Genomic DNA, 56,821 nt, shown 5'->3' on the forward strand with positions numbered 1-56,821 from the left:
ACGCAGCCGCGCCGATGATAGTGTGGCAGCTGCCATGTGAAAGTAGGTCACTGCCAGGCACCCAATTTAAAAAGCCCTTCACTGATGTGAAGGGCTTTTTTTCGTTTGTAGGCACTGCTTCAGCTATGCAATATTGCTCGTACACCAGAACCTGCTACGCAGGTTTTCGCGGCTAAAGCGCGCGACTACATCCGTGCGGTATACGAATACGATGCCGTTAAAGGCTCGAGGCTATCTCTTCTTTTTCCAGCTGTAATTTTAGTTCGGCGATGCCGTCTTCCAACTGTATTTTCACCTTGAATCCGAACTTGCGGGCGAGGGTGATCATGCCGCGATTGTTGGGCATGGTTATGCCACTCAGGCTTTGCAGTCCTCTGGTATGGGCATAGCGTATGATTTTTTCCATTAACAAGCGCCCCAGTCCCACTCCCTTGAGGTCGGAGCGCACCAGAATGGCAAACTCGGCGTCTTCATTGTCGGGATCCGATATCGCCCGGACCACGGCCAGAATCTTGCCATCCTCTGCCACTGCTACAAACGCCATTTCCCGGTCGTAATCGATCTGTGTCATGTGGGCCAGTTCTTCATGTCCGATCACCACATCTGCAAAAAAACGTTTATAGCGGTCTTCATCGGACACATGGCTGACGAACTCTTTATGAGCGGGTTCGTCTTCCGGCAATACCGGGCGGAGCAAGATGCTTCTGCCATCTTTGAGGCAGGTCTGTTCTTCCCATTCTTTAGGGTAAGGACGGATCGCCAGCCGAGCCTGACCCTCCCCTTCAAAGGGCTCGAGCTTCATGCCCACATCCAGGGCTATGAGTTCCTTGCCGGTGGCCAGCAGCGGGTGAATATCGAGCCGGGTGATTTCGGGGTGATTGATAATCAGATGAGAGACCTTGGTCAGTACCCGGCAAATGGCTTCCATATCCAGCGATTGTTGCGAGCGGTTGGCCCTGACCTTGCCGCTTTTAAGGGCATGGATGACCAGGTAACGGGCCAGGGTCATGTTTAGTGGCAGCAGGGCCACGGCGGCCTGCTCTTCGCCTTCCCAATCGATACCACCGTCGCCGAGCAGAATCACAGGGCCAAACACCGGATCCGAACGTACGCCGATATGTAACTCCTGGGATCCGGCCCGACGCGCCATGCGCTGTACGATGAGGCCGTGAATGCGTGCGCCGGGATAAGCCTGCCTTACTCGATCCAGAATGGCATCGGCGGCCTGTGCGACCTCTGCGGCCGAGCGCAGGTTGAGTACCACGCCAGATACGTCGGACTTGTGCGCTATGTCCGGTGATCGCAGCTTTATCGCCACTGGATAACCGATTTGTTCGGCAATATGGGCAGCTTCGGTGCTGTCCGAGGCAATCCAGGTCGGCAGGGTCTGAATACCGTAGGCCGCCATCAGGCGGCTGACTTCATGGGTATCCAGTTGAGTGATGCCCTGGTCAAAAGCTTCCTTGATCAGTAATTTCACCGTCTCGCTGTCGCTGGGCATATCGGAGATGGACTCCGGAGTTTCCATCAATTGCTTCTGGTTGCGACGATACTCTACCAGATGCATAAAGGCGCCGGCGGCACTTTCCGGTGTGCGATAAGTGGGAATACCGGCTTCGGTAAAGCAGCGGCGCGCCTCGAACACACTGGTTTCACCGGACCAGTTGGTGAGGATGTTGAAACGCCGGGCGCGCGGATGCTCTTTGATGATCTTGATGATTTCTCTGGCCACCAGAGTGCTGGAGACGGCGGCGGAGGGCGCATGCATGATCAGGATGGCGTCGCAGTCATCACTGTCGAGCAACACCTTCAGGCTGTCGGTATAGCGTTTGATCGGTGCATCGCCGACGATATCGATGGGGTTGGTTCGAGACCATGCCGGCGGCAGTATCTGATCCAGCGCCGCCCTGGTCCCGTCGCTCAGGGTGGCCAGTTTGCCACCCCGGGCCAGCAGGGTGTCGATGGCCATGATAGCGGGGCCGCCGCCATTGGTGAGAATGACCAGCCGTTCGCCGCGCAGGCTCTGGGCATGATTGAGGGTTTCTACTGCTGCAAACAAATCGTGGGTGTCCCGTACTCGCAGCATGCCGGCACGACGGATAGCGGCGTCATATGCGGCATCCATACCCACGCTGCCGCCGGAATGCAGATGGCCGAGCTGGGCGCCGATGCGGGTCTTGCCGCTCTTGACCACCAGTACCGCCTTGTTGCGTGAAGCGGTTCGCGCCGCCGACATGAAGGCGCGGGCATCTTGTACCGCATCCATATACAGCAGAATGGCGCTGGTGTGCCGGTCCCGCGCCAAATAGTCGAGTAACTGGGCGAAGTTGATATCGCAGGCGTCTCCCAGAGAAATAAAATGCGAAAAACCGATATCGTTATGTCGGGCCCAATCCAGGATGGTCGAACAGACGGCGGCCGATTGTGATACAAAGGCAATTCGCCCCGGTTTTGCCGGAAAAGGCGCAAAACTGACATTCAGCCCCAGGTGCGGCAGTATGATCCCCATGCTGTTGGGGCCGAGCAACCGCATGCGATGTTCGCGCGCGCTGGCTTTCATCTGCTCCAGCTGCTCTGAAGAGGTACCGGCGGCCAGTATAATAGCGGCTTTGCAGCCCTTGCGGCCCAGTTGTTCGATAATGTCGGTATTTTTAGCAGCCGGGGTGCAAATAATGGCCAAATCGGGTATGCGTGGCAAACTCGATATGTCGGGGTAGGCCATCACGCCCGCCACGGCTTCATACTTGGGATTGACCGGCATGATGGGGCCGCTGAAGTTACCGGCCAGCAGGTTTTTCATTACCAGCTTTCCTGCGCCATTATCTCGCTGTGTGGCGCCGATCACGGCGATACTGGCGGGACGAAACAGGGCATCGAGTCCTTGCAGCGGCATGGGGGTTCCTTATTATAGGGAGAATGCTGTTATCTATGCCTGAATAAGGCTATATAGAGGCATGATAGACCCTAAGGGTTGTAGCATATTATCCCTTACTTGGCCTGTTCCTGATGTGATAGACGTGAACTTGATTGAGGTATTGGATGGATCCCTGGTTGCTTTTTATTCCCGCCTGTCTGGCCCTGAACTTAACACCCGGGCCGGATATTTTCTTTGTGTTGTCGCAAGCATTCAGCGAGCGGCGCTACGCGGGCCTGTGGGCGGCGCTTGGTTTAGGGTTGTCCTACCTGGGACATACCCTGCTGGCGGTGATCGGGCTGTCGGCTTTGATTATGCAGTCGGCGACCGCTTTTATGGTGATTAAATATCTTGGCGCTGCGTATCTGCTGTATCTGGGCTGGAACAGCTTGCGCAGTGCTTCGGCGATGACACTCCCTCAGGCACAAAACAGTGGCAGTATCGGGCGTATTTTTTATCGGGGCCTGATGGTCGGTTTGCTTAACCCTAAAGTTGCGTTGTTTTTTCTGGCTTTTCTTCCGCAGTTTATTCGTCAGGAGTCGGGTGCTGTTCCCTTGCAGCTACTGACCTTGGGGCTGGTCTTCACCCTGACTGCCACCCTGTGCAACGGGGCCTATGGCTTACTGGGGCAGCGTTTAAAACGAGCACTACAAGGTCGGACGCGAGCGTCCGTTATGATGAATCGACTGTCGGGGGCGATTATGATGGCACTGGGCGTCAGGCTGATTATGTAAGTGATATACCCGATGACTAAATAAGCTTTCGAGACCCATGGTCGCATCGGGTAAAATGGCATAACCGCATCGCTTCAAGGATTAACAATGCAATTTCCCACCATAGAGGACTTTGTTGGCAAGACCCCTTTAGTACGCCTGCAACGCCTGGCCAATCACACCAATAGCCAGGTTTTGGTGAAGCTGGAAGGCAATAACCCGGCGGGTTCGGTAAAAGACAGACCCGCCCTCAACATGATTAGCCAGGCCGAAGCCCGTGGCGATATCAAACCGGGCGATACGCTGATTGAAGCCACCAGTGGTAATACCGGTATTGCCCTGGCCATGGCGGCGGCGATCAAGGGCTATAAGATGGTGCTGATCATGCCGGATAACGCCACCGCAGAGCGCAAAGCTTCTATGTTGGCCTATGGTGCCGAACTGATCCTGGTCAGCAAGCAGGAAGGCATGGAAGGCGCACGGGATCTGGCCGATAGCATGGCCGCCAATGGTCAAGGCGTGATTCTGGACCAGTTCAATAATCCTGATAATCCCCAGGCGCACTTCTTGAGCACAGGGCCCGAAATTTGGCAGCAAACGGGCGGCCAGTTAACGCACTTCGTGTCCAGCATGGGCACTACCGGCACCATCATGGGCGTGTCGCAATACCTGAAGCAGCAAAATGAAGGTGTACAGATTATCGGCTTGCAGCCCTGTGAGGGCAGTAATATTCCGGGTATTCGCCGTTGGCCCCAGGCTTATCTGCCGGGCATCTTCGAACAGAGCCGTGTCGATCAGGTGCTGGATATCAGCGAAGATGAAGCGGTGGCGACCATGCTGCGCCTGGCCAAAGAAGAAGGCATTTTCTGTGGTGTCAGCTCCGGCGGTGCCGTGGCCGGTGCACTCAAGCTGGCCGAACAGGTTGATAACGCTATTATTGTGGCCATCATCTGCGACCGGGGCGATCGCTATTTGTCATCCGGGGTGTTTAACGGGTAACAGCAGGGATTAGGGAATAGGAGTTGGGGACTGGAAAAGCGTGTCTGCCAATCCCCAGTCACTAATCCCCTTTTTTATCCTTTCAGGCTGTTAGCGCCAGGCTACCATCGGTAATTTGTTGCTCGCCCACATAGATGCGGCCGCCCTGGCTGCCCAGATATAAGGTTTGGCCGCGTGTCACTCCGCTCAGGTGCTGGTGGGGTAGCTGTGCCTCCATTAGCTGGCCGGGCCAATTTTTGGGTTCCAGTTCCAGCTGGATCAGGCTGCCACGGGCATTGATGTCGGTGACCAGGACCGGCAGCGGATGTTGTGCGTTGGCTTCGGTTCTCAAGCTGATTTCGTGGGGGCGTAAATACCAGCTGGCCTGGCCCTGTTTATGGCTGGCCACCGGGAGTTGCAGTGGATAATGCCCCACCTTGAACCGACTGCCGGTGAGTTCACCGTTAATTTTGTTCACTTCGCCTAAAAACTCCAGTACAAATCGACTGGCCGGTGCTTGCCAAATGGCATCCGGGGTACCGATTTGTTCGACTCGGCCCTGGCTCATCACTACCACCTGATCCGACACATCCAGTGCTTCTTCCTGATCGTGGGTGACGAACACGCTGGTGAAATGCAGCTCGTCGTGCAGGCGGCGCAACCAGCGGCGCAGTTCCTTGCGTACCTGAGCATCCAGTGCCCCAAAGGGTTCATCCAGCAATAATACGCCCGGTTCTACTGCCAGAGAGCGCGCTAATGCGACCCGTTGACGTTGGCCGCCAGACAGCTGGGCCGGAAAACGATCCGCTACATGAGATAACTGGATCATTTCCAGCAGCTCGTTTACTCGACGCTTGATCTCGCTTTTTGCCGGACGCTGGCCCTTGGGCATGATGCTCAAGCCAAAGGCGATATTGTCGAACACCGTCATGTGACGAAACAGTGCGTAGTTTTGAAATACAAAACCGACGTTGCGGTCGCGAGCATGCAGGTCGGTAACGTCAGATCCGTTAAAGTGAATGCGCCCGCCGTTAGCGTGCTCCAGGCCGGCAATAATACGCAGCAGCGTGGTTTTACCCGATCCTGAAGGGCCTAACAGGCCCACCAATTGACCGCTGGGCAGGTCGAGGTTGATATTGTGCAGCACCCGGGTTTTGCCGAAGGACTTGTGAATACCCTCAATGTGAATACTCATACTGGATTACTCCTGTGCTTCGGCGCTGTGCAGGCGCCATTCAAGATAAGATTTAATTAACAAGGTGAGCACCGCCATCAGCGTCAACAGCGCGGCGGCGGTAAAGGCGCCGACCGCGTTATAGTCCTGATGCAGTAACTCAACGTGCAACGACAGGGTATTGGTTTCACCACGAATACCGCCAGACACCACGGATACCGCACCAAACTCACCTACGGCGCGGGCGTTGGTCAGGATCACGCCGTACAACAGCGCCCAGCGAATATTGGGCAGGGTGATCTTGCGAAACAGCTGCCAGCCGCTGGCCCCCAGCAATACTGCCGCCTCTTCCGAGTCCGTACCCTGGCTGCTCATCAGCGGCACCAGCTCTCGCACCATAAAGGGGCAGGTGACAAACACGGTGACCATAACGATACCCGGCCAGGCAAACATCAGCTGCATATCGTAGCCGTCGAGCCAGCCGCCCACCGGGCCGTTTACGCCATACATCAGCAAATACAGTAAACCGGCGACCACGGGTGATACCGCAAAGGGGACGTCCATCAGGGTGAGCAGTAACTGGCGACCGCGAAAATTAAAACGCGTCACCAGCCAGGCCAGCAGGGTGCCGAACACCAGGTTGATGGGCACCATCAGTGCCGCCACCAGCAGGGTCAGGCCGATGGCGTGCAGCATGTCCGGCTCGTTGAGGTTTTCTATCACGCCACCCACACCGGCGGCAAAGGCACCGGCAATAATGGCCAGCAAAGGCACCACCAGTAGCAGCAGGGTCAGCACCACCCCGGTGCCAATCAGCAACCAGCGACCCCAGGGGCGCGATGCTTTCAAGGTTAAGGTCTGGTCCATTAGCTGTTGCCTCGTACCCGGCGCATAAAGCGACTTTGAATGCCGTTGATCAAGAACAGCAGCACGAAAGAGGCCAGCAATATGATGCTGGCAATGGCACTGGCAGCCGCATAATCAAATTCCTGCAGCTTGATGAAGATCATCAAAGAGGTAATTTCGGTTTGCCACGGCATATTGCCGGCAATAAAGATAACGGCACCAAATTCACCCAGGCTTCGGGTGAACGACAGCGCGGTGCCGGTAATCAAGGCAGGTTTCAGCTCGGGTAATACCACCCGACTGAAGGCCTGCCAGGGGCTGGCGCCCAACATGGCGGCCGCTTCTTCGTATTCCGGCCCCAGGTCTTCCAGCACCGGCTGAACCGTGCGTACCACAAAGGGCACGCTGGTAAATACCATGGCAATCACGATCCCCATCCAGGTATAAGACACCTTGATACCCAGCTCGGCCAGCCATTCTCCATACCAGCCGTTGGTGGCAAATAAAGAGGCCAATGTTAGACCAGCGACGGCGGTAGGCAGGGCAAAGGGCAGGTCCATCAGCCCGTCGAGCAGAGCACGGCCAGGAAAGCGATAGCGGGTTAAAATCCAGGCCATCAAGAGGCCAAACACCATGTTGAACAGGCTGGCGGCCGCCGCGGCGCTGGCAGTCACTTTATAGGTGGCCACCACTCTGGGGTCACTGATCACCTGCCAGTATTGCGACCAGCCCATTTGGCTAGTATTCATCATCAAGCCGGTTAATGGCAGCAAGATAATGAGACTGACAAACAGCAAGCTGGTGCCCAGACTCAGGGTAAAGCCGGGTAGTACTCGCTTGGATGACCCCAACAGCGCCGCCATGACTTAGCGTCCTTTAGCCTGTAACTGATCCAGAGTACCGCCGTTGGCAAAGTGATCGGCCATGGCCTGTTCCCAGCTGCCAAATACGTCTTCTACCTTGAACAGCTCTGTTTCAGGGAATTTGTCTGCCACTTCGGCTGCCACGGCCTTATCGTTTACGCGATAGTAGTGCTTGGCCAGAATGCGCTGTGCCTCGGGGCTGTACAAGAACTCCAGATAGGCCTTGGCTTGCTGTTCGGTGTCGTTACGCTTCACGTTACGATCAATCCAGGTCACCGGGAATTCGGCCAATACGTCTACCGAAGGTACCACGACCTGGTATTCATCATCGGCGTACAGGTCGCGAATATTGTTTACTTCCGATTCAAAGGTGATCAGCACGTCGCCGATACCCCGTTCCACGAAGGTGGTGGTGGCACCTCGGCCGCCGGTATCAAACACCGCCACCTGCTTCACCAACTTGCCCATGTGCTCCAGGATCTTGTCCTGGTCGCCGTCAAACTGCTTATCGGCGGCACCCCAGGCGGCTAAATAAGTGTAACGGCCGTTACCGGAAGTTTTAGGGTTGGGGAACACCAGCTGTACATCTTCGCGGGTCAGATCGTTCCAGTCTTTAATATTTTTGGGGTTATCTTTGCGTACCAAAAACGCCATGGTGGACACATAGGGCGAGCTGTCGTTCGGCAGGCGGGCTTTCCAGTCTTCGGGGATCAGCTTGCCTTTTTGATACAGCACATCCACATCCGTCACCTGATTGTAGGTAACCACATCGGCCCGCAATCCCTGCAAAATAGCCTGCGCCTGGCGTGAAGATCCTGCGTGGGTCTGTTTGATATCCAGCTTTTCACCGGTTTCTTTTTCCCAGTGTTCTATGAATATCGGATTGATTTCGGCGAACAGTTCACGGGCAATATCGTAGCTGCTGTTCAGCAGTTCTTTGGCCTGAAGGGGCAGAGCGGTGCTTAAGCCCGCAGTAAACAGCAGGGTCGCGATAAGGGATTTGCGCATGATGAACTCCAGGAACAGGGTAGTTGATGAAGTCAGTCTAATAGATCCACAAGTAATTGATAAGATGGTTTATATTCACTTTTAATATATATAAGCAGGGGCGGATATAATGCGGAAGAGCAGCGGTAAGCGATCAATCAAGACAAATACAATTTGGCAACGGAATCCACGACTTTCTGTTCACGATAAGCGCGGAAAAATTAAGTTGAGATAAGGTCGACGAGTATTAAAAACGTTAAGCGCTGCCTAATATATTGCACCCTGTAGCCGCGGTTTCAACCGCGAAATAGCGCAGCGCGCCATCTCTATGCCATGTTCATCCCGTGGCGCGGTTTTTAATAATGCCGTGGTTGGCTCGTCCTCTTCACTCTTTACACCTCACCCCTCACGCGCATAAAAAAGGCCTGCATCTGCAGGCCTTTTGGCAATTCTTGCTGTGGCTATAACACGTGGCGGCTTATTGCGGGGCGACCGGTGCAATAGGTTGTGCCGGTTTGGCGATCAGCGAGCGAGTATCTTCAATGGCTTCGGTGATGATCACCTGTACCGCCTGACCCAGCTCGTACAAGGGCGCCTTGTCCAGATACACGCGGCCGTCGTCCCAGCTGCATTCCAGACGATCACGGTTGGCCAGAATCAGTGACGAGGGCATAAAGACCACGGCGCCGTTTTCCTGCAAGCGCAGCTTGACGCCACCACGACCAATATCGATCACTTCGGCATCAAACACCTTGCCTTCGGCGACAGCCGGTTGCAGATAGCGGACGTACAACCAATCGGCAATATCGCGCTCGGCACGGCGATGCATGCGACGCTGTTCCGACAAATGCACGGCCAGTTCGTCGCTGGGCACAAAGGCGTCGTGGGCCTGTTCGGCCAGAATGGCCTTGATCAAGCGATGGTTAACGATATCGCCGTATTTACGAATCGGCGACGTCCAGGTGGCGTAGGCGGTCAGGCCCAGACCGAAGTGCGCACCCGGGGTGGCGCTCATGGCGGCAAAAGACTGATAACGACGGGTGCGGCTGTCCAGATACGTGGTTTCGCGTTCGTCCAACCAACGGCGCAGCGCACAAAAACCTTCCAGGCTGGTGACGGATTCTGGTTCAAACGGCGCTTCGTGAGCTTGTAACAGCTCGACCAGGCCTTCCATTTTCTCGCTGTCAAAACCGGCATGCACGTTAAAAATACCTGTGCCTACGTGTTTGTTCAGCCAGTTACCGCAGGCCAGGTTGGCGGCGATCATGGCTTCTTCAACCATCTGGTTGGCGATACGACGATAGTCGACCAGAATGGCGGTCACGCTGCTGTTTTCATCCAGCGCAAAGCGATAGTCGGGTCTGTCTTTAAACACGATGGCGTGCTTGCTGCGCCAGGCGCTGCGGGTGTGCGTCAGCGTGGTAAGGTCACGTAATTGCTCGGCAATGACTTCATTGGCGGGCTGCCAGTCACCGATTTGCTCAACCCAGTCAGACACCTGGTCATAGCTCAGGCGAGCCTGTGAACGAATGGTGGCGGCAAAGAATTCGGCCTCGTCATCCACTTTGCCATCATTGTCGATAAACAGACGAGCACACAGGGCTGAGCGGTTCACGCCCTCTTGCAGCGAGCACAGCTCATCGGCCAGGGTGCGCGGCAACATGGGGATGTTGCGGCCTGGCAAGTACACGGTAAAGGCGCGCTCGGCGGCCACCTTGTCCATGTCACTGTTATGGGCCACATAAGCGGTAGGATCGGCAATGGCAACCAGCAGTTCCCAGCCGTTATCCAGCTTCTTCACGCTCAGCGCATCATCCATATCCAGCGTGGATTCACCGTCTATGGTGAAGAAAGGCACATCGGTCAAATCGCGACGGGGCAGCGACTCTTCCACGGTTTGCCATTCTTTATGATCCGCTGGCGCCTGATTGGCCAGTTTGTTGCGAGCCAACACCACCCACCAGGGAGCAATGGGGTCGTCAACGCCGGCAATCACTTCTACTACGCTGGCGAAAAAGCCGTTGTTGTCCTTCAGGGCGTGGCGGGTTAATTCGCCCAGCACCCAGTCGCCTTCTTTCAGGCTCTTTTCATCCAACCCCTTGATAGCGCGCGCCTTGATGGCATCTTTCATCAATGGATGATCGGGCACTATATTCAGACGGTCGCGAAACCACTTAACGCGAGCCACAAAGCGAGTTACGCCTGCTTCAATCAATGTCTCGGGCTCGACCAGTTCGCGGTCATTCTCGGTGCGTACCACGGCGGTAATGTGGTCACCATGCATGACTTTTTTCATGTGCGGCGGCGGGATGAAGAAACTTTCTTTCTCGCTGACTTCCAGAAAGCCAAAACCTTTGGAGGTGCCTTTAACGACGCCTTCTTTAATGGGAAGGGTCTCGCGAATTTGCTGCTTTAGCTGAGCTAATAGGGGGTTGTTTTGAAACATAGTTAGAAACCTGTCGAAATATGCAGCTGACTATACGGATTTACCCCCAGGATGCCAAGAAGTCCTTAAGTGCTAGATAGGTGTGAGTCCTGTGAGATGGGGCTGTCCCTGGTCATTTATGCCAGAGTCCAGCAAGTAGTTGCAACGACCCAGTGCCGCCTGTGTATCCGGATTCCATTGCTGCGATAAACGAGCGAGCTGGCGCTGGCCCAGGCCACTTTGCAGACTGTCGGCCACCATTACCTCCAACCCTTTCAATCGAGCCTGTTCAATTAATTGTCGGCAGGTAGCGAGCCCGCCCAGCTCGGCGGGCCTGAGCACCACCGCCTTTAGCTGTTCAAACCGGGGTAGCCTTGCCATCACCCCAGATTCAGCATGATAACGGGCCAGATCAAAGGCCACCGGCAGCTGATATTGCTCGGCCAGCTGTTGGCCGGTGGGTATATCAAGGGAGGGGTCCAGCAACCAGTCGATACGGCTACCATCAATGCGTTGCCACAGGGCCGATAATTGCTCTGAATCAAGCCGGCCACCGGCATCCAGTACCAGTCTGACATTGGGGGCCAGCAAACACAGCTCGCGCACCAGGCCGGCGTCATATTGCACGTTGCCGGTCAGAGTGAGCCAGGCGCGAGTTGGATGCACTCGGCGGCAGCGCCAGGCGCGGACTATCGGATCGCGCGGGCCCTCCAGCAAAGGCAGGCTGGGCGCCGAATCATCTGCCGCCCAGGCGGCGGTGCTGATATTGGCCAAGGCACAATCGAGCCCAAACTGTACCGCCGCAATAGCAGCGTCATGAGCAAGCCCTTGGCGAAGCCGCTGGCAGGCCTCCTGCAAGTCTTGTTGTACCTCCTGCAGTGAACTGCCAGGTAAAGGGGCTATCTCGCCCCAGGCGCCGTCAATGTTGATATAAAAACCCTGACGTCGCTCCAGGGCAGTGCCGTTAATCAATCGCGGCAGGGTCAAGGGCAGCTCGTAGGCATAAATCTCAATCTGCATGGTAATAGGTCTCGTCAGGGCACATATATAATTCCACATGAAAATAACATCTGGATCGGGCGCTGACCAGCAGCAGAAGCGGGCAATTACCTCCTTCTCCGATTTGTTATTATTTTGAGGGAGTAGTGGCTTTGCTTTTGCGATCTGCTTCTGGTTATACTGGCCGCTATCTTGTCGGAGTGCTCTATATGGGCTGAGACCACGAAACAGTGGGATCCGTTGAACCTGATCAGGCTAATACCTGCGTAAGGGAAGCAAGTGAGAATTTGGCGCTACCTCTTCTGCCAACTTCTTCCTCAACACTCCTGACAAGCATTTTCACCCAACATGGATTTAAAGTGAGATTGCTATGTCAACGAAAGCACCAAACCCAAGCTCTAAAAAAGTAAACCGTCGCGAAGTGCGCACTCAGGCCCAGGAATTTATCGATAACCTGAAAGGCGAACATTTTCCAAACTCCCATCGTATTTATCTGCAAGGGTCGCGCCCGGACATCAAGGTCGCCATGCGCGAAATTCATCTGGCCGACAGCTTCAAGGGCGGCAGTGAAGAAAATCCCATACTGGAGCCCAATGCGCCGATCCCCGTTTATGATACTTCTGGCCCTTATGGGGATCCCGACGCCGAGCTGGATGTGCGCAAAGGCTTGCCGCAACTGCGCCGGCAGTGGATTCTGGACCGCGACGATACGGTGGAGTTAGATCAGGTCACCTCTTCGTTTACCCAGCAACGCATGGCCGATGATGGTCTGGATCATCTGCGTTTCGAGCAGATGCCCAAGCCGCGCAAAGCCAAGCCGGGCGCGTGCGTCACGCAAATGCATTATGCCCGCAAAGGCATTATCACCCCGGAAATGGAATATATCGCCATTCGCGAAAACATGGGCCGTGAGCGGGTGCGCGACCAAATGCTGCTGCAACAGCACCCAGGCCAGCACTTTGGCGCCAACCTGCCAGAAGATATTACCCCTGAGTTTGTGCGTAAAGAGGTGGCTGAAGGCCGCGCCATCATTCCGGCCAACATCAACCATGCCGAATCCGAGCCGATGATCATCGGTCGCAACTTCCTGGTGAAAATCAACGCCAACATCGGCAATTCGGCGGTTACGTCGTCGATTGAGGAAGAAGTCGAGAAGCTGGTATGGGCGACCCGCTGGGGTGCCGATAACGTGATGGACTTGTCTACCGGCCGTTATATTCATGAAACCCGTGAATGGATTTTGCGTAACAGCCCGGTTCCTATCGGTACCGTCCCTATCTATCAGGCGCTGGAAAAAGTCAACGGCGTGGCCGAAGACCTGAACTGGGAAGTGTTCCGCGATACCTTGATTGAACAGGCCGAGCAGGGCGTGGATTACTTCACCATACATGCCGGTGTGCTGCTGCGTTACGTGCCCATGACCGCCAAACGGGTGACCGGCATTGTATCGCGCGGCGGCTCTATCATGGCCAAGTGGTGCCTGTCCCATCATAAAGAAAGCTTCCTCTATGAGCGTTTTCGCGAGATTTGCGAAATTTGCGCCGCCTACGATGTGTCATTGTCGCTGGGTGACGGCATGCGCCCGGGCTCGGTGGCCGATGCCAACGACGAAGCCCAGTTTGCCGAGCTGTATACCCTGGGCGAGCTGGCCAAAGTGGCCTGGGAATATGATGTACAGGTGATGATTGAAGGCCCGGGCCATGTGCCGATGCACATGATCAAACGCAATATGGAAGAGCAGCTGGAGCATTGCCACGAGGCGCCGTTTTATACCTTGGGTCCGCTGACCACCGATATTGCTCCGGGTTACGACCACTTTACGTCGGGCATAGGTGCCGCCTTGATCGGTTGGTATGGCTGCGCCATGCTGTGCTACGTTACCCCGAAAGAGCATTTGGGTCTGCCTAACAAGGAAGACGTGAAGCAGGGCCTGATCACCTACAAGATTGCCGCCCATGCCGCCGATTTGGCCAAGGGCCATCCCGGTGCACAAATTCGTGATAATGCCATGTCCAAGGCACGCTTCGAATTCCGCTGGGAAGATCAGTTCAATCTGGCACTCGACCCACAAACCGCCCGTGCCTATCACGACGAAACCCTGCCACAGGAATCCGGCAAGGTGGCGCACTTCTGCTCCATGTGCGGGCCCAAGTTCTGCTCCATGAAAATCACTCAGGAAGTACGTGAGTATGCGGCGGCACAAGAAGCCATTGCCATTCAGATGGTCGACATCAATGGCGACCGTGAAACCGTGGTCACCGGCATGGCGAAAATGTCGGAAGAATTCAACAAGCGCGGCGGTGAGCTCTATCACCAGGCCGATAAACTGGAGAAAGAATCCATATGACAAGACCCATAGTCTGGACCGTTGCCGGTTCCGATTCGGGCGGCGGCGCGGGTATTCAGGCCGATCTGCACACCATTCACACGCTGGGCGGCCACGGCTGCTCGGTTATTTCCGCCATTACTGCGCAAAACTCGGTGGCGGTGTCCATGGTGGAGCCGGTGCTGATGCAGGCGTTCACCAGCCAACTGGTGTCGCTGGCCACCGATATGCAGGCCAAAGCCATTAAAATTGGCTTGCTGCCCGGTGGCTTGCGCGCCGAGGTGCTGGCGCGCTATTTACGGGAATATCGCCGCCAATGGCAGCCGTTTGTGGTGCTGGATCCGGTGGCGATAGCCAGCACCGGCCAATCGATGGCCGAGGCGAGCCTGCTGCCGGCCATCAAGCAGCATTTGCTGGCAGAAGTCGACCTGATCACGCCCAATGCCATCGAGTTGCAAGTATTGTCGGGCATTACGCCCGACTCACCTGCTGCGGTGCGGGCCGGCGCGGCTGCGTTGCTGGAAATGGGCGCGCGGGCGGTATTGGTCAAGGGCGGACATCTGGAGTGGGCCGGTGAACAGGCCATCGATTTTTATACCGACGGCGAGCGCGAAATCTGGCTGGCCAGTCCCAGAGTCGACACCCGGCATGGTCATGGCACAGGTTGTACCCTGTCCTCGGCCATTGCCACGGCCATTGCGCTGGATTATCCCATCGAAGATGCACTGGTGCTGGCCAAGGCCTATGTGAATCAGGGGCTGAAAGGCGCCGAGTCCATTGGTGCCGGAGCCGGCCCCGTGGCCCATTTAGGCTGGCCGACCGATCTCAATGATTTCCCGACCGTGGTGATGCCGGGCTCGGCCCTGGCCGAACAGCTGGGCATCAGCGGACCCCATCCACAGGGTGAGTTTGCCGCCATGGATACCCTGAAGCTGGGATTGTATCCGGTGGTCACCAGCGTCGCCTGGCTGGAGCAGTTGTTGAACTGGGGCGTGCGCACCCTGCAGTTGCGTATCAAGGATAAAACCGACGCCGAGGTAGAAGCCGATATCAAGGCTGCCGTCGCGCTGGGCGAGCGTTTTAACGCCCGCCTGTTTATCAACGACTACTGGCGCTCCGCCATCAAGCACGGCGCTTATGGCGTGCATTTGGGGCAGGAAGATATTGAAGTGGCGGATCTGGAAGCCATTCGTGCCGCCGGCCTCAAGCTGGGATTGTCGACCCACGGTTACTACGAGATGCTGCGTGCCCGGGAGCTTAAGCCTTCATACCTGGCGCTGGGGCATATCTTTCCTACCAAAACCAAAGACATGCCGTCCCGTCCGCAGGGCCTGGAGCGTTTGCACCGTTATGTGGCGCTGATGGAAGCCGAGTTCCCCCTGGTGGCTATTGGTGGCATCAGTCGCGATCGTGTGCCTTTGGTGGCCGAAACCGGCGTGGGCAGCATAGCGCTGGTCACCGCCATTACCGAAGCAAGCAACCCTGAAGCAGCCACCCGTGAGCTGCTGGCGTTAGTGGAGAAATAACATGCTCAGCGACAGCGAATTCATACGCTATAGCCGGCATTTACTGCTGGAAGAGGTTGGCGAAGAAGGTCAGCTGAAGTTGAAGCAAGCCTCTGTGCTGGTCGTGGGGCTGGGCGGGCTGGGCTCGCCGGCGGTGCAGTATCTGGCCGCGGCAGGCATAGGCACCCTGTGGCTGGCGGACTTCGATCAGGTCGACGTCAGCAACCTGCAACGCCAAACCCTGTACGACATGGACAGCCTGCAGCACAGCAAGGCAGAAACCGCTCGGGCCAAGCTACAGCAGCTGAACCCGGAAGTGGAAGTGATAGCCGTCAATCAAAAACTGGACGCGGATAATCTGGGTGACTTTGTATCCGAAGTCGATCTGGTGCTGGATTGCACCGATAACATCCTGATCCGCCAACAGTTGAATGCCGCCTGTTATGCCTGGGGCAAGCCCCTGCTGGTGGGCGCCGCCATTCGCTTTGAAGGCCAGTTGCTGGCGCTGGATCCGGCCCGTGACCATGGTTGCTATCGCTGTCTGTATGGGCCCGATATTGGTGAGCGGCTGAACTGCAGCAATTCCGGTGTGATTGGCCCGGTAGTGGGCACTATCGGCATGTTGCAGGCGCTGGAAGCCATCAAATTCTTCACCGGTACCGGCACAGTGCCCTGGGGTGAACTGAAACTGTTTGATGCCAAAAATCATAGTTGGCACGGCCTGCGGGTACCTAAAGATCCTGCTTGTCCGGTGTGTGGTGTAAAGAGGGAGGAAACATGATCACGGTAATCTTAAATAACGACGCGCTGGAATTAGCCAAGGGCACCACGTTGGGCCAGTTACTGCTGGATCTTGAACAAGACAAGCCCGGCGTGGCGGTGGCGCTTAACCAACAGGTGGTGGCGCGCAGTCAATGGTCGGAACAGCCACTCGCCGCTAACGACAAAATCACCTTATTTCACGCCATAGCCGGAGGCTAACATGAGTCTTATTATTGCCAACAAAACCTTTAGCTCTCGCCTGTTCACCGGAACCGGCAAGTTTGCCAACGGCCAACAAATGAAAGACGCCTTTATTGCCGGCGGTACCGACTTGGTGACCATGGCGATGAAGCGACTGGATCTGAAGAACCACAGCGACGACATACTGCCGCCGCTGCTGGAACTGGGTGTGAATCTGCTGCCCAATACCGCCGGTGCCAAAACCGTAGAAGAAGCCTTGTTTGCGGCGCGTCTGGCGCGCGAGGCGCTGGGTACCAACTGGTTGAAGTTGGAAATTCACCCTGACCCCAAGTACCTGCTGCCCGACCCGATAGAAACTCTTAAGGCGGCAGAAATACTGGTCAAAGAAGGCTTTATCGTGCTGCCGTATTGCAGTGCCGATCCCGTGCTGTGCAAGCGACTGGAAGAAGTGGGTTGTGCCGCCGTGATGCCGCTGGGTGCTCCTATTGGCACTAACAAAGGGTTGGTGACTCACGATTTTCTGCAGATCATCATAGAGCAGGCCAATGTGCCTGTGGTGGTGGATGCAGGCATAGGTGCCCCCAGCCACGCCGCCTACGCCATGGAGCTGGGTGCCGATGCGGTGCTGGTGAATACCGCCATTGCTACCGCTCGTGACCCCATTGCCATGGCCGAAGCCTTCAAGCTGGCGGTGATTTCCGGGCGCATGGCTTATGAAGCCGGGCTGGCAGGCAAAAGCCAGTATGCGCAAGCGACCAGCCCTCTGACCGATTTTCTGGATACCTTATGAGTTTCTTTGACGTGTGGTCATCCATGGATTGGGATGACGTCAAGATGAGCATCTACGCCAAGCAGGCAAAAGATGTCGAGCTGGCGCTGGCCAAGCCCAAACGCGATTTGCAGGACTTTATGGCGTTGATTTCGCCAGCCGCCGAACCCTATCTGGAACAGATGGCGCAGCAGTCTTATCAATTGACTCGTCAGCGCTTTGGCAGCACGGTCGGATTTTATATTCCGCTGTATCTGTCCAACCTGTGCGCCAATGACTGTACCTATTGCGGTTTTTCCATGAGCAACCGCATCAAGCGCAAAACCCTGAGCGCCGAAGAAATCGAGCAGGAATGCCTGGCGATCAAGGCCATGGGTTTTGATACCGTGCTGCTGGTCACCGGTGAGCACGAAGGCAAGGTGGGGCTGGATTACTTCAAGCAGATGCTGCCCATCGTCAAGCGCCACTTCAGCTATGTGATGATGGAAGTACAGCCCTTGTCCGAAGCCGAATATGCCGAGCTGCGCCAGTATGGTCTGGATAGCGTTATGGTGTATCAGGAAACCTATCAGCACCTGACCTACGATGAGCACCATATTCGAGGCAAGAAAAAAGATTTTCGCTGGCGGCTGGAGACACCCGATCGACTGGGCAAGGCGGGTATCGATAAAATCGGTCTGGGTGCCTTGTTCGGCCTGGAAGACTGGCGTGCCGACAGCTTCTATGTGGCGGCACATCTGCGCTATCTGCAAAAGCAGTTCTGGCAAACCCGTTATTCGGTGTCATTTCCGCGGTTGCGCCCCTGCGAGGGCGGCCTGGTGCCCAAGTCGATCATGAGCGACCGTCAGCTGGTACAGCTGATTTGTGCCTATCGACTGTTTGATAATGAGCTGGAACTCAGCCTGTCGACCCGTGAGTCACAGGCCTTTCGCGATAAGGTGATCCCGCTCGGCATCACCAGCATCAGCGCTGGATCCAAGACTCAGCCGGGCGGCTATGTCGACAACGTCAAGGAAGAGCTGGAGCAGTTTGAAATAGACGACGACCGCAGCCCGGCCGAGGTGGCCAAGGCTTTGGTGGCTACCGGCCTGCAGCCGGTGTGGACAGATTGGGATAACAGCTATTCCGCCAGCCGGTAATCTTCAGCGGGAGCCCTGTTGCGAGCTCCCGCTGCTTGCCTTCTTTCCTCTTACCATGCCGCCCAAAACAGACCTGCACTCAGCAGCAATAAATACAGATGAATAAAGATAACGTTGAGCCCCAGATAAGGGGTTAGCGCCTGGCTATCGCTGTGCTGGCGAATGCCCCCCGGGAGTAGTTTGAACAGTACGCCTGCGGACAGCAAAGCCACCAATGTATGCTGAGGTAGCCAGGCCAGACTTACCCCCAGTACCAGTAAACCGAGCGCTACAAGGTGCAATACACTAAAAATAATCGCGCAAGGGCCTAAGCCAAGCAGGATGGGATAATGGCGTCTGCCTACTTGCCGATCGGCGTCCACATCGGGAAATTGATTCAGTAATAACAGATTGCTGACCAGCAAGGAGACGATGACAGCCAACAACCAGGCACCGGCCGGCAAAGACTGCTGCAACACCCAAATCGAACCCAGGGTCATTAGCATACCAAAGCCGATACCCGGCGCCACCAGGCACACCAAGGGGGAGCGATTGATGTATTGGGTATAGGTGCAGATAATAAGCACCCCGGGCAGGCCAATCCAGAGCAAAGGCCAGCCATAACGGCTGATCAGTATCAGTCCCGCTACCATTACTATGCCTAAACAGCCCCAGGCTAAAAACAAGGCCAGCCTGGCCTGCTGAGGGTGAGTGACCAGGGTGCCGCTGCCGCCGCTAAAAGGGGTTTTGGTGGTTAAAAAATCCAGCCCGGAGCGAAAGTCAAAATACTCGTTAAAGGCATTAACGCTAATGTGCGCAGGGAGGGCGATCATCAGCACCAAAACGAGATCAAGCCACTGCCATGCGGCACCTTGAGATAGGCTGAATGCCAGTGCGAGCAGCACACAAGCCAAGGTCAAGGTCAGAAAATTAATGCGGGACACGCCCAGTAATGTTTTTAACACAAGTGACTCCCTTTTTTAGTCACTATAGCCATTAGCGCCCAATAGGGTTTTGATTAGACACAAAGCCACCATCAATAGTTTAATGGGCCGTTTATTTTTCATCTGCTTACGTCAAGAGCAAACCAGAGCTGCGACGTGACATATTTCGTCTTGCTGGACAATTGCGTTATGGCGTCAGCCGAGCAGAGTAGCTAAGCTGTTATACTGAGTCTTTATGCAGGGATGAAGCTAAGGTGAATAACACACACAGCAAGGTGATCGGCTACATATTGTGGATTTTTGGCTTCATGGGTGCCCATCGCTTTTATTATGGTCGGCCCATCAGTGGCGTTTTGTACTTCTTTACTCTGGGCCTGTTTTTTATTGGCTGGATTGTGGATTTATTTCTTATTCCGTCCATGGACCGAGACGCAGATGAGCGCTATACCACGGGGGCTACCGACTACAACATTGCCTGGATCCTGATGACCTTTCTCGGCATCTTCGGCATCCATCGCCTGTATATGGGCAAGTGGGTGACCGCCATCATCTGGTTCTTCACCGGCGGTTTGTTTCTGGTCGGCTTTCTCTACGACTTTTGCACTCTTAACACGCAAATCGATGAAGTTAACCGCAAAACTCGTCGCTTTGGTTAAATTTCACTGCAATCGGCTGCCATCAATGCCAACTGCCTGGCGTTGATGGCAGCCTGTTTATTCCCCTGCACATGCGCTTGCACCGTCACTCCTTCTTTTAATAAACACAGTGTTGTTGCCAATCGCTCGGCCGCCTGTGGCGCTAATCCTGTCCGTTGTAAATAATCTGCAAGCATGGTCATGATCGCTGTTTTGTGGCTGGCGCATTGTTGGTGTATATCATGCCCAAGATCTCCATACTCCCCACAAGTATTTATAAAAAAGCAGCCTTGAAAAGGGGTTAGCTGTTGTTCTCTGTCGTTTATCCAGTCGTCCAGTGCTGCAAACAGGGTATCTATTACTGCCGTGACAGTTGATTTTCCTTGTGCCAGTCGAGCGTCCAGCCACTGTAAATAAACAGCGTCTCTATAGGCCAGGGTGGCAACCACCAAAGCCTCTTTACCTGCAAAGTGATGGTACAAGGTTTTCTTGGCGATACCTGAGACCTGCAATATCTGATTGATGCCGACGGCGTGAATACCTTGTCGATAAAACAGCTCAAAGGCAGTGATGACCAGTTGTTGGCGTTTATCCATGATGCTCTCCTGTTAATAAATGGATATTGACAGAGGTAGACCGATCTGTCTATATTGTATCTTATGTAGACAATTCGGTCTACTTTGTTGCAAGGGAGTGTTTAAAATGAATAACGAGAGTGGAGTGTTTAATTTGTGTTCCCGTTACTCGCCGCTGGTGGCGGGAGTCGGGGCTATGCTGTGTATTACTATTCTTGCTCGATTGGACGGTTTGGGTGCTTCCAATCTATGGCTGATGGCATCTTTTGGGGCGACCATGGTTATTCTGTTTGGTCTGCCGGAAAGTCCTCTTGCTCGTCCTGCCAATATATTTTTTGGTCATGTACTGACGACATTGGTGGGATTGGTCATTTTGACATTGTGCGGGGTACAGCCTTGGTCTTTAGGGTTGGCGGTGGGAATCGCAGTGAGCCTGATGCTGTTGACTAATACCACTCATCCACCGGCGGGTGCTAATCCGTTGATCGTCATGCTGGGAGGACAGGACTGGAACTTTCTATGGTCGCCGGTGGCCTTGGGGGCCAGCTTGATTATTATTGGTGGTGTCGTGTTTCATCGCTGCACCGGTCGGCGTTATCCCGTTCGTTGGTGGTAGAAACATACCTTTTTATCTACGCAGGTGCTGCCTGCTTGTATATCGGTCAAAGCATGGACTCTAGCGGCAGAAAGCCATACAGCCAGGCTTGAAAGCGGACCCAGGTGCCGGCTTCTGGCTCGCTGTGACGGCTGATAATGGTGGCGGGTGTGGTCGATACATCCAGCCAGATCAGCTGCTCCGACTTATCCCACCAGCGCTCGGCGGTCTCTATATCCAATCGCCAGGCATGGGCGGGCAATTCTTCCAAAAACGTCTGGCTGGCATAGTCGGCCAGCTTCTCGCTGTAAATCAATACCCCAATTTCGGTATTCAGATTAATTGAACGTGGATCCAGGTTCATGGATCCGACAAACAGCGTATCTCTGTCAAAAATCATGGTTTTGGCGTGTAGGCTGGCTTTGGACGAGCTGTACAAGCTTCTATTACGCCTGCCTTTCATGTTTAGCTGGGCCGTGGGTTGCAGCTCCCATAATTCCACCCCGGCTTTTATTAACGGCTGGCGATATTTGGCGTAACCCGAATGAACCAGAGGGACGTCATTGGCGGCCAGAGAATTGGTTAAAATGGTGATTTTTGCTCCTGACTCCACCCAGTTGGCGAAATTTTTTACTCCTTCGTTCAGTGGAATAAAGTAGGGCGAGACTATTAGTGCTTCGCTATGAACCTTGTCCAGCAAGGCCATGAGTGCCGGTGCCATGTGGCCGGAATCATCCTTGGTTGAAGTCAGAATTTTGTCGGGATCATCAAAGATAAGGCTGAACTCGGCCCAATGCAGTTCCAGCTCCCCGTGTTTCAGCTCTTCTACCAGCTGCAATGATTCCAAGCGAGCCAGATAGGCGCTGCTGTTTTCGCTTTTGCTGATAGCTTCCAGTTGGCTACGTATTACCGACAAGGCGGAAGGGTGTGCTGTGCGCTCCAGCTGTTGTATCGGGATTGATAATTTATGATTCCAATAAAGATCGAAGGCGGCAGATACTTCGGGGGCAAAGGCCCCCACACCCAAAATATCCAGATCCGAAAAGTTGATGTATTCGTCAGCGGCAAAATAGGTATTGCCAATATTACGACCACCAATAATGGCGGCCTGATTATCGGCAATAAACGATTTGTTGTGCATGCGCCGGTTTACCCGCGAAAAGCTGGTTAAAAAATCCAGATAAGGCATGGCGCGATTGGCAAAGGGGTTAAACAGACGGATGGAAATATTGGGATGCTGGATCAGGGCACTGAAAAGTTTTTCCTGGCCGTCGTGGCCAAAGTCATCCAGCAGCATGCGCACTCTTACGCCGCGGTCGGCTGCGCGTAACAGGTAATAGGTAAAAAGTTTGGCGGTGGCATCATCGTGAAACAGGTAATATTGCACATCCAGCGTTTTGTCAGCCGCCTCTATTAACAGCAGGCGCGTCACGAAGGCGTCCAGGCCATTACCCAGCAAGTGAAAGCCAGAAGGTAGCGGGTGACGCTGAGCTTCTTTGGCAATACCTTTGCCTAAACGGGTACTCTGGGTATCGTTTAGGGCAAAGCTTGGCTGGTTCATCACCCGAGCCTGACTGGTGCAGCCGGCCAGTGTGACACTTAGTAAAAACAAAAGAGCGGCAGGGAACGTCATAGGGGATTGGCCGTAACAAACGGTAATATCGATAATAATAGTCTATCCAGCTTTGGCGGGTGGCGGACATTGTAATCGCCCAAAGTGAGCTATAAGCACGATTTATCCATTTATATTGAATATCCATCATCGGGCCCGATAAGGAAAAATATGCCGACTCAAATCATTATTAACGCGCTGAATGCCGTGCGTGAGCAGAAGCCGCTGGTGTTGAATATCACCAACTATGTAGTGATGAACAATACCGCCAACGGTCTGTTGGCGCTGGGGGCATCGCCGATCATGGCACACTCGCGAGATGAGCTGGCCGAGATGATGGTATTTTCCGGTGCCCTGGTGATCAACATCGGCACTCTGGACCGCCTCTGGATCGAGCGCATGGTGTTTGCGGTAGAGCAGGCGAATAAACAAGGTAAACCGGTGATTCTGGATCCGGTTGGCTGCGGGGCCAGCCAATTGCGCACTCAAACATCACGCCGCATTGCCGAGATGGCCGAACGGTTGATTATTCGGGGAAATGCGTCGGAAATTATTGCCCTGGCGGGTATAGAAAGCCGCGAACGGGCCAACAGTAAAGGGGTGGATGCGATTGATGCCAGCGAAACGGCGATGGATGCAGCCCGACATCTGGTTCGGCATTATCATTGTAATGTGGTCATCTCCGGTGAAACCGACTTTATTGTCGGGGAAAAGAGCGAAATAAGCCTGCATAATGGCCATGCCATGATGCCGTGCGTCACCGGCATGGGCTGCACCCTGTCGGCACTGACCGGCGCTTTTGCCGCCGTGGGAGAAAGCACTGGTCTGGCGGCGGCCGCAGTGCTGGGTGTGGCCGGAGAGATTGCCGCACAGCAGTCGGCAGGGCCGGGCAGCCTGCAGTTGAAATTGCTGGATGTCTTGTATCAGCTGGATGCAGAAACCCTGACCCAGCGGCTGAGCATATCGGCTGATGGGGCAAAATAAGGTGTTCCCTAAGCCAGCCGTCAATGGCATGGATGCCATCGCCGAATATACAGGGAGGTACTTGCTGCGGGTTGACGTGGGATACCTTATTCTGACCGGCACTCAAGCTGAACAAGATGCCGCATTGTGTAACCCTGAGGCCACAAAGAATCCCCGTAGGAGCAATCATGAATCCCTATCGTTTATATCTGGTCACCGATGATCGGCAGCCTATTGATACCCTTAAAACCGTGGTGGCCGAGGCAGTTGCTGGCGGCGTAACCATGGTGCAGGTGCGCGAAAAACACGGCGATGTACGGGCCTTTATCGAGCGGGCACAAGCCATCAAGACGGTGTTGCAGGGCACAGGTGTGCCGCTGATCATCAACGATCGGGTCGATGTGGCGCTGGCGGTGGATGCCGATGGGGTACATTTGGGTCAGTCCGATATGCCGGCTATTCTGGCGCGACAACTGATTGGCCCAGACAAGCTGCTTGGATTGTCTGTTGAAACCGAACAGCAATTGCAAGACGCCCAGTTATTGCCGGTAGATTATCTCGGTATTAGCGCCATTTTTGCCACTCCTACCAAAACCGATCTAAAAAAGCAGTGGGGTATCGCCGGGCTGAGGCAGGCCGTGGCTCACAGTGCTTTGCCTCTGGTAGCTATAGGCGGTATTAACGAGACCAACATGGCCGATATTATGGCAACCGGTGTCGATGGAATAGCCCTGGTGTCGGCCATTTGCCAGGCGTCTTGCCCACGATCGGCAGTACAGAATTTACTGCTGAAAATGGGTTAAAAATCACACCATTCATTCAGTTTTCGAGTGATGAAATGTGAACATTTGCTGACAAAATAATCTGATCCGTCTGGCTACTTTTAGCGCAAAAATCTTTTTTTGTTTGTAAATCAATAGCTAATTCCTTTAGTATGGCAAGGTTATTGCATCAGAGGAGTTGATTTTGAAACAGCAGAAAATAGCGATATTAGGCGCAGGTCCTAGCGGTTTGGCGCAATTGAGGGCTTTTGAGGCGGCTCGCCGGGCAGGGGTTCAAAACCTGCCGGAAATCGTCTGTTATGAAAAACAAAATGATATTGGCGGCATGTGGAATTACACCTGGCGCACGGGTTTAGATAAAAATGGCGAGCCAGTTCATGGCAGCATGTATCGGTATTTATGGTCGAACGGCCCCAAAGAATGCCTGGAGTTTGCAGACTACTCCTTCGATGAGCATTTTGGTCGGGCTATTCCTTCTTATCCGCCACGTGCCGTGCTTAAAGACTACATCATGGGTCGAATAGACAAGCAGGCCATTCTTAAGTACATCCGATTTGAATGTCCGGTTCGCTGGGTGACGTATGACGAAAGCAGCAAATTGTTTACTGTTACCGTCATGAATCATCAAACTGGCGAGCAAGAAACCAACGAGTTCGATTATGTGGTGGTGGCGACCGGTCACTTCTCCACCCCGAATATGCCGTACTTTAAAGGCGTAGAGCAGTTCCCAGGCCGAGTATTGCATGCCCACGACTTTAGAGATGCGCTGGAGTTTGAAAACCAGAATGTTCTCTTGGTGGGCGCCAGCTATTCTGCGGAAGACATTGGTTCTCAGTGCTACAAGTATGGTGCCAAGTCGGTCACCATAAGCTATCGCAGTCAGCCATTGGGCTTTGAATGGCCAGAAGGCATGGCGGAAAAGCCACTGCTTTCGCATTTTGAAGGTAATGTGGGCCATTTCGCCGACGGTACCAGCAAGGTGTTCGATGCCATTATTATGTGTACCGGCTACTTGTTTCATTTTCCGTTTCTGCCGGATGAACTGCGTTTACAGACTCATAACTGTCTGTATCCAGATAACCTGTACAAAGGTATTTTCTTCCAGCCAAACCCCAAGTTGATTTATCTGGGCATGCAGGATCAGTATTTCACCTTCAATATGTTTGATGCTCAGGCCTGGTATGCGCGCGATGCCATTATCGGCAAAATTACCTTGCCCGAGGCCGACAAACGCCGGCAGGATATGCAGTCCTGGTTAACGCGCCATGAGCAATTGAGTGGCTGCCATGACTCGATTGATTTTCAGGCCAGCTATATTCGTGATTTGCTCGGACCTACCGACTACCCCGATTTTGCGGTAGAAGAGCAGGGAGAATTGTTCAAGCAGTGGCTGCAGGACAAGCAAGACAACATAATGGCGTTTAGAGAGAAGTCTTATCCTTCTACCGTGACCGGCACTGTGGCTACCCAGCTGCCCGCCACCTGGTTGGAAATCAAGGACGACTCACTGGAAAGCTTTATGTCGCTCGACTTCATCGACAGCAAGAGTCTCGATAAAATCGACTGATCGTTGGCTTTACCGTTAATCATAAAAAGCCTGCCCCTTATGGGCAGGCTTTTTTGATGGTGAAAACAACGAAAACCAAGATACTCTTTAAGCCTGTCTCTTGGTCACAACTATTATTTGTTTATATTAGTGTGGCTTGTCAGGCAGAGGGCACTACTCCTCCGACTCGCCGTGAATACCTCCATGTAGGCTCAGACCGCGCCATCCCTGGCGTGGATGGTCGGCTGAGCAGATACCCTCTGCCCTCCCGTGAGCAACGGAGTTGTCTGAAGCGTGTCGGAGGAGACTACCCAGGTGGCGCGCAGCGGCACGTCTTTCATACGCATTCAATATTGCGTACGGCGTAGCGCGTAACGCTTACGACGGTGTGTTTAGCGCGCCCCTAAAGTGCCGATACTCGGCTTGTGCCTGCGCGGCGGTGGTGGTGGTGAGGCTCAGTGATTGACCCGGTTGGCATTGCGCCAGCCGCGCACAGGCCAAAGGCGTGAGCGTGCCCAAACGTGGATAGCCGCCAATAGTTTGACGATCATTCAACAGCACTATCGGCTGGCCGTCCGGTGGTACCTGCACCGCGCCCAGGGCTAAGCCTTCCGAGATTAAGTTATCGATGTTGCAGTGCAGCATGGGGCCTTGCAGCCGGATCCCCATGCGATCCGATCGAGGATCCACACGCCAGGGCTGGCTAAAAGCATTGATCAGGCTGTGATCATCAAAAAAGCGACACTGCGCGCCCGGGATCAAGGCCAGTGTGGGCTCGGCACCGTAGTCAGGCAGGGCGTGGGCAGGTAGGTGACGATCCGGTATGTTTCTCTCGGAAAGCGCGGGTGAAAATACCAGGGTGTCGCCTGCCGCCAGTTTACTGCCATCACCCAGATGGCCACCTAATTGATCCCGCATTACGCAGGCGGTGCTGCCTAATATGGGCTGGGCGATAAAGCCACCCACCACCGCCAAATAGGCTCGCACGCCAGAGCGCGCCATGCCCAGCGTTAATATGTCACCCGCCGCCAGAGTAAAGGCTTGGCCATTCGCCAGCGGCTCGCCATTACGGTGGGCCTGCATATCGGCGCCACACAGTGCGAGTCTGCAATGCTGTTCGGCCGTCAGCGAGAGCCCACCCAGAGTAATTTCCAGTGCCGGGCTACCCCAGTGGTTAGCCAGCAACCAGTTAGCCCAGGCCCAGGCCTGTACGTCGGCCGGCCCACCCTGGGTTATCCCTAGGTGGCGCACGCCAAAGCGTCCTGCGTCTTGCAGCGTGCTTAATGGTCCGGGTCGGGTAATGGTTAACTGTCCGTGTAACAATTAAGGCTCTCTTATGGGTGTGCTGTCGCCACCCAGACGTTCAAATTCGCTTTTAGTGACTGGCACAAAGCGCACCCGATCGCCTACCTGTAATAAGCTCAACCCCGCTCGCTGGGCGTCAAACAGCCTGGCCGAGGTGCGGCCTAACAGATTCCAGCCCCCGGGTGAGGCATTGGGATAGGCGGCGGTTTGGCGACCGGCAATGGCCACACTGCCGGCGGGCACCGATGACCGTGGCCGTTCGAGTCGGGGCAGCTCAAGCTGAGCGGGCAAACTGCCCATGAAGGCAAAGCCGGGCGCAAACCCCAGGGCAAATACCCGATAAACCGGTTGGCTGTGCAGCGCGATCAAGGTTGCCGTATCTAGCCCTGTGTGTTGCTCCAGATGCGCCATGTCCGGCCCTACGCTGGGGTGATACCAGACCGGCAGCTCTGTAATGGAGGCGGTCTGGTCTGTGCCGTCGGGTTCAAGCTCGGCCAGCAAGGTGTGTAACAGCTGACGAGCCTGGGCATGTTCCAGCTGCAAGACATCAAATTGCACCAATACCGTGGTGTAAGAGGGCACCACATCGATAAGTCGTTCGCCAAAGGCTCGCTTGCAGGCGCTTACCAGGGAGGTGATCCAGCCCATGTTGCGTTCGTCTATATCGTCGAACAGCCGTACCAGCCAGGCATCTATACCGGCATTTTCCAGCCGGGGTTGGGGGCTCATGCTCATGGCAGTGTATCCAGCAGCTGACGAATGGCCTTCACCGCGGCAATGGACTCGGGGTTATCGCCATGCACACACAGGGTATCCGCCTGCAACCGCAGTTCGCTGCCATCACAGGCGCTCAACGGTTCGCCGGTGGCGATACGCCGAGCCTGCTCGACGATCAGGGCGGGGTGGTGATGCACGGCGTCGGGCAAGGAGCGGGATACTAGAAAACCGGTGGCGTCGTAAGCGCGATCGGCAAAAGCCTCGAACCACAGGCTAATGCCGTGGCGGGTGGCCAGATCTTGGCTCGGGGCAGGGTTGGCCGTGGCCATCAGCATCAACGGCAGGCTGATATCAAAGGCGGCTACCGCCTTCATTACCGCCGCCAGCTTGTGTTTATCCCGCATCATGTCGTTATACAGGGCGCCGTGAGGTTTAACGTAATGTACCCGCGTGCCCTCAGCTCGACACAGGGCGTCCAGCGCCCCCAGCTGATACAGCACCATGTTTTCTATTTCGTCAGGGGTGCATGCCAGCGATCGACGACCAAAGCCCACCAGATCCGGATAGGCTGGATGGGCGCCGATTTTTACCTGATGTTGCTGTGCCAGTTGCACGGTGCGGCGCATGGTATCCGGGTCGGCGGCATGAAAACCGCAGGCAATATTGGCCAGGTCGATAAAGGGCAGCACGGCTTCATCCTGGCCCATGGTCCAGCAGCCAAAGCTTTCGCCCATATCGGCGTTGAGCAGTAATGTAGCCAAAAAACGACTCCCTATAGATAAAAACAAACACGAGCAGCCTATTTTACCCTGTGCCGGCGGACTAATCTTGTTTTGCGGCGGTCCATCAGGCTCGAGACTCCATGGTTATCTGGCATCATGAGCCTGGCTGCTACCCAGTCAGATACGTCATTTTAAACGATAAAACGGCAATCGTTTTGTGTACCTTGTCGAGCGTATCTTTTGACGTTGAGCCGGAGAAACATTAAATAGTCTTGCCAGCCTCGTTTTTGTGATTATGATATGCGTTCATTTTAACCAGAGGTCCGGTCAATCGCCGGTGTACTATATGGATTGCTCGCGAAGTTGCTTGCAACAAGTTGTTGAATTTTCACCTTCCTCCCGTGTTCTGCTGTTTTCGGCTTTTGCCGCTCCATCCGGATTTGTTTGCCGCCCTAACTATACTGATGCTTTCGGTATGGCTCGCGCAGTCTATTGAACTGCTCATCGACATTCTCTTAAGAGGTAAATCATGGAATTCCTGATGGATCCGTCTATGTGGGCGGGCTTGCTGACACTTATTATTCTTGAAATCGTACTGGGTATCGACAACCTGGTATTTATTGCCATCCTGGTCAAGAAACTACCGCCGCATCAGCGGGACAAGGCACGCATTATCGGACTGTCGCTGGCGCTGATTATGCGTCTGGCGCTGCTGAGCGTGGTGTCCTGGCTGGTCACGCTGACCACGCCGCTGATCACCTTGGGAGAACTGAGCTTCTCCGGCCGCGACCTGATCCTGATAGCAGGGGGCGTTTTTCTGCTGTTCAAAGCCACCACCGAGCTGCACGAGCGACTGGAAGGCTCGATGCACGAAACCAGCACCAGTGGAGTATATGCCGGCTTTGGGGTCGTGATTGCCCAGATACTGGTACTGGATGCGGTGTTCTCGCTCGACTCCATTATTACCGCCGTGGGTATGGTCGACAGCCTGCCGGTGATGATGACGGCCGTGGTGCTGGCCATGCTGGTGATGGTGGCCGCTTCCAAGTCCTTGACCGACTTCGTCAACGCGCACCCCACCGTGGTGGTGCTGTGTTTGAGCTTCCTGTTGATGATAGGTTTCAGTTTGGTGGCGGAAGGTTTCGGCTTCCATATTCCCAAGGGCTACCTGTATGCCGCCATCGGTTTCTCGATCATGATCGAATTTCTGAATCAGCTGGCCCAGCGCAACACCGCCAAGGAAGAAGCCCGTCAGCCACTGCGCGAACGTACTACCGCGGCCATTTTTCGCTTGATGGGCGGCAAGAATCATGCGCATGACGAGCCGGAGCAGACCCAGGAGCAAGCCCAGGAACAGGGCTTTGCCGAAGAAGAGCGCAACATGATCAGCGGTGTACTGTCGCTGGCCGAGCGCTCAACCCGTACCGTGATGACGCCGCGATCCGATATTGTCTGGCTGGATGTATCCGATAGCCGCGAAGAAGTGCTGGCGGAGCTGATGGCGTCTTCTCACAGCCAGTTTCCGGTGTGCGATGGCGAGCTGGACAATCTATTGGGTGTGGTACGAGCCAAGGATTTGATGGCCGGACTCAAAGAAGGTAAAACCCTGACCGAGCTGGCCGAAGGCAACGATTCCATTATCGTGCCGGACAGCATCAGCGTGATCCGTCTGCTCAACGTATTACGTGACGCCCGAGGCAACCTGGTGCTGGTAAATGATGAGTTTGGCACCATTCAGGGCCTGGTAACGCCCCACGATCTGCTGGAAGCTATTGTCGGCGAATTTCTCGATGAAGACGAAGACCCGGAAGTGGTGAGTGAAGGCGACGGTTGGCTGGTCAAGGGTAGTACCGATCTGCACTATCTGGAGCAGGTACTGTCTCGCCGAGGTCTGGTGGACCCCGATGACGAATATGCCACTTTGGCGGGCATGCTACTGGCCTGGAGTGGTCAGTTGCCGGTGGAAGGTGCGGTGTTTGAACATGAAGATCTGCGCTTTGAAGTGGTGGAGTTGATTGATTTTCGTATCGCCCAGGTACGGATCACTCCGATAGCGGCCGCTGCCTAATACGCTTGACCTGTAAAAACGGCGCCCACAAGGGCGCCGTTTTTTTATTCATCACTTATAACACCGCCTTGATGGCCGCCTGTAATTCAGGATCATCCGGTTTGGTCCGGCTGGCAAGCAATGGTTTCATGGTATGCCTCCCTGATAAACGGCAAGCAGAATGTTCAAAGCAGACCCTGATGATGCATAAATCATTGCAATCGGGTACGCGGGCTACCACCAGCGCCTGAGTTTGAGCCAGACTCCCAACCCGACTGCCAGCCCGGTGAGTATCAGGCAAAACATCCAGAAGGCGAGGGGATTATCGGCACCGGGCATGCCGGCCAGATTGATGCCGAACAGGCCGGTTAAAAAGCTGGCCGGCAAAAACAGCAGCGCCATAATGGACATTTGATAAGCGCGGCGATTGGTGGCCTCGGCCATGATATTGTTGATCTCGTCCGCCAGCACGGCGGTGCGTGCCACGCCGGCGTCCAGATCATCCAGCCAGCGGCGCAGTCGGTCGGCAATATCCAGTAAACGCCGGCGATCGTCGTCATTCAGCCAGGTTATTTTCTCGCTGGCCAGCCGTGCCACCAGATCCCGCTGCGGGGAAAGGTAACGACGGATCATGATCAGCTGCTTGCGAATACGGCCCAGTTGACCGCTGGCGGGCATGTCGTTTTCCAGCACCGCCTCTTCCAGTTCCAGAATGTTGTCGTGCAGAGATTCGACAAATTCGCCGGCGCGGTCGGTGAGCGCATCACAAATCTCCACCAGCCAGTCTGCCGGGTTCACCGGACCGTCTTGAGTGGCGAATTGTTCATATACGTCTCGCTCCGACAGCAGCGGCCGGCGACGGCTGCTGAGAATAAGCTGGGGGCTGATGAAGATGCGCAGCGCCACCATTTCTTCCGGCCGGTCGCTTTTGTTATGGTTGATACCGCGCAAAATCAGCAACAGATTCTCCCCCTGGCGTATCAGCTTGGGTCTGTTGCTCTGGCCGAGCAGTGCCTCGCGGGCGCTGTCGTTCAGCAGGCCGGTTTGTTGCAGCCAGCGTTCTGCCTGTGGCTGGCCGTAGTCCAGGTGCAGCCAGGCCGGTGCTGATGCCGGTAACTCGGCGCCTGCAACAAGCGGTTGCATACCGCCGCACCCGTCCAGCTGCAGGCTGTAAATACTGTTATCTGGCACCCGTTCCATTATCCGTCCTTCTCTCGTGCTGATACCCCAGCTTACACTAAAGAGGTTTCAACTGAAGCATGCGATATCAGGGTGCCGAACAAGGTATCATGGACCCATGATCTTCTTTTTGTACAGGCGGACGTATGCGACGCGGTTCTTTTAATCCCGAGGCGGAGGGCGGCTCTTTCAGCTGGCAAACCCTGCGTACCTTGTTACCGTATCTGCTGGAATACCGGCTGCGTATCGGGCTGGCGCTGGCCTGTTTGGTGGCGGCAAAGGTGGCCAGTGTCGGACTGCCGTTTATTCTCAAGCATATCGTTGATGCCATGGACACGGGCGTCAACAGTGGCACGGGTAGCAAGTTGCTGGTACTGCCCCTGGGGTTGTTGCTGGCCTATGGAGCGGTGCGTTTTGCCAATGTGTTATTGGGTGAAGTGCGCGACGCACTGTTTGGCCGCGTGACCGAGCGAGCCATGCGCCGTATCGGCTTAACGGTATTCAGACATCTGCATCGGCTGGAGCTGGGTTTTCATCTGGATCGCAATACCGGCGGCTTATCACGGGATGTAGAAAGAGGCGTGTCGGGGGTCAGCTTTCTGCTGCGTTTCATGGTGTTCAACATAGTGCCGACCCTGTTTGAAATTGCCTTGGTGGTGGGCGTGTTGCTGGTCAACTATTCGATATGGTTTGCGCTGGTGACCCTGATTGCCGTGGTGCTGTATATCGGCTGGTCTGTGATTGCCACCGACTGGCGTACCGGCTACGTGCGGGCGGCCAACCTGGCCGATTCTCAAAGCAATACCCGTGCCGTAGACAGCCTGCTCAATTTCGAGACGGTGAAGTATTTTACCAACGAGCAGTTTGAAGCCGAGCGTTATGATAGTGACCTGGCGCAGTGGGAGCAGGCCAGGCGCAATAATCGTCTGAGCCTGTTTGCACTCAATGGCGGGCAGGCGCTGATTATCGCCATCGCCATGACGGTGATGATGATACTGGCCGGGCAGAATGTAGTGGCCGGTACCATGACGCTGGGGGATTTTGTGCTGATTAACGCCTTTATGATGCAGCTGTTTTTACCGCTGAATTTTTTAGGCTTCGTGTATCGGGAAATGAAAGGCTCCATGGCCAATGTGGAGCGTATGTTCGCCTTGTTACGCCGTGCGCCATTGATTAAGGATGACGTAAATGCGGGCAGCTTGGCCGTTAGCCAGGGGCAAATCGAGTTCCGTGATGTGAGTTTCGGTTATGGGCCAGAGCGCCCCATTCTGGACCGGGTCAGCTTTACCGTCAGGCCACAGCAAAAAGTGGCCGTGGTGGGGGCCAGTGGCGCCGGCAAGTCGACCCTGGTCAAGCTGTTGTTTCGCTTCTATGACGTGGATGAAGGCGGCGTGCTGATCGACGGTCAGGATATACGCCACGTCACGCAAAGCTCGTTGCGTCAGGCCATCGGCATTGTGCCCCAGGATACGGTGCTGTTTAACGCTTCTATTTTTGACAACATTCGCTATGGTCGCATCACTGCCGACGATGATGAGGTTGCCGAGGCCATTCGGCTGGCGCATCTGGATGATTTTATCGCCCGCTTGCCCGAGGGGGCCAATACCCTGGTGGGCGAGCGCGGGCTCAAGCTCAGCGGGGGCGAAAAACAGCGGGTGGCGATTGCCCGTACCATTCTCAAGCGCCCGCCGATACTGGTGTTTGACGAAGCCACCTCCTCCCTCGACAGCCGTTCGGAGCAAAGCATACTGCAGGCCATTCGCGAGGTGTCGCGCGGCCAGACCAGCCTGGTGATCGCGCATCGGCTGTCTACGGTCGTCGACGCGGACCATATTCTGGTCATGGATCAGGGCCGTATTGTGGAGCAGGGCAGTCATCAGGCGCTGCTGGCAAAGCAAGGCCGTTATGCCCGGTTGTGGCAGTTGCAACAGCAACAAAAGGAGCCAGAGTGATGCCGCTGGCATGGTGGACGGTATTGCCTGCTGTGTATGTGCTGCTCAGCCTGATCACTTTTTTGCTTTATGGTTGGGATAAACGAGCGGCCATTAGAGGAAATTGGCGCATTCGCGAACGCACGCTGCACCTGTGGGCATTGGCCGGCGGCTGGCCGGGTGCCTGGCTGGCGCAGCGCTGGTTAAGGCACAAGTCACAGAAAGTGTCGTTTCGCCGATTGTTCTGGTTAACGGTGGTGTGCAACCTGGTGGTGCTGATAGCCGCATGGCCATGTTTTCGAGGGTGATCGGCCAGCGCCTATACTGGCTGAAGGATCACGGTTGAGGATGTCATTATGCTGACGCGCACTTTTTTAATGTCTTTATGCGGCTATTTATGGCTGGCTGGCGCGGTACAGGCGCTGGAGTTTTCACCGGCGGCCATGCTTGGCTGGGAGCACAAGCGCTTTGCCGGCGAGACCGAGTATCGGCTGGAGTTCGCCCCCGAATTGCAGCAGCAGGTGATACGAGCCAGTAGCCGGGCGGCGGCGTCGGGTCTTTTCTATGAGCAACGCATCGATCTGGATGCGACCCCCTGGCTCAGCTGGCGCTGGCGGGTAGAGCAATTTCCGACGGTGACCAATGAGCGAGCGAAGTCGGGGGACGATTTTTCGGTGCGGGTTTATGTGGTGGTGCGCGACGGCTGGACCCGGCTGAGCAGTAAAGCCATCAGCTATGTCTGGGCACAGCAGGCCGAGGTGGGGCAAAGTTGGGAAAACCCCTTCGCCGGCGACAAGGCCATGATGCTGGCGTTGCGTAATCGACAGCATGGTGATGGCTGGATAAGCGAAAAGCGTAATATCAAGGCAGATCTACGGCGCTTGTTTGGTAAAGACTTTCGTTATATTGACGCCGTAGCCATTATGACCGACGCCGATAATAGCAAGAGCAGCGCCATCGGCTATTATACGAGTCTGGTGTTTACCCGCGAATGACATTAGTCCATAACGAGGTTAATTCACAAATGAAAAGAATCCTGTTTTCCCTGCTGATATGCCTTGGCTTTGCCGGCAACCTGACTCAGCTCCCGCCGAATTTTACCCTTGTATCAAGCGCCCAGGCCGCCACCGATCCGCTCGCGCAGGCGTACCAGAACCGGCAGAGTGATGTGCAGGTAGCAGGCGATGGCCGAGTGATTCGCCTGCTGGCGGATGACAACCAGGGCTCGCGCCATCAGCGTTTTATATTGGCGTTGCCGAGCGGCCAGACGCTGCTGATTGCCCATAATATCGATTTGGCGCCGCGCATCAACGACCTGCAGGTAGGCGACAGGGTGGCATTTTACGGCGAGTATGAATGGAACAAAAAAGGCGGTGTGGTGCACTGGACCCATCACGACCCTAAAGGATACCACCCGGGTGGCTGGCTGAAGCATAATGGCAAACGTTATCAATAAGCCTGCCCTTGGTTATTTGCACAGAGAGCTCAATCATGTCGGAACAGCAACAATACATAGCGCACACCGAAAACTGGGTGAAGCAGGTGATCATGAAATACAATCTCTGCCCCTTCGCCCGCCGTGAAGTGGAACGGGCCAGTATTCGGTATGTAGTGGTGGAACAGCATAAGATAAAAGCCGTGTTGCAGGCGTTGTTGGCCGAGTGCGCCTTGCTGGATGAACAGCCGACCGTCGAAACCACCTTGATGATAGTGCCCCGTGGCTTTGAGGGTTTTTATGCCTATCTGGATTTGGTTGATTTGGCCAATGATGCGCTGTTTGAGCAAGGGTATGAGGGTAAATATCAGCTGGCCAGTTTTCATCCCGACTACTGCTTTGACGGCGAACCCCAGGACGACGCCGCCAACTACACCAATCGCTCGCCATATCCTACGCTGCATATAATTCGTGAAGCCAGCATGGAACAAGCGTTGGCCAGTTACGACCATCCCGAGTCTATCCCCGAGCGTAATATCCAGTTTGCCCGTCGTAAGGGCAGTGAATTTTTTTCCAGATTACTGGCACACTGTACCAGGCGTTAAGTGGCTGACATGTGACTTTAATAGAATGGAGAGAAAAGATGCGTATTTTACTAATGTGCCTGATCGGTTTGCTGGCGGGCTGTACCGGTATGCCCGATGGGGTGTCGCCGGTCCAGAATTTTGATGCCAAGCGGTATCTGGGCACCTGGCATGAAATTGCGCGGCTTGATCACTCCTTTGAACGAGGGCTGGAGCAAGTAACGGCCGAGTATCAGCTGCGGGATGATGGTGGCATTCAGGTGATTAACCGCGGAGTGGATGCCGACAGTGGCGAGCGAAAACAAGCACAAGGTAAAGCCTACTTTGTGAATGATGAGCAGGAAGCTCACCTTAAAGTGTCTTTCTTTGGCCCTTTTTATGGCTCTTACGTGGTGTTTGAGCTGGATGATAATTATGAATACGCCTTTGTTTCCGGCTATAACCACGATTATCTGTGGTTATTGGCTCGGGAGCCCGAGGTTAGCCCGCAATTGAAAGCGCAGTTCGTCGACAAGGCGAAAGTGCTGGGTTTTGCTACCAAAGAGCTGATTTGGGTAAAACAATAGAACCAGCGCACAGCGTGATATTCTGCCGGTAGCTTTGCATTATTTGATGGACTATCGTTAGTCGCTAATTGATAACAATCTGATTTACACGAACTGAAATACAAAAAAAAGGAGCAAGTGATGCTGAAAAAAATCGCACTGGTCGCTATTGGCGGTCTGTTTGCCACTACGGCTATTGCCCAGTCCGAGCTGTTCAAGGCGGATGATCTGGTTAAATATCGTCAGTCTATTTATCAGGTGATGAGTGCTCAGGCCAAGGTGATGGGTGCCATGGCGAAAGGTGAAATCGAGTTTGATGCCAATACCGTACACGAGCGGGCGTTAAACATGGGAAATGTAGCCAAGTTGCTGGGTGAAACCTATGTGCCGGCGACTCAGGGCGTGAAAGAAAGCAATATGTTGCCTGCCGCCTGGGAAGATATGGATGATTTCAGCGCCAAGGGCAAAGCCTTTGGCAGCGCTCTGCAAGAGCTGATCGCCGCATCCGGTGAGTCTGACTTTGATGCTGCCAAGGCGCGCCCGGCGATTGGCAAGATGCTGAAAAGCTGTAAAGCCTGCCATGATGACTATCGTGATTAAGTCTTTGGTTTGATTATAAGGGGCCTTAAGGCCCTTTTTTTCACTTTGGCCCAGGCAGAATCGCCAGTGATTCATGGCCCAAGGTGCTTTATAACAAAGCCTGTTTTTAAAATGACATAATAGGCAGTAGACTCATGCTATACGCCATATCATGGTGATAAAACGAGCGGCAAGAAGGAGGCGGTTTCGCCATGCACAAATATTCAATTTCAATGCGTCTTCTGCATTGGCTAAGCGCATTGCTGGTGGTGGGGCTGTTTGCCGTTGGGTTGTGGATGCGCAACCTGGGCTATTATGATCCCCTTTACCAGGTGCTGCCTTTTTGGCACAAAAGCGTCGGTTTCTTATTGTTGTTTCTAATACTGGTTCGTTTATTCGTTCGCGGTGTCACTCGTCAGCCTGGCCATTTATCAACCCATAAAACCTGGGAGCGTATTTTGGCGCGCGCCACCCACTGGGTGCTATATGGGTTGATGTTCGGTTTATTTATCAGTGGCTATCTGGTTGCTACCGCAGATAATCGCCCCGCTAATTTTTTTGGCTGGTTCGATATTCCGGTATTGATGACGGCGTTTGAAAACCAGGAAGATATTGCAGGATTAATACATGAATATTGTGCCTGGTCCTTGATTGGTTTGTCTGTCCTGCATGCGGCGGCGGCTATCAAGCATCACTGGTTGGATAAAGACGTGACCCTGAAGCGAATGCTTTAATCGAACAGGATAACCCCAAGGAGAGTAACGATGAAAAAAACCATGATTGCAGCTGCTTTGCTGGTACTGACCCCTCAGGCGTTTGCCGCCGCAGAAAACTATGTTGCCGATACTGAAGGCATGCATGCGTCGGTAAATTTCAAAGTCAGCCATCTTGGCTATAGCTGGGTGGTCGGGCGCTTCAATGATTTTAAAAGCAGCTTTGTATTCGACGAAGACGACGCCGCCAACAACAGCGTCGAAGTGACCATCAATACCAGCAGTGTCGATACCAACCATGCCGAACGTGACCGTCACATTCGCAGCGACGACTTCCTGAATGTGAAGGAGTTTCCGCAAGCCAGTTTCAAGAGTACCAGTGTCACCAAAGACGATGACGATGGCGAATACACAGTGAAGGGTGATCTGACCCTGCACGGTGTAACCAAAGCCGTTGAGTTTGAAATTGAAGAAGTGGGTGCAGGTAAAGATCCCTGGGGTGGTTATCGCCGGGGTTTTGAAGGCGAAATGGAATTGAAGCCGGCAGATTTTGGCATGAATTACGATTTAGGTCCTGCGGCGGCCACTGTTCATCTCGAGTTTCATCTTGAAGGTGTTCGTCAATAAACAACAGGCGAGAACCCCGCCTGAAGTGAGGAGTTATTCCGCATCGGCGGATTATTACCTCATTAAAAAGCCCGGAGCCTTGGCTCCGGGCTTTTCTTTGCTGGCGTAAGGAAACAGCGAACAGCTATAGATAATGGAACAGTACCCAGACCGGTATTGTGGCAAGCAGGCTTGCCACAATAAAGCGCAGCCAGGGAAAGCGTTCATTCGAGGAGACAGCATCGGCCAGCCGACCGTCGGGGACTTGTTTATGGCCGGTAATCATGGCGTTAACCAGAGCTTCGCCCCGCAATCGATACAAGATGATGGCCAGTACATGCAGGCCGATAATGAACAGTATGCCTTGATAAAACCAGTTCTTGTGCCAGCCGGTCATCAGATCTGTGGTGGCGCCGGAGGCATAGTCATACAGCGGACCATTATAAAAAATATCGTCGCTGGCAAACAAACCTGTGGTCAGCTGAAACAGCAAGGTGGCCAATATCACCAGCACCATGATGCCGCCAAGCGGGTTATGGCTAAGGTAGACCGGCTTGTTGGGTCTGATGCTGGCTCGCAGATAATTAACGATATGCTTGGGATGATAGATAAAGTGACTGAAGCGGGCATAAGGCGTGCCGATAAAGCCCCAGATAATGCGATAGGTCAGCAGGGCCAGCAAGGCCTGGGCGAACAGCATATGCCGGTCCATATCGTCGCCTGCCGAGCGCCATAATAGAAACAGCAGTATGGGCAGGCTCCAATGAAAAACCCGAATAGACCAATCCCACACTTTGATGGGGTTAGGGGGCAAGCTGTTCATGAAGCTGTTCTCCTGTAACGTGAATGTTCGGCCATTCTAACGTGAGAACGAATATTGTTTAAGTTCATGCTTATGTTGATGTGCACCAGTGTGACGACCGTCTTTATTAATCTGAAAAATATCAGGAACACAAAACAAAACATCCCGGCCAAAGCCGGGATGTTTGTGACAGCAGAAGGTGACTTACTGGGCGCCAGGCGACTTGATTTTGGCTAATGCCTGCTCCAGACCTTGACGAAACTGGTTGCGGGTGAGGACGTTGATTTCTTGCCATTTGTCACGAGGAGCAAAGTTGACTTTGCTTTCGGTGAGCACATCCTTGCTCTGCAGGGCAATCCAGCGGGCATCGTAGTTACGATTTTGCTCGCCATCCCACTCCAGTACCTGATTGACGATGGCTTTTAAACGATCGGGGTTGCTCATGGCATAGGGGGTGATCTTGGCGCCAAAGCGTTGATTAAGCTGGCTGACGGCGGCATGTGCCGTGTTGTCGGCCGACTTGTTCGCATCGCTGCGTGCACGCAGCTGGGCGGCATAAAACCAGAAGGTGGCCTGTTCCTGATAGTCATTGTCGAACATGATGGCCGAGATCAGGTATAACACCGGTGGAGCGTAGTCGTTAGGGCTTTTCAGAATATCATTGATGATGTCGCCGTTACCGCCGGTAATGGCATCCATGGCCTGCTGGGATTTAGCAACGTCAATTTGGGCAAACTCACCCTTTAGCTTGACGTCCTGAGGTGCCTGGTTTTGGGAGGCCTGGGTGCCGGTGCTTGGCTGAGATTTGCTGGTCTGCTCAGAAGGCGACTGACTGGAACAGGCAGCCAGAAGACCACAGAGTAATAAGGGATACAATTTCATAGGTTAACCTCATCGAGAATAATATACCCAGCAAAGCGGGAAATCGGGTTCAGGTCAAGGGTATTGATATGACTTTTCGACCATTTTACGGCGTTTGAGTGTTGCAGAGGCACTTTCTGTCTCCTTATGGCTGCTGTTGCCAAAACAAGTGAATGTCCTGGCGATAAGAAGCAGGAATGCTGCGGGAACAGCTGAGTATAATGCCATTCCCTTTTTTCATACCGCGAATGGTCCCTTTCAGGGTACGGGCATCTTGCAGCAGTTGCCGACAATGCAAAATCAGGGCTTGAGGAGGCTGACCACGTTTTACCTTAACGTGTATTCCTTCAATGGTAATAAGAAAGCGTTCCTGACGCCGGCGCAGCAGATACAGCAAGCCGAACAACGCAAACGAAACCAGTATCATATTGCTGAACATCATTTTCATCCTTGAAAAGCAGCAGTTAATGGAAAGATGATGACAGTTTGAACCATAAAGGCAAGTTACGCATGATGTTGCCATTAAAAATCAGAGTCGCTACTTTCAATGTCGCCCTGGACAGGCCTCGTGCCGGACAGCTGGCGGCAGAGCTGTCCGCCGGGCACCGTCAACCTCGTCATATCGCCCGTATTTTGCAGAAAATCAGGCCAGATATCGTACTGATCAACGAATTTGATCATGATGGCGAGGCAAAAGACGATCGCCATTTACAGCTGTTTTGCCGTGATTATCTGGCCAGGGGCGAGCAGGGCATCGATTACCCCTATCGTTATCTGGTGCCGACCAATACAGGCTTGCTGGCGCCTTTGGCCCTGCACGGCCAGGGCAGACCCGGTTTGCCTGCCGATGGTCTGGGCTTTGGCTGCTTTCACGGACAGTACGGCTTTGCGGTGCTCTCACGTTTTCCGCTATTGCGTGAGCCGATGCGTAGCTTTCGTCATTTTTTATGGCGGGACATGCCTGGTGCTCGGCTGCCCCAGGCTGCTGAGGGAAGCTATTACAGTGCCGCCGTGCTGCAGCATCTGCCCTTGTCGTCCAAAAATCATATCGACTTGCCGGTGCAGTTGCCCAATGGGCGAGTACTGCATTTGCTGGCCTGTCATCCGGCGCCACCGATAGATGAAGGGCCGGAGCGGCGCAACAGCTGTCGTAATCACGACGAGCTGCGCCTGTGGCATGACTACATCAGGCCGGAACACAGCCATTATATTACCGATGATGCCGGTGGCATGGGCGGGCTTAACCCAGACGAAGACTTTGTTATTCTGGGTGACTTAAACGCCGATCCTCAGGATGGTGACGGTTTTCGTGAGGGCATTCAGGCGCTGCTGGCCGACCCCCGACTCAATAATGCCGTGGCGCTGGGGCGACTGCGACCGGCCTCTGATGGGGGTTTTGCCCTCAGGCAAAAGAGCCGTCGTTCCGGATCTCCCAGATACTGGACCCATAGCCAGGGGCTGCGACTCGATTATGTATTGCCCAGTGCCCGCTTGCAGCCGTTGGCCAGTGGTGTTTACTGGCCCGAACCTCATCAAGAAAATGCGCACTGGTTCTGGAATAAAAATGGCTGGCCAGATCGCCGAGCCAGTTCGGATCATCGCCTGGTCTGGGTGGATCTGGCTCTTTAGTGCTGTGAGTATGCTCACGCTTTTATGACACCGGAGCTGAATAACGCGAGCAATATCAAACATTGACTAATCAATGCTGGGTTTTCAGTGTGCTTGGCTATTTAATGGTTGCCGAGACCCTAGATTGCTTTCGAAGTTCAGTTATTCGTTTTGGTGAAATGAATAAACAGCTGGTATTCTTCATTGCGGGCAAGCCAATTGGCTTGCCCTTTTTCTTGCCCGAATTCCTCTCCCTGCCTCTTCTTTTCATTCGGCGATAGCGACGTTATCAGCGCCGTTCGTGTCTGTTGTGTGCCTGTTATCTTACTGTCGAATATTGAACGTAAAAGTTAAGCCAGGGTGATTTAAATCGCTTTTTATTGGAAATTTAGCACTTTATTCACATTTTATTCTCGTATAGTGAGAATTTAATTTTACACCGCCGATTAATCAGGCAATGTGCATCGAGAAGGAGAGCGTCATGACTACCAAAACCAGCTCCCAGGACAAGGTATTTACGCTGCTGTCTGTTCTGGTCACAGCGCCTGGTGCCTTGACTGCCCGCGAACTCGCCGAGCTTACCGGACTGCCACTGTCCAGCACCTACCGTTATCTGGCGGTGCTGGGTCGCTGGTCATTGGTTCAGGAACGCCAAAGTGGCAAATATGCTCCCGGCCCCATGGCGGTACAACTGGCCGCAGGTTTTGAGCACCAGAACAGTGTGCTGACCTGGGCGCGGCCCTTGCTGGCCGAGCTGGCAGAACGATCCGGTGAAAGTGCCGCCCTTATGATGGTTTCTGGCAACCGTGCGCTGTGTGTCGAGATGATCGACAGCTCTCAGGCGCTGCGTTGTTGCTACCAGAAAGGCTATTCCCAGCCGTTGCGCTATGGCGCCAGTGCGAGAGCCTTGCTGGCGTTCATGGACCAGAGCCTGCGCGAGCAGGTACTGGCAGAGCTGCCATTAGCAGAGCGCACCCGGATGATTCGATCGCTGGCGCAGGTGCGGGAGCTGGGCTATGCGGTATCACAGGATGAAATTGACCAGGGAGTCTGGGGCGTTAGCGCACCGGTACTGGGCAGCAGGGATCATTTGCTTGGCGCCATCAGCCTGATGGCTCCTGCCGATCGGGTGGCTGGAAATCAGAATCAGTGGATTCGCTGGACTTGCGATGCAGCGGCGCGCCTGGGAGCGATAAGTTATTAGTTGTTTGTATCAGGAGTAGAGGTAGCAATGGACCAAACCAGACATCAAGTGGCCGACATGTCTTTGTGGCAAGGGCGGGTAGACAATGAAGAAGGCGAGCTGGCTCGCCGCTGGCATCAGCAAGTGCAAGCCGCCGCAGATGAGCAGGCCCCGGGGCTGGTCTTGCTGGGATTTTGTTGTGATGCCGGCGTGCTTCGCAATCAAGGGCAGGTGGGTGCAGCAGCAGGCCCTCAGGCTCTGCGCTCTGCCACCGCCAATCTGGCCTGGCATCTGCACACTCCACTCTATGACGGCGGCGATGTGTATTGCCACGCCGATGAGCTGGAAGCCGCTCAGGCTTTGTATTCTCACAAGGTGGCCACCTTTATGGATGCCGGGCACAGGGTGATCGGTTTGGGGGGCGGTCATGAAATTGCCTATGCCAGTTTCAATGGTCTGGTTGAGCACCTGAGTCGCCAGCCAACCCCTCCTCGTATCGGCATTATCAACTTTGATGCCCATCTGGATTTACGCCGCTCGGCCAAGGCCAGTTCAGGTACGCCGTTCAATCAGTGTGCCGCACTGTGTGAATCTCTGGGGCTTCCGTTCCATTACACCTGTATTGGTGTCAGCCGTTATCACAATACCGACGCCCTGTTTGATCGGGCCAGCCAGCTGGGCACGCGCATCGTGCTGGATGAACAGCTGAATAACTGGGATATACAACCGCTGATGACGGCACTGGATCAGGCCATCGACGAAGTTGATGTGCTCTATGTCACCGTGTGTCTCGATGTGTTGCCGGCCAGCCTGGCACCGGGCGTGAGCGCACCGGCCGGAAGAGGAATGGATTTGGGGCTGCTGGAATATGCGCTGGAGCGCATCAAGGCCAGTAACAAGATGATGATGGCGGATATCGCCGAGCTGAATCCGGCCCGGGATCGCCATTCGAGCACGGCCCGGGTGGCTGCCCGTTTGTTGGCCCGCCTCGCCGGATGAGTTTTTGGTCATATCGATTTTTATTGTAATTAGTTGTAAATATAGGGAAATAAGATGAACCTCATTACGCTGGATGTGATGAACACCACGGCCCTTGCGGTCTTGCTGCTGATGCTGGGTCTGGTACTGCAGCGCAAAGTATCTCTGCTTCATCAATTATGTGTACCGGCGCCGGTGATCGGTGGCTTTGGCTTCGCACTTGTGGTGTGGGCCGCCCGTAGCTGGGGTGGCGTGGAATTCCAGTTTGACACGGCGCTGCAAACCCCGCTGATGATTGCGTTTTTTGCCACCGTTGGCCTGGGTGGCAGCCTGGGATTACTGAAAAAAGGCGGCAAGGTGCTGGGTATCTATCTGGTGGCTTGCTGGATGCTGGCGTTGCTGCAGAATGGCCTGGGGATCGGCATTGCCTCCCTGCTGGGCGAACATCCTCTGCTCGGGCTGATGGCTGGCGCCGTGTCGCTGGAAGGCGGCTTTGGTGCAGCGGCGGCCTTCGGGCCTGAAGCCGAGGCGCTGGGTGTGACCGGTGCCACCACGGCTGCCTTGGCGGCCGCCACCTTCGGCATGGTGGCCGGTGGTTTGCTGGGGGCGCCGGTTGCTCGCGTGCTGATCAGTCGTCACAAGGTCGATATTCATGCGGAGCAAGTGCATGATCTGCAAGCCCTGAAGGAGACTGAACGCCCGACAGCAGCCACCATTACCGGCACCTTGTTGCTGAAAATTGTGGCAGTGGTGCTCTGTACCATGGTGGCGGGTCTTTGGCTGAGCGGCAACTTACGTGGTCAATTCGATATCATATTGCCATCTTATGTTGGCGCCATGTTTATCGCGATTGTGCTGCGTAATCTGAACGACAAACTGACGCTGGTGACACTGCCTGACAATGCCATCAATGCGGTCAGTGATTTTTGTCTGGGTATCTTTTTAACCATGGCGATGATGTCGTTGCAACTGTGGCAGTTGGCAGATCTGGGCTGGACATTATTGATTATTCTGCTGGTGCAGACCCTGGCGATTATTCTGCTGGCGGTGTTCGTGATGTTCCGGTTGATGGGGGCAAACTACGATGCCGCCGTGCTGTGTGCCGGTTTTGTCGGCCACGGACTGGGAGCCACGCCGAATGCGGTGGCCAATATGGGCGCGGTATGTGATCGCTACAAGGTGTTTTCACACAAGGCCTTTATTGTGGCGCCGCTGTGTGGGGCCGTGCTGATCGATATCGTGGCGATTCCAGCCATTACCTGGTGTCTGAACGTTTTTGGCTAAGGTAAACACCAAGCCCGAGAAGTGAAAACCAAGAAGTAAAAAAAGGCCGGTGCATTGCATCGGCCTTTTTTGTTATTGCTGACGTTGGCGAAGAAAGGCCGGAATATCCAGCCCTTCAGGCGTAGGTTCTGTGGGGTGCTCCGCGACAGCTTGAGCCTGCGGCTGTGGTTGAGTCGGCGCTATGGTTTCTTGCGGCGGCTGAATGCCGGTGGCAATCATGGTGACCTGTATGCTGTCAGTCAGGTTGGGGTCCAGGCTGATACCGGACACCACAGTGGCATATTCACCCACGCACTCGGCAACCTGGTCGCCAATTTTCTGAAAATCGTCCAGCCCTATATCCATAGAGGCTACTACGTTCAACAGTACGCCACGCGCTCGCTCCAGCTCTACTTTTTCGAGTAGCGGGTTGTTCAGGGCCTGCAAGGTGGCATCTGCTACCTTGTTTTCACCCGTGCCCAGGCCAATTCCCATGACTGCCTTGCCTTGCTGGCGCATGATGGTGCGCACGTCGGCAAAGTCGATATTGATGAGACCGGTCTGACCTATGATGTCGGCCAATCCCTTGACGGCATTTTGAATGACCTTGCTGCTTTCGGTAAAGGCTTGCAGCAGGGGCGTTTTGGCACCCAGCACCTTGAGCAGATAATCGTTGGGCAGCACCAGCAGGGCGTCGGTGTGTTCGGCCAGAATCTTCAGACCTTCGTCTGCGGCCTTGGCGCGCAACTTGCCTTCAAAAGCAAAGGGACGGGTAACGATGGCGACCGTCATGATACCCAGCTCTCGTGCCACCTTGGCGACGATGGGGGCGGCGCCAGTGCCGGTACCACCGCCCATGCCGGCGGTAATAAAGCATAAATCCGCGCCCCTTAACTGGGCACGGATCTCGTCAATACTTTCTTCTGCTGCCTGGCTGCCAATCTCTGCCTGAGCACCGGCACCCAGGCCGCGAGTCAGTACCTTGCCAAGTTGTAGAATGTTCACCCGGCTTTGTTGCAATGCCTTGGCATCGGTATTCATGGCCACAATACTGACCCGCTCGGGCAGGGCGCTGTCGGCCAGTAGATTGACGGTATTACCACCGCAACCGCCGACGCCGATCACGCCGATATTAATAGCATCACAATCCGGTTCGGCCGGTTCGAAAAAGAGGTGGTCGTTCATCCGGTACTCCGTGGAAAAACAAAAGGGCTGAATCAGTCAGCCCCGCAAATTAAGGTGGTGATAATAAACAGCTTAGCTATTTTTTAATGACTCTGGCGCCAGTATCTCGACTTTTCCCGCCATGTCGGTCAGCCAACGGCGAAATTCGGGCGAGTCTTTGACCTCGGTTTCTACCATCATGCTCTGCTTGTCGTAACGGGTCAACCTGGGGTTGTTGCCCGGAATCGCCGTTTCAATCATGGCGCGATTCGGGTTGGTAATTCGACCCACAAAGTGAATGGTGTCGGACTCTTCGTGATAGCCCTTTTCACGGATCAATTTATTGACGCTGAACTCGCGGGGTTGCGTTACCGGGCGACTGGTCAGCTCCACTTCCTTGATGTGTTCAAAGGAAATACCGTAAATCTTGGGGTCCATGTCCGATACGGTACACAGCAGCATGGTTCCGTCTTTGCGGCCGACAATGCCGAGCGGATTGACCTGCTCGTAACGCAACCAGACGGTACGGCCCTTGATCACACGCTTGATTTCGGCGCTGAACTTGCGACCACGCCATAGCGCATCACGAATGGTGGTGGCGCGGCGAATTTCCGGGCTGCCGGCAAATGGCTTGGGCAGACGAACCACGTTTTCCATCCAGCGACCGGCCAGTTCACTCTGACTGTCGTTAATCACCTGGTTGGCTTTATCAATAATCGGATTCAATTCGGTTAGTACGCTGGCGGGCAGCAGATCGGCGGCCTGGTCGTTCCAGGTCTTGAGCGCCATCGCCAGGCCCAGCGGCATAAAGTTGGCAAAATCATTCAAACCATTGCGTTCAAAGCACCAGCCGTGGGGTTTGCTGCGATCATCTGAAGTGAGATCAAACAAACCCATGCCGGACATTTCTTCCAGGTCGCGCTGTACGGTGCGCAGACTTACCTGGATACCTTCTTCTTCCAGTTTTTCTTGCAGCTGGCGTGCGGTCAGCTTGTACGGACGATAAGGAACACAGCGCGCCAGGGTCAATTGTCTTAATAGCTTCTTACTCATGGTGATGCCCTCTTGCTTGGTATGATTCTATCCTAGATGGAGGGTGTGACAACTTCTGTCGCATCATTTACGAGAGAGACTGTCGCTGTTTTTCTACATTCCTTTTTTTATGGTCTGTTTCTGACGCTGTCTGGCTATGACTCCCGTTCTGTGCTTATGTATGTAAGTTATTGAAGTTAAAACATGTTATCGAGGGTGATATGAAAAAATTCATGCTGTTGTGGCTGCTTGCAAGCAGTCTGGTCTGGGCAGATCCAGTCGCGAAAACGCCCTTTGAACAGACCAAAAAACAGTCGTTACCCGACAGTCAAATGATTAGCCACTACCTGGCCGCTCTTGATAAGACCTCGGATCACGCCAAATTAGTGCAATTGGGCCCCTCCGCCGGTGGTCGGCCGATAGAAGCGCTCTTGCTTTCCGGCTCGGCTGCCTTCCTGCAGCATCCCGCCAATGAAACCGGCAAAGCCACCGTGATGATGTTTGGCTCGCAACATGGCAACGAACCGGCGGGCGCCGAGGCGATGCTGCAGTTGGCGCGGGAACTGGTCGCGGGACAGCATCCGGCCCTGTTGCAGCGGCTTAACCTGGTGCTGGTGGCCATGGCCAATCCCGACGGCCGGGATTTGACTGCTCGCCACAATGCCAATAACGACAATACCAATATCGATTATGTGGCCCTGCAGGCCAGTGAAACCCGGTTGCTGGTGGACGCCTTGCATAGCTTTAATCCGGATGTGGTGTATGACGCGCACGAGTCGGGCATCTGGAAGCGGATACTGACCAAAGAGCAGGGTTGGATGACCGACGTTGAGGCGCAGTTTGATATGGGAAACAACCCCAATATTGATCATGCCCTGCATGACTACACCGAGCACCGCTTGCTGCCCGCCCTCATTGAACGGGTGTCGGCTGCCGGTTTGCCCGCCAGCCGTTATCGTGGAGAAATCACCCGTCTGGAGCAATCGGTGGCCCGAGGGGGGCTTGGGATCACCAACCTGCGTAACTATGCCGCCATGCAGGGGCGGGTGTCGATACTGGTAGAAAACAGACTCGACAATAAAGATGGACGCTACGACACGCCGCGTAATATTGCCGAGCGGGTGCGTAAACAGCATGTGAGCATGCTGGCCATGTTGCAGCTTGTTGCCGACGAGACCGACACTCTGCTGACCGTGTCCCGTGACGCGCGCCAGCATTGGACATCCGGCGCCGAGGGAGAGCAGGTGTTGTCGATGGGAGTCAGTTTTGGCGTTAATGGCCGGCAGCCCGAGGTACAGATCCCCCTGGTGCGTTTTGCCGATGGTCATAAAGCCCTGCATCGCTTTGCCAATCACGATGCGGTGGTTAGCCGGAAACCGGTTGCCTTACCGGCGGCCTATGCCATCACCCGCGAGCGAGAACGCCTGGCCCTATGGCTGGCCAGGCACCATATTGCCTTTACCACACAGGCGACAGCCCGCACATTACAGGTTGATAAGCTGGTTATAACGGGGTTGCGGGTTCAGCCGAAGTCTCGGCCCGGAGTGCGGGAGAAGGTACAGGCAGACGTCGAGGTGACCCGAGCAAGCCTGACCCTGCAACCGGGTGATTTGCTGGTTCCCATGAATCAACCTCTCGCGCCGCTGGCCGCCTTGATGCTGGACCCGCGTTCGGCCAATGCCTTGTATCAGGAAGCTGAGTGGCCATGGTTGGCGTTAGGCGAGTTTCCGGTTTATCCGGTAATTGAGACTGCTGCAGAGGCGCCTTGATGTGCAGGTTGTAACGAGCGGCAGACGACCAGAGGCAGTGACTGCCTCTGGTCGTTTCATGCGTTATCGATGCTTACAGTACCAACCAGGATAATGGCGACTTGCTGATGGCGACGCCATAGATGTAGGCGAAAATGACAATGGAGGCCAGGGCGGCGATCAGGCGCTGACCGCGGGTTTTACCGCGTTTGATGGCGATGGTACCCACTATGATATACAGCACCAGACCGATGACCTTGGCGGTCAGCCAGGGGCTGTTGCCAAACGGAATCTGCTGGCTGAGTACCGCCAACCAGATACCGAACGCCAGCAGCAGGGTGTCTATGATATGAGGCAGTATTTTCAGCAGCTTGTTATTGAGGCGGGCCGGTGAGGGTACCGCCAGCCAGGCGCGTAACATAAAGAGAATGATGCTCAGCAGTGCAAACATCATGTGGGCATGTTTAATGGCCATGTAAGACATAATAACTCCACGAAAGACAATAAGATGGCGCCATGATAGCAGGAACCGGTTTTGTGGTAGTGTGAAATGCAGGGCAAGATCAAGGTTTTAAGGGATAGTCCGTTTTATCTTGCGCGTTCTTTATGATGAAAGTTGACGAGAAACGAGGAATAACATGCTGAAAAAATCTTTATATGCTCTGGTAGCAAGCGTGCTGTCGGTGCCGGTACTGGCCGCGCCGCTTACCGTATATAAATCACCCAGCTGTGGCTGCTGTGAAGACTGGGTGACTCATATGCAGGAATCGGGCTTCGAGGTGACGGTGATCGATAGAGATAATATGGCACCGATAAAAAAGCTTGCCGGCGTTCGCCCCGAGCTGGCGTCCTGCCATACCGGTTTGATTGAAGGCTACGTAATTGAAGGTCATGTGCCGGCAACCGATGTACGTCAGTTATTGCAACAACAGCCCGACGTTGAGGGCCTGACCATTCCCGGCATGCCGCAAAGTGCCCCGGGCATGGATATTCCGGGATCACCTTACGAAGTGCTGAGCTTCGACAAGCAGGGTAATACCCAGGTATTCAGCCGTTATCCTGGCTAGAGCTATCGGGCTCGAAAGCGATAAAACGGCTGCCTCTGAACACCAGGGTGCCGGTTTGCGTGGGGGAGAGCTGCTCATAAAGATGCTGGCTTATCTGAAATTCGCGCTCGTCGGCATCTTCCAGGGGGCGAAAGATCACGTAATAATTAACCCTGGGGGCGGGAAGTTCGGTTTGCTGCGGCTGGGTTTTCCCCATGAATTCGCGGGTGTGTTTATCCACCACCAATACCTGCATGCTATGTGGTGACTGCGCATTATTGTGAAAGTACGCGTAGAGCCGTCGGCCAATAATAATCATGGCAATGAGGATGATGCCCCAGAATACAATTTTACTCATTGAATCCCCCGCGCTGTTTTGTTCAGCTTAATCTCTGTAGAACAGGACGCAAGCCAATTTGATGAAGGTGGCTCTTGAATGATCTAAGGATACAGGGAATATGGCTGTTGCTGTGGGGACTGTTACTGGGGTCGGCGCCGGCGCTGGGACTGTCATTACCGGCCGAGTGGCAGGTGCAGGCCAGCCTGAAGCGAGCCACTGTACCGGCCTGCCCCAAAGAAGCCGCCCACGGGCTGACCATGACGCTTGAAGACGGCAACTTAACAGGACGCTTAGCAGAGTTAAGCCTGGATCTTTCCTGCTCGCGGAGTCAACCCGACCACCCTGAGCCAACCGGACCGCCGGCAGATGCGCTGTCCTTGCTACTGACCCTGCCCGCCATTGATTTTCAGATAGAGACTCTCACCCTGCACCTGCCGCAAGGCGTGGTCAGCGGGCCCGCCGAGTTGCAGCATCGGCAACAGCATCTTGAGGTTTTATGGCAGACGGGTGCCGGTGCGACCCGGCTGAGCATCATACCCGAGCGGTCGGGCTGGCGCTGGCAGGGCGAGCTGCCCGGCGTTTTGCTGACCCCGGACTTGCACCAGCCACTCACCTTGGACGGGGGTTGGCAGCCGGATCAGCCGTTCACTCTGCAGGTAAACGGTGTGTTACCCACGCCATTGCGTGGCAACTGGCAGTTGGCATTGCAGGCTCGACAGGTGCGCGATCAATGGCGCTTGCAACCAAACTCGCAACTGACCATAGATCGCCTGCAATGGAAAACATTGACGCTTCATCGGCTGAAGCTGGCGCCAGAGGGGGATATCTCTTTAACGGATCCCTGGCGGGGACGATTGAGCTGGCAGCGAGGGCAGTGGCAACAGCAGCCGTTGCCTGCGGGCGCATTGCAGTTACATGGTGAGCCTGGCGATCAGCTGCGTGGCACCCTGTTGCTGGACCTGGCCAAAGATGTGCAATTGAACGGCGCCTGGCACTATAGCGAGCATAACGACGGGCAATTGGCGCTTGAAATACCGACGCAGCGATTGTCTGCCGTCAGTCTGTGGTCGTGGCTCAACACCTGGCTGCGCTTGCCGGTAGGCGTCGCGCCACAGGCAGGGCAGGTGCAGCTTTCACTTTCCACCCCGAATCTGCTTGATAACCAACAACCCTTGATCGTGAAAGCCCGGCTACAAGACGGGCAGCTCGGTTATCGCGACATGCTGGCCGAGCGCGTGACGGCTAAACTTCAATTAAGCTGGAGTAAACAGGGGCTGCAGAGTCTGGGACCTCAGGCCGTGTCGATAGACAAGCTGAACGTAGGGATACCCATTACCGATATTCATGCGGCGCTACATTGGCGGGCGCAGGGGCCCTGGTTATCGGGGCTGACGGCACAGGCCTTGGGTGGTCAGCTGGCGTTGTCACCCATGGCGCTGTCCGCCACGCCCACGGGGGAGCTGCATGCCAGCAATATCTCTCTGGAGCAAATATTGAGTTATGCCAACGTAAACGGGTTAACCGGTCAGGGGCAGTTGCACGGCCGGTTACCCTTTGCATTCGATGGGGGCATCAGCGTGACCCATGGCCGAGTTCATAGCGATCAGGGCTGGGTTTCCTATCAGGCCAACGATCAGCTAGTCGCCACCGGCGAGACCAATATGTCACTGGGGTTAACCTTGGGCTTGCTCAGTGATTTACGCTATGACCGCCTTACCGCCACCATTTCGATGGCTCGTACCGGTGAAGCGACCATCGACAGCAGTTTGCACGGACGGGCGCCGGTGATGGGCAAAATGCACCCGGTTAACTTCAATTATCACCATCAGGAAAACCTGTTACAGTTGCTGGCCAGTCTGCGCTTCGCCCAGGATTTGAGTGAGCGGTTACCAGCCAGATTACAGGGGGAGAGCGAGTAATGATTAAATATACGGCCATTATTGGCCTGCTGTGGCTAAGTGCCTGTACGCCTCGGGTTGAAATAATGGTGCCAGACAAGCCGATTACCGTTAATTTGAACGTGAAAGTCGATCACGAAATTCGGGTTCGAGTTGATAGAGAGCTGGAACAACTGTTTGAGCAAAAGCAGGATTTGTTTTAAGGAGTCATGATGCGTTGGTTAATCATAGTGTTGGCGGCCAGCCTGAGCTGGTCGGCCTGGGCGCTGGACTTGCAACAAGCCAAACAGCAGGGCTTGGTGGGGGAGCAGCTCAATGGTCTGGTGGGCGTGGTACAAGCCAGCAGTGAGGTGAAGGCCGTAGCTAACGATATTAATCGTCAACGCCTGGCAAGCTATCAGGATATCGCCCGGCGCACCGGCACCAGTTTAACGGTGGTGCAAAGCCGTGCCGGACAGCTGAATATTGAACGGACCCAAAGCGGACACTATATTCAACTGGCCGATGGTAGTTGGCGACGTAAGTAAACACTATCTATCTGGAGCCTGTTTTTATTGGCTCCATTCGACTTTTTATTCTGCGTTACTTCCCTGTTCTTGGCAAAACCCTTGGTTTATCACCTACGAATGGTTAAAATTTACCCACATTCGTTGGTGAACAAATAAAGGGGTTTGGGTATGCATCATGGGGTTAAGCTTGGCTTGATGTTAGCATGGGTGTTTTATGCCATCCCCCATGCTAAAGGTGTTGATGTGGAAGTAAAGCCGCCGGTTGCCCGAAAAATCCCTCATAATTTAACCCGTCATAACGATACTCGCATCGACAACTACCACTGGCTGCGTGACGACGAACGAGCCGACCCTCGGGTGCTGGACTATCTGCAGCAGGAAAATAACTATACCGATCAGGTGCTGTCGCCGCTCGATTCGCTGCAAGAGACCCTGTATCAGGAAATGATTGCCCGACTTCGCCAGGACGACAGCTCGGTTCCTTATCTGAAAAACGGTTATTGGTATCAGACCCGCTATCAGCAAGGGCTGGAATACGCCATGGTGGAGCGTTATGCCGATGGACAGCCCGAGCAGCGGCAGTTATTGCTGGATGGTAATGAGCGGGCACAGGGCCAGGCTTATTATGAGCAGGGCCAGATAGCCGTCAGCCCCGACCAGCAGACCCTGGCGTTTGCCGAAGATTTCGTATCGCGTCGCCAGTATCAGATTCGTTTCAAGTCCCTGTCTGTTGCAAATCCATCTGACACAAATGAGCCGGCTGGCAACGTTTATGACGAGGTGCTGGAAAACACCTCGGGTAATCTGGTGTGGGCCAATGACAGCCAGACCCTGTTTTACGTCAAGCAGGATGAAGACACTTTGCTGCCTTATCAGGTTTATCGCCATACATTGGGCACGCCGCAAGAGCAGGATGTACTGGTTTATGAAGAGGCCGACAGCAGTTTTTACACCAGCATCTATAAAAGCCGCTCCAACGACTACATCATGATCGGCGTCTGGAGCACGGTAACCAGCGAAGTCAGCTTGTTGGAAGCCAATGACCCCGCCGCACCCGCCCGGGTCTTTTTACCGCGCCAGCGGGGCCACGAATATGATGTTGAGCACTATCAGGGACAGTTTTATGTGCGATCCAATAAAGACGGCGTGAATTTCGGCCTGTATCAGGCAAACGATGGTGAGCAAACCCAGTGGCAGCCTTTAGTTGCGGCGCGTCAGGATGTGCTGCTGGAAGGCTTTACCCTGTTTCGTGACTGGCTGGTACTGGAAGAGCGCAGCGAGGGCTTGACGCACCTGCGTCAAATTCATCGCCAGCATGGCGGTGAACATCAGATCCGTTTTGATGACCCGGCGTATGTGACCTGGCTTGGGGTAAATGCCGAGGCGGACAGCCCCTGGTTGCGTTATGGCTACTCTTCGATGACGCGTCCGGCGACCATTTACGAGGTCAACATGGACACCCAGGAACGGCGCGAGCTTAAGCAGGAATATGTAGGCGAGCAGTTTGACGCCGAGCGCTATCGCAGCGACCGGGTGTGGGTGACGGCTCGCGATGGTGCCAAAGTGCCGGTCTCCCTGGTTTATCGAGCCGATATGTTTGATGCCAAGGCGGGCAATCCCTTGATGGTGTACGCCTATGGCTCATACGGCGCCAGCATGGATCCGGATTTCAGCTCGGCGCGCCTGAGCCTGCTCGATCGTGGTTTTGTTTATGCCATCGCCCATGTGCGCGGCGGCGAAGAGCTGGGGCGAGACTGGTACGAGCAAGGCCGCCTGCTCAGCAAGCAGAATACCTTTAACGACTTTATCGATGTGACACAGGCGCTGCTCAGTCAGGGCTATGGGGATAAAGAACGGGTCTTCGCCTCGGGCGGCAGTGCCGGTGGCCTGCTGGTGGCTTCGGTGGTTAATATGGCGCCGGATTTATTCAATGGCGTGATAGCGGACGTGCCCTTTGTCGATGTGGTGACCACCATGCTGGATGAGTCTATTCCCTTAACCACGGGTGAATTTGATGAGTGGGGCAACCCGGCGGATCCCGAATATTATCACTATATCAAATCCTACAGCCCCTACGATCAGGTGCAGGCCCAGTCTTATCCCCATATGCTGGTGACCACCGGATTATACGATTCTCAGGTGCAGTATTGGGAGCCGGCCAAGTGGGTGGCCAAGCTGCGCGAAATGAAAACCGATCACAACCTCTTGCTGCTGCATTGCGATATGGACACCGGCCACGGCGGCAAGTCTGGTCGCTTTGAGTCTTATCGAGACCTGGCGCGAGAGTATGCCTTCTTGCTGGCGCTGGCCGATGCCGCATCGAATACCCAGGTGGCAGGTTTTCGCGAAGCTGTCGGGGTAGTGAATTAACCCCACCAAATAACGACCCGCAACTTATCGTGAGGAGACAAACCTATCGGCAGGCAGCAAACCTGCAGATATGAGAGAGGCTCATCACGATTTTCGCCTCCCCCTTCTTGCTTTTCCTGCCAAACAGGCTAGGTAACTGATCTAGCCGCCTCTGCCTTCGCCTCTGAGCTGTCGGCAGGTAACATTCACAGGTCACTCCGCTGTCAACGGGAAGGCAGAGGGTGTCTGCTCAGCCGACCATCCGCGCCAGGGATGGCGCGGTTTGAGCCCCCATGGATGGGTTCACGGCGTGTCGGGGGAGTAGTGCCCTCTGCCTGGCAAGCCACACTAATATAAACAAATAGTTGTGACCAAGAGACAGACTGACCGCCGACGGCTGTTTTAGCCTGCAAACGACTGAATAATCACCACCAGCACCAATACCGGGCACACGAAGCGCACATACCAAGGCCAGATCTTCCAGAACACGCCTTGCTCGATGTCGGGGTAACCGGATTTCAATTCAGCCAAGACCGCATTGCGCTGCCATACCCAACCCGCATACAGCGTAATACACAGGCTGACCAGCGGCTGGGCATACTGAGTGGTCAGGGTAATCACCAGACCAAACAAACTGCCAAAGTTAAAGACAATAATAATGCTGAACAGGGTACATACGGCGGTGACCAGCCAGGTGGCCTTGATCCGCGACAGGGTTGACGACTCCAAAACCAGGGAGACGGGGGCTTCCAGCATGGAAATAGCAGAAGTAAGAGCGGCCACTATCATCAGCAGGAAAAAGGCAAATGCCACCGGATATTGCGCCGCCCCCATGGTGTTGAACAGGGCGGGCAATACCGAAAATACCAGGGTGTCGGAGCTGAGCAGGGAGCCATCTTCGGCAAAAATGGTCACGCCGTTGTGCTGTGCCACATACATGGCTGGCAAAATCAGCAAACCCGCCATAAAGGCCACGCCGGTATCCAATAGCGTCACCTGGGCGGCCAGTGCGGGAATATTGGCCTGACGATTCAGGTAAGAGCCATACAGCATCATCACGGCCGCGCCCAGCGACAGCGAGAAAAAGCTCTGGCCCAATGCACCTATCAGCACATCCCCATTGAGCACTCGAGAAAAATCGGGCACCAGATAGACTTTCAGGCCTTCACTGGCGCCGGGTTGCAGCAGCATATAACCGGTTAACACCACCAACATCAGCAGCAGCAAGGGCATCAGGCGGCTGGACCATTTTTCGATACCCTGTTCCAGGCCTCGGCTCACCACATACAGGCTCAGCAGGGCAAACATAAGGGTGAACACCACATTGCGCGACGTAGAAAAGCCGGTCAACCAACTGGCCGAATCGGTGGCGCCAGCCAGGCTGGCAACGGGCTCCAGAGCATAAGAGACAAACCAGCCCGACACTATGGCGTAAAAGGTGAAAA

55 protein-coding genes and 1 riboswitch (1 of these 56 cut by a window edge) are annotated in these 56,821 nt (G+C 54.7%); of the genes, 33 read left to right on the forward strand and 22 right to left on the reverse strand.

The annotated features are described in order from the left end of the window. Positions 1–217: 217 nt before the first annotated feature. On the reverse strand, positions 218–2,893 hold the full coding sequence (locus IEW52_RS12445; RefSeq protein ID WP_188630404.1) for a bifunctional acetate--CoA ligase family protein/GNAT family N-acetyltransferase: 2,676 nt from the start codon (positions 2,891–2,893) through the stop codon (positions 218–220). A 146-nt stretch (positions 2,894–3,039) separates the two neighbouring features. Between IEW52_RS12445 and IEW52_RS12450 the strand changes: the two genes are divergently transcribed. After that, a complete protein-coding gene (locus IEW52_RS12450) occupies positions 3,040–3,648 on the forward strand; it encodes a LysE family translocator (RefSeq protein WP_188630405.1) in 609 nt (202 codons plus the stop codon). A gap of 87 nt (positions 3,649–3,735) precedes the next feature. Beyond that, entirely contained in the window at positions 3,736–4,626 is an 891-nt protein-coding gene (gene cysM / locus IEW52_RS12455; protein ID WP_188630406.1) for a cysteine synthase CysM, read from the forward strand. A gap of 82 nt (positions 4,627–4,708) precedes the next feature. Here cysM and cysA read toward each other — a convergent pair whose 3' ends face one another. The 6 genes from cysA to IEW52_RS12485 all read right to left on the reverse strand — a co-directional run bounded on the left by cysA (position 4,709) and on the right by IEW52_RS12485 (position 11,920). Continuing rightward, on the reverse strand, positions 4,709–5,800 hold the full coding sequence (gene cysA / locus IEW52_RS12460) for a sulfate/thiosulfate ABC transporter ATP-binding protein CysA (RefSeq protein ID WP_188630407.1): 1,092 nt from the start codon (positions 5,798–5,800) through the stop codon (positions 4,709–4,711). Positions 5,801–5,806: 6 nt separating this feature from the next. Beyond that, the gene (cysW, locus tag IEW52_RS12465; RefSeq protein ID WP_188630408.1) at positions 5,807–6,646 is read right to left on the reverse strand and encodes a sulfate/thiosulfate ABC transporter permease CysW; all 840 of its coding nucleotides are present in this window, start codon (positions 6,644–6,646) and stop codon (positions 5,807–5,809) included. Further along, on the reverse strand, positions 6,646–7,488 hold the full coding sequence (gene cysT / locus IEW52_RS12470; protein ID WP_188630409.1) for a sulfate/thiosulfate ABC transporter permease CysT: 843 nt from the start codon (positions 7,486–7,488) through the stop codon (positions 6,646–6,648). The genes cysW and cysT overlap by 1 nt, the downstream gene beginning before the upstream one ends. A gap of 3 nt (positions 7,489–7,491) precedes the next feature. Beyond that, positions 7,492–8,496 (reverse strand): thiosulfate ABC transporter substrate-binding protein CysP, encoded by a 1,005-nt coding sequence (gene cysP / locus IEW52_RS12475; RefSeq protein WP_188630410.1) that lies wholly within the window; start codon positions 8,494–8,496, stop codon positions 7,492–7,494. Positions 8,497–8,953: 457 nt separating this feature from the next. Continuing rightward, the gene (locus tag IEW52_RS12480; RefSeq protein ID WP_188630411.1) at positions 8,954–10,921 is read right to left on the reverse strand and encodes an exoribonuclease II; all 1,968 of its coding nucleotides are present in this window, start codon (positions 10,919–10,921) and stop codon (positions 8,954–8,956) included. 72 nt (positions 10,922–10,993) lie between these two features. Further along, positions 10,994–11,920 carry an enolase-like domain-containing protein gene (locus IEW52_RS12485; protein WP_188630412.1) on the reverse strand — a complete coding sequence of 309 codons (927 nt, stop codon included), beginning with the start codon at positions 11,918–11,920 and terminating at the stop codon, positions 10,994–10,996. Between the two features lie 165 nt (positions 11,921–12,085). After that, positions 12,086–12,191: riboswitch (TPP riboswitch) on the forward strand. 78 nt (positions 12,192–12,269) lie between these two features. On the opposite strand from IEW52_RS12485, the gene thiC reads away from it, so the two are divergent. The 6 genes from thiC to thiH are packed head-to-tail and all read left to right on the forward strand — an operon-like array spanning position 12,270 to position 18,601. Further along, entirely contained in the window at positions 12,270–14,246 is a 1,977-nt protein-coding gene (thiC, locus tag IEW52_RS12490; RefSeq protein WP_188630413.1) for a phosphomethylpyrimidine synthase ThiC, read from the forward strand. Beyond that, positions 14,243–15,751, forward strand: a complete 1,509-nt coding sequence (gene thiE, locus IEW52_RS12495) for a thiamine phosphate synthase (protein ID WP_188630414.1) — start codon at positions 14,243–14,245, stop codon at positions 15,749–15,751. The genes thiC and thiE (IEW52_RS12495) overlap by 4 nt, the downstream gene beginning before the upstream one ends. 1 nt (position 15,752) lies before the next feature. After that, positions 15,753–16,511 carry a HesA/MoeB/ThiF family protein gene (locus IEW52_RS12500; RefSeq protein WP_188630415.1) on the forward strand — a complete coding sequence of 253 codons (759 nt, stop codon included), beginning with the start codon at positions 15,753–15,755 and terminating at the stop codon, positions 16,509–16,511. Then, on the forward strand, positions 16,508–16,711 hold the full coding sequence (thiS, locus tag IEW52_RS12505; protein ID WP_229667937.1) for a sulfur carrier protein ThiS: 204 nt from the start codon (positions 16,508–16,510) through the stop codon (positions 16,709–16,711). Before IEW52_RS12500 ends, thiS begins: the two co-directional genes overlap by 4 nt. A 1-nt stretch (position 16,712) precedes the next feature. Next, positions 16,713–17,483: a thiazole synthase gene (locus IEW52_RS12510; RefSeq protein WP_188630416.1), complete on the forward strand. Its 771-nt coding sequence runs from the start codon at positions 16,713–16,715 to the stop codon at positions 17,481–17,483. Next, positions 17,480–18,601 (forward strand): 2-iminoacetate synthase ThiH, encoded by a 1,122-nt coding sequence (gene thiH, locus IEW52_RS12515; RefSeq protein WP_188630417.1) that lies wholly within the window; start codon positions 17,480–17,482, stop codon positions 18,599–18,601. The genes IEW52_RS12510 and thiH overlap by 4 nt, the downstream gene beginning before the upstream one ends. A gap of 50 nt (positions 18,602–18,651) precedes the next feature. Here the strand turns inward: thiH and IEW52_RS12520 are convergent, their stop codons facing one another. Continuing rightward, entirely contained in the window at positions 18,652–19,545 is an 894-nt protein-coding gene (locus IEW52_RS12520; RefSeq protein ID WP_188630418.1) for a prenyltransferase, read from the reverse strand. Between the two features lie 233 nt (positions 19,546–19,778). Here IEW52_RS12520 and IEW52_RS12525 point away from each other — a divergent pair, with 233 nt between their 5' ends. Further along, the gene (locus IEW52_RS12525) at positions 19,779–20,180 is read left to right on the forward strand and encodes a TM2 domain-containing protein (RefSeq protein WP_188630419.1); all 402 of its coding nucleotides are present in this window, start codon (positions 19,779–19,781) and stop codon (positions 20,178–20,180) included. On the opposite strand, the gene IEW52_RS12530 is transcribed toward IEW52_RS12525, so the two are convergent. Further along, positions 20,177–20,755, reverse strand: a complete 579-nt coding sequence (locus tag IEW52_RS12530; RefSeq protein WP_188630420.1) for a TetR/AcrR family transcriptional regulator — start codon at positions 20,753–20,755, stop codon at positions 20,177–20,179. The two genes, IEW52_RS12525 and IEW52_RS12530, sit on opposite strands and share 4 nt — an antisense overlap. A 106-nt stretch (positions 20,756–20,861) precedes the next feature. Between IEW52_RS12530 and IEW52_RS12535 the strand changes: the two genes are divergently transcribed. Next, positions 20,862–21,350 carry an HPP family protein gene (locus IEW52_RS12535; RefSeq protein ID WP_188630421.1) on the forward strand — a complete coding sequence of 163 codons (489 nt, stop codon included), beginning with the start codon at positions 20,862–20,864 and terminating at the stop codon, positions 21,348–21,350. Between the two features lie 46 nt (positions 21,351–21,396). Here IEW52_RS12535 and IEW52_RS12540 read toward each other — a convergent pair whose 3' ends face one another. After that, positions 21,397–22,890 (reverse strand): phospholipase D family protein, encoded by a 1,494-nt coding sequence (locus IEW52_RS12540; protein WP_188630422.1) that lies wholly within the window; start codon positions 22,888–22,890, stop codon positions 21,397–21,399. Between the two features lie 222 nt (positions 22,891–23,112). On the opposite strand from IEW52_RS12540, the gene thiM reads away from it, so the two are divergent. The 3 genes from thiM to IEW52_RS12555 all read left to right on the forward strand — a co-directional run bounded on the left by thiM (position 23,113) and on the right by IEW52_RS12555 (position 26,253). Next, positions 23,113–23,925, forward strand: a complete 813-nt coding sequence (gene thiM, locus IEW52_RS12545; RefSeq protein WP_188630423.1) for a hydroxyethylthiazole kinase — start codon at positions 23,113–23,115, stop codon at positions 23,923–23,925. Positions 23,926–24,092: 167 nt separating this feature from the next. Beyond that, positions 24,093–24,707: a thiamine phosphate synthase gene (thiE, locus tag IEW52_RS12550; RefSeq protein ID WP_188630424.1), complete on the forward strand. Its 615-nt coding sequence runs from the start codon at positions 24,093–24,095 to the stop codon at positions 24,705–24,707. Positions 24,708–24,870: 163 nt separating this feature from the next. Further along, positions 24,871–26,253, forward strand: coding sequence for a trimethylamine monooxygenase (locus IEW52_RS12555; protein WP_188630425.1), 1,383 nt, complete (start codon positions 24,871–24,873; stop codon positions 26,251–26,253). 357 nt (positions 26,254–26,610) lie between these two features. Here the strand turns inward: IEW52_RS12555 and IEW52_RS12560 are convergent, their stop codons facing one another. From IEW52_RS12560 to IEW52_RS12570, 3 genes are read right to left on the reverse strand one after another with little or no spacing between them, the layout of a single operon-like run. Beyond that, positions 26,611–27,555 (reverse strand): 5-oxoprolinase subunit C family protein, encoded by a 945-nt coding sequence (locus IEW52_RS12560; RefSeq protein WP_188630426.1) that lies wholly within the window; start codon positions 27,553–27,555, stop codon positions 26,611–26,613. Next, complete coding sequence (pxpB, locus tag IEW52_RS12565) at positions 27,556–28,272, reverse strand: 5-oxoprolinase subunit PxpB (RefSeq protein ID WP_229667938.1); 717 nt, start codon at positions 28,270–28,272, stop codon at positions 27,556–27,558. Continuing rightward, entirely contained in the window at positions 28,269–29,015 is a 747-nt protein-coding gene (locus IEW52_RS12570) for a 5-oxoprolinase subunit PxpA (protein WP_188630427.1), read from the reverse strand. Before IEW52_RS12570 ends, pxpB begins: the two co-directional genes overlap by 4 nt. Before the next feature lie 490 nt (positions 29,016–29,505). Between IEW52_RS12570 and IEW52_RS12575 the strand changes: the two genes are divergently transcribed. Further along, the gene (locus IEW52_RS12575; RefSeq protein ID WP_188630428.1) at positions 29,506–31,044 is read left to right on the forward strand and encodes a TerC family protein; all 1,539 of its coding nucleotides are present in this window, start codon (positions 29,506–29,508) and stop codon (positions 31,042–31,044) included. Positions 31,045–31,257: 213 nt separating this feature from the next. Here IEW52_RS12575 and zntB read toward each other — a convergent pair whose 3' ends face one another. Next, positions 31,258–32,223, reverse strand: a complete 966-nt coding sequence (zntB, locus tag IEW52_RS12580) for a zinc transporter ZntB (protein WP_188630429.1) — start codon at positions 32,221–32,223, stop codon at positions 31,258–31,260. Positions 32,224–32,348: 125 nt separating this feature from the next. Between zntB and IEW52_RS12585 the strand changes: the two genes are divergently transcribed. The 9 genes from IEW52_RS12585 to IEW52_RS12625 all read left to right on the forward strand — a co-directional run bounded on the left by IEW52_RS12585 (position 32,349) and on the right by IEW52_RS12625 (position 38,616). After that, positions 32,349–34,154 carry an ABCB family ABC transporter ATP-binding protein/permease gene (locus IEW52_RS12585; RefSeq protein WP_188630430.1) on the forward strand — a complete coding sequence of 602 codons (1,806 nt, stop codon included), beginning with the start codon at positions 32,349–32,351 and terminating at the stop codon, positions 34,152–34,154. Beyond that, positions 34,154–34,441, forward strand: coding sequence for a DUF1294 domain-containing protein (locus IEW52_RS12590; RefSeq protein WP_188630431.1), 288 nt, complete (start codon positions 34,154–34,156; stop codon positions 34,439–34,441). The genes IEW52_RS12585 and IEW52_RS12590 overlap by 1 nt, the downstream gene beginning before the upstream one ends. 48 nt (positions 34,442–34,489) lie before the next feature. Next, positions 34,490–35,128 (forward strand): DUF3047 domain-containing protein, encoded by a 639-nt coding sequence (locus IEW52_RS12595; RefSeq protein WP_229667939.1) that lies wholly within the window; start codon positions 34,490–34,492, stop codon positions 35,126–35,128. Positions 35,129–35,157: 29 nt separating this feature from the next. After that, positions 35,158–35,589, forward strand: a complete 432-nt coding sequence (locus IEW52_RS12600; protein WP_188630432.1) for a DUF3465 domain-containing protein — start codon at positions 35,158–35,160, stop codon at positions 35,587–35,589. Between the two features lie 35 nt (positions 35,590–35,624). Further along, positions 35,625–36,173, forward strand: coding sequence for a DUF1415 domain-containing protein (locus IEW52_RS12605; protein ID WP_188630433.1), 549 nt, complete (start codon positions 35,625–35,627; stop codon positions 36,171–36,173). A gap of 38 nt (positions 36,174–36,211) precedes the next feature. Beyond that, positions 36,212–36,718: a lipocalin family protein gene (locus IEW52_RS12610; protein WP_188630434.1), complete on the forward strand. Its 507-nt coding sequence runs from the start codon at positions 36,212–36,214 to the stop codon at positions 36,716–36,718. Between the two features lie 120 nt (positions 36,719–36,838). Beyond that, complete coding sequence (locus IEW52_RS12615) at positions 36,839–37,297, forward strand: c-type cytochrome (RefSeq protein WP_188630435.1); 459 nt, start codon at positions 36,839–36,841, stop codon at positions 37,295–37,297. A gap of 191 nt (positions 37,298–37,488) precedes the next feature. After that, entirely contained in the window at positions 37,489–38,010 is a 522-nt protein-coding gene (locus tag IEW52_RS12620) for a cytochrome b (RefSeq protein WP_229667940.1), read from the forward strand. A 30-nt stretch (positions 38,011–38,040) separates the two neighbouring features. After that, positions 38,041–38,616 carry a YceI family protein gene (locus IEW52_RS12625; RefSeq protein WP_188630436.1) on the forward strand — a complete coding sequence of 192 codons (576 nt, stop codon included), beginning with the start codon at positions 38,041–38,043 and terminating at the stop codon, positions 38,614–38,616. 124 nt (positions 38,617–38,740) lie between these two features. On the opposite strand, the gene IEW52_RS12630 is transcribed toward IEW52_RS12625, so the two are convergent. The 3 genes from IEW52_RS12630 to IEW52_RS12640 form a co-directional block, all read right to left on the reverse strand. Next, positions 38,741–39,418, reverse strand: coding sequence for a cytochrome b/b6 domain-containing protein (locus IEW52_RS12630; protein WP_188630437.1), 678 nt, complete (start codon positions 39,416–39,418; stop codon positions 38,741–38,743). A gap of 183 nt (positions 39,419–39,601) precedes the next feature. Further along, on the reverse strand, positions 39,602–40,279 hold the full coding sequence (locus IEW52_RS12635; protein WP_188630438.1) for a hypothetical protein: 678 nt from the start codon (positions 40,277–40,279) through the stop codon (positions 39,602–39,604). A gap of 124 nt (positions 40,280–40,403) precedes the next feature. Continuing rightward, the gene (locus IEW52_RS12640) at positions 40,404–40,700 is read right to left on the reverse strand and encodes a DUF3634 family protein (protein WP_229667941.1); all 297 of its coding nucleotides are present in this window, start codon (positions 40,698–40,700) and stop codon (positions 40,404–40,406) included. Between the two features lie 68 nt (positions 40,701–40,768). On the opposite strand from IEW52_RS12640, the gene IEW52_RS12645 reads away from it, so the two are divergent. The 4 genes from IEW52_RS12645 (at position 40,769) to gltS (ending at position 45,311) form a co-directional block, all read left to right on the forward strand. Next, entirely contained in the window at positions 40,769–41,887 is a 1,119-nt protein-coding gene (locus IEW52_RS12645) for an endonuclease/exonuclease/phosphatase family protein (protein WP_229667942.1), read from the forward strand. Between the two features lie 460 nt (positions 41,888–42,347). Then, a complete protein-coding gene (locus IEW52_RS12650; RefSeq protein ID WP_188630439.1) occupies positions 42,348–43,070 on the forward strand; it encodes an IclR family transcriptional regulator in 723 nt (240 codons plus the stop codon). A 27-nt stretch (positions 43,071–43,097) separates the two neighbouring features. Continuing rightward, the gene (hutG, locus tag IEW52_RS12655) at positions 43,098–44,048 is read left to right on the forward strand and encodes a formimidoylglutamase (RefSeq protein WP_188630440.1); all 951 of its coding nucleotides are present in this window, start codon (positions 43,098–43,100) and stop codon (positions 44,046–44,048) included. 54 nt (positions 44,049–44,102) lie between these two features. After that, complete coding sequence (gene gltS, locus IEW52_RS12660) at positions 44,103–45,311, forward strand: sodium/glutamate symporter (protein WP_188630441.1); 1,209 nt, start codon at positions 44,103–44,105, stop codon at positions 45,309–45,311. A 72-nt stretch (positions 45,312–45,383) separates the two neighbouring features. On the opposite strand, the gene ftsZ is transcribed toward gltS, so the two are convergent. Both ftsZ and IEW52_RS12670 read right to left on the reverse strand, forming a co-directional pair. After that, positions 45,384–46,475: a cell division protein FtsZ gene (gene ftsZ, locus IEW52_RS12665; protein ID WP_188630442.1), complete on the reverse strand. Its 1,092-nt coding sequence runs from the start codon at positions 46,473–46,475 to the stop codon at positions 45,384–45,386. Positions 46,476–46,547: 72 nt separating this feature from the next. Continuing rightward, positions 46,548–47,507, reverse strand: a complete 960-nt coding sequence (locus IEW52_RS12670; RefSeq protein ID WP_188630443.1) for a helix-turn-helix transcriptional regulator — start codon at positions 47,505–47,507, stop codon at positions 46,548–46,550. Positions 47,508–47,707: 200 nt separating this feature from the next. Between IEW52_RS12670 and IEW52_RS12675 the strand changes: the two genes are divergently transcribed. Continuing rightward, a complete protein-coding gene (locus IEW52_RS12675; RefSeq protein WP_229667943.1) occupies positions 47,708–49,255 on the forward strand; it encodes a M14 family zinc carboxypeptidase in 1,548 nt (515 codons plus the stop codon). A 73-nt stretch (positions 49,256–49,328) separates the two neighbouring features. Here the strand turns inward: IEW52_RS12675 and IEW52_RS12680 are convergent, their stop codons facing one another. Continuing rightward, positions 49,329–49,718, reverse strand: a complete 390-nt coding sequence (locus tag IEW52_RS12680; RefSeq protein ID WP_188630444.1) for a SirB2 family protein — start codon at positions 49,716–49,718, stop codon at positions 49,329–49,331. Between the two features lie 154 nt (positions 49,719–49,872). Between IEW52_RS12680 and IEW52_RS12685 the strand changes: the two genes are divergently transcribed. Continuing rightward, positions 49,873–50,301, forward strand: a complete 429-nt coding sequence (locus IEW52_RS12685) for a DUF411 domain-containing protein (protein ID WP_188630445.1) — start codon at positions 49,873–49,875, stop codon at positions 50,299–50,301. On the opposite strand, the gene IEW52_RS12690 is transcribed toward IEW52_RS12685, so the two are convergent. Beyond that, the gene (locus IEW52_RS12690; protein ID WP_188630446.1) at positions 50,282–50,638 is read right to left on the reverse strand and encodes a DUF2500 domain-containing protein; all 357 of its coding nucleotides are present in this window, start codon (positions 50,636–50,638) and stop codon (positions 50,282–50,284) included. The genes IEW52_RS12685 and IEW52_RS12690 overlap by 20 nt on opposite strands. 74 nt (positions 50,639–50,712) lie before the next feature. On the opposite strand from IEW52_RS12690, the gene IEW52_RS12695 reads away from it, so the two are divergent. The 4 genes from IEW52_RS12695 (at position 50,713) to IEW52_RS12710 (ending at position 55,397) form a co-directional block, all read left to right on the forward strand. Then, positions 50,713–52,539, forward strand: a complete 1,827-nt coding sequence (locus IEW52_RS12695) for an intermembrane phospholipid transport protein YdbH family protein (RefSeq protein ID WP_229667944.1) — start codon at positions 50,713–50,715, stop codon at positions 52,537–52,539. Further along, positions 52,539–52,721, forward strand: coding sequence for a YnbE family lipoprotein (locus IEW52_RS12700; RefSeq protein ID WP_188630447.1), 183 nt, complete (start codon positions 52,539–52,541; stop codon positions 52,719–52,721). The genes IEW52_RS12695 and IEW52_RS12700 overlap by 1 nt, the downstream gene beginning before the upstream one ends. Before the next feature lie 6 nt (positions 52,722–52,727). After that, the gene (locus tag IEW52_RS12705; RefSeq protein WP_229667945.1) at positions 52,728–53,045 is read left to right on the forward strand and encodes a YdbL family probable chaperone protein; all 318 of its coding nucleotides are present in this window, start codon (positions 52,728–52,730) and stop codon (positions 53,043–53,045) included. Between the two features lie 177 nt (positions 53,046–53,222). After that, positions 53,223–55,397: a S9 family peptidase gene (locus IEW52_RS12710; protein WP_188630448.1), complete on the forward strand. Its 2,175-nt coding sequence runs from the start codon at positions 53,223–53,225 to the stop codon at positions 55,395–55,397. A 381-nt stretch (positions 55,398–55,778) separates the two neighbouring features. On the opposite strand, the gene IEW52_RS12715 is transcribed toward IEW52_RS12710, so the two are convergent. Then, positions 55,779–56,821, reverse strand: the 3' portion of a protein-coding gene (locus IEW52_RS12715) for a sodium-dependent transporter (RefSeq protein ID WP_188630449.1). It continues 307 nt past the right edge of the window; 1,043 of the gene's 1,350 nt are visible here — the last part of the coding sequence; the start codon falls outside the window, past its right edge — the gene reads right to left on this strand; the stop codon is at positions 55,779–55,781.

The sequence above is a fragment of the Oceanisphaera marina genome (genome assembly GCF_014643915.1).
GTDB lineage: Bacteria > Pseudomonadota > Gammaproteobacteria > Enterobacterales > Aeromonadaceae > Oceanimonas > Oceanimonas marina.

Bases quoted from the DNA above. Each gene is read 5' to 3' on its own strand.
- IEW52_RS12445 (WP_188630404.1), bottom strand. From the start codon at position 2,893: ATGCCGCTGCAAGGACTCGATGCCCTGTTTCGTCCCGCCAGTATCGCC.
- IEW52_RS12450 (WP_188630405.1), top strand. From the start codon at position 3,040: ATGGATCCCTGGTTGCTTTTTATTCCCGCCTGTCTGGCCCTGAACTTA.
- cysM (WP_188630406.1), top strand. From the start codon at position 3,736: ATGCAATTTCCCACCATAGAGGACTTTGTTGGCAAGACCCCTTTAGTA.
- cysA (WP_188630407.1), bottom strand. From the start codon at position 5,800: ATGAGTATTCACATTGAGGGTATTCACAAGTCCTTCGGCAAAACCCGG.
- cysW (WP_188630408.1), bottom strand. From the start codon at position 6,646: ATGGACCAGACCTTAACCTTGAAAGCATCGCGCCCCTGGGGTCGCTGG.
- cysT (WP_188630409.1), bottom strand. From the start codon at position 7,488: ATGGCGGCGCTGTTGGGGTCATCCAAGCGAGTACTACCCGGCTTTACC.
- cysP (WP_188630410.1), bottom strand. From the start codon at position 8,496: ATGCGCAAATCCCTTATCGCGACCCTGCTGTTTACTGCGGGCTTAAGC.
- IEW52_RS12480 (WP_188630411.1), bottom strand. From the start codon at position 10,921: ATGTTTCAAAACAACCCCCTATTAGCTCAGCTAAAGCAGCAAATTCGC.
- IEW52_RS12485 (WP_188630412.1), bottom strand. From the start codon at position 11,920: ATGCAGATTGAGATTTATGCCTACGAGCTGCCCTTGACCCTGCCGCGA.
- thiC (WP_188630413.1), top strand. From the start codon at position 12,270: ATGTCAACGAAAGCACCAAACCCAAGCTCTAAAAAAGTAAACCGTCGC.
- thiE (WP_188630414.1), top strand. From the start codon at position 14,243: ATGACAAGACCCATAGTCTGGACCGTTGCCGGTTCCGATTCGGGCGGC.
- IEW52_RS12500 (WP_188630415.1), top strand. From the start codon at position 15,753: ATGCTCAGCGACAGCGAATTCATACGCTATAGCCGGCATTTACTGCTG.
- thiS (WP_229667937.1), top strand. From the start codon at position 16,508: ATGATCACGGTAATCTTAAATAACGACGCGCTGGAATTAGCCAAGGGC.
- IEW52_RS12510 (WP_188630416.1), top strand. From the start codon at position 16,713: ATGAGTCTTATTATTGCCAACAAAACCTTTAGCTCTCGCCTGTTCACC.
- thiH (WP_188630417.1), top strand. From the start codon at position 17,480: ATGAGTTTCTTTGACGTGTGGTCATCCATGGATTGGGATGACGTCAAG.
- IEW52_RS12530 (WP_188630420.1), bottom strand. From the start codon at position 20,755: ATGGATAAACGCCAACAACTGGTCATCACTGCCTTTGAGCTGTTTTAT.
- IEW52_RS12535 (WP_188630421.1), top strand. From the start codon at position 20,862: ATGAATAACGAGAGTGGAGTGTTTAATTTGTGTTCCCGTTACTCGCCG.
- IEW52_RS12540 (WP_188630422.1), bottom strand. From the start codon at position 22,890: ATGAACCAGCCAAGCTTTGCCCTAAACGATACCCAGAGTACCCGTTTA.
- thiM (WP_188630423.1), top strand. From the start codon at position 23,113: ATGCCGACTCAAATCATTATTAACGCGCTGAATGCCGTGCGTGAGCAG.
- thiE (WP_188630424.1), top strand. From the start codon at position 24,093: ATGAATCCCTATCGTTTATATCTGGTCACCGATGATCGGCAGCCTATT.
- pxpB (WP_229667938.1), bottom strand. From the start codon at position 28,272: ATGAGCATGAGCCCCCAACCCCGGCTGGAAAATGCCGGTATAGATGCC.
- IEW52_RS12575 (WP_188630428.1), top strand. From the start codon at position 29,506: ATGGAATTCCTGATGGATCCGTCTATGTGGGCGGGCTTGCTGACACTT.
- zntB (WP_188630429.1), bottom strand. From the start codon at position 32,223: ATGGAACGGGTGCCAGATAACAGTATTTACAGCCTGCAGCTGGACGGG.
- IEW52_RS12585 (WP_188630430.1), top strand. From the start codon at position 32,349: ATGCGACGCGGTTCTTTTAATCCCGAGGCGGAGGGCGGCTCTTTCAGC.
- IEW52_RS12590 (WP_188630431.1), top strand. From the start codon at position 34,154: ATGCCGCTGGCATGGTGGACGGTATTGCCTGCTGTGTATGTGCTGCTC.
- IEW52_RS12595 (WP_229667939.1), top strand. From the start codon at position 34,490: ATGCTGACGCGCACTTTTTTAATGTCTTTATGCGGCTATTTATGGCTG.
- IEW52_RS12600 (WP_188630432.1), top strand. From the start codon at position 35,158: ATGAAAAGAATCCTGTTTTCCCTGCTGATATGCCTTGGCTTTGCCGGC.
- IEW52_RS12605 (WP_188630433.1), top strand. From the start codon at position 35,625: ATGTCGGAACAGCAACAATACATAGCGCACACCGAAAACTGGGTGAAG.
- IEW52_RS12610 (WP_188630434.1), top strand. From the start codon at position 36,212: ATGCGTATTTTACTAATGTGCCTGATCGGTTTGCTGGCGGGCTGTACC.
- IEW52_RS12615 (WP_188630435.1), top strand. From the start codon at position 36,839: ATGCTGAAAAAAATCGCACTGGTCGCTATTGGCGGTCTGTTTGCCACT.
- IEW52_RS12620 (WP_229667940.1), top strand. From the start codon at position 37,489: ATGCACAAATATTCAATTTCAATGCGTCTTCTGCATTGGCTAAGCGCA.
- IEW52_RS12625 (WP_188630436.1), top strand. From the start codon at position 38,041: ATGAAAAAAACCATGATTGCAGCTGCTTTGCTGGTACTGACCCCTCAG.
- IEW52_RS12630 (WP_188630437.1), bottom strand. From the start codon at position 39,418: ATGAACAGCTTGCCCCCTAACCCCATCAAAGTGTGGGATTGGTCTATT.
- IEW52_RS12635 (WP_188630438.1), bottom strand. From the start codon at position 40,279: ATGAAATTGTATCCCTTATTACTCTGTGGTCTTCTGGCTGCCTGTTCC.
- IEW52_RS12640 (WP_229667941.1), bottom strand. From the start codon at position 40,700: ATGATGTTCAGCAATATGATACTGGTTTCGTTTGCGTTGTTCGGCTTG.
- IEW52_RS12645 (WP_229667942.1), top strand. From the start codon at position 40,769: ATGATGTTGCCATTAAAAATCAGAGTCGCTACTTTCAATGTCGCCCTG.
- IEW52_RS12650 (WP_188630439.1), top strand. From the start codon at position 42,348: ATGACTACCAAAACCAGCTCCCAGGACAAGGTATTTACGCTGCTGTCT.
- hutG (WP_188630440.1), top strand. From the start codon at position 43,098: ATGGACCAAACCAGACATCAAGTGGCCGACATGTCTTTGTGGCAAGGG.
- gltS (WP_188630441.1), top strand. From the start codon at position 44,103: ATGAACCTCATTACGCTGGATGTGATGAACACCACGGCCCTTGCGGTC.
- ftsZ (WP_188630442.1), bottom strand. From the start codon at position 46,475: ATGAACGACCACCTCTTTTTCGAACCGGCCGAACCGGATTGTGATGCT.
- IEW52_RS12670 (WP_188630443.1), bottom strand. From the start codon at position 47,507: ATGAGTAAGAAGCTATTAAGACAATTGACCCTGGCGCGCTGTGTTCCT.
- IEW52_RS12675 (WP_229667943.1), top strand. From the start codon at position 47,708: ATGAAAAAATTCATGCTGTTGTGGCTGCTTGCAAGCAGTCTGGTCTGG.
- IEW52_RS12680 (WP_188630444.1), bottom strand. From the start codon at position 49,718: ATGTCTTACATGGCCATTAAACATGCCCACATGATGTTTGCACTGCTG.
- IEW52_RS12685 (WP_188630445.1), top strand. From the start codon at position 49,873: ATGCTGAAAAAATCTTTATATGCTCTGGTAGCAAGCGTGCTGTCGGTG.
- IEW52_RS12690 (WP_188630446.1), bottom strand. From the start codon at position 50,638: ATGAGTAAAATTGTATTCTGGGGCATCATCCTCATTGCCATGATTATT.
- IEW52_RS12700 (WP_188630447.1), top strand. From the start codon at position 52,539: ATGATTAAATATACGGCCATTATTGGCCTGCTGTGGCTAAGTGCCTGT.
- IEW52_RS12705 (WP_229667945.1), top strand. From the start codon at position 52,728: ATGATGCGTTGGTTAATCATAGTGTTGGCGGCCAGCCTGAGCTGGTCG.
- IEW52_RS12710 (WP_188630448.1), top strand. From the start codon at position 53,223: ATGTTAGCATGGGTGTTTTATGCCATCCCCCATGCTAAAGGTGTTGAT.